The organism is Chryseobacterium sp. P1-3 (assembly GCF_000738495.1).
In the GTDB taxonomy this organism is placed as follows: Bacteria; Bacteroidota; Bacteroidia; order Flavobacteriales; family Weeksellaceae; genus Chryseobacterium; species Chryseobacterium gallinarum.
Map to the genome: position 1 here is coordinate 519045 of NZ_JPEQ01000007.1, position 57671 is coordinate 576715.

Annotated in this window: 52 protein-coding genes and 7 pseudogenes (2 of these 59 cut by a window edge); 25 read left to right on the forward strand and 34 right to left on the reverse strand. The window is 36.7% G+C overall.

What is annotated here, in order from left to right; genetic code table 11:
* The 11 genes and pseudogenes from HX13_RS10940 to pdhA form a co-directional block, all read right to left on the reverse strand.
* A pseudogene (locus HX13_RS10940) lies at positions 1 to 359 on the reverse strand (sodium-translocating pyrophosphatase); it reaches 2381 nt to the left of the window's first position.
* A 248-nt stretch (positions 360 to 607) separates the two neighbouring features.
* Positions 608 to 1220 (reverse strand): annotated as a pseudogene (locus HX13_RS26020) (inorganic pyrophosphatase).
* 17 nt (positions 1221 to 1237) lie between these two features.
* Positions 1238 to 1750, reverse strand: coding sequence for a hypothetical protein (locus tag HX13_RS10950; RefSeq protein ID WP_050021095.1), 513 nt, complete (start codon positions 1748 to 1750; stop codon positions 1238 to 1240).
* A 24-nt stretch (positions 1751 to 1774) separates the two neighbouring features.
* A complete protein-coding gene (locus HX13_RS10955) occupies positions 1775 to 2950 on the reverse strand; it encodes a hypothetical protein (RefSeq protein WP_050021096.1) in 1176 nt (391 codons plus the stop codon).
* Between the two features lie 103 nt (positions 2951 to 3053).
* Positions 3054 to 3950 (reverse strand): phytanoyl-CoA dioxygenase family protein, encoded by an 897-nt coding sequence (locus HX13_RS10960; RefSeq protein WP_228377639.1) that lies wholly within the window; start codon positions 3948 to 3950, stop codon positions 3054 to 3056.
* A gap of 114 nt (positions 3951 to 4064) precedes the next feature.
* Positions 4065 to 4976 (reverse strand): hypothetical protein, encoded by a 912-nt coding sequence (locus HX13_RS10965; RefSeq protein ID WP_050021098.1) that lies wholly within the window; start codon positions 4974 to 4976, stop codon positions 4065 to 4067.
* Positions 4973 to 5650 (reverse strand): RadC family protein, encoded by a 678-nt coding sequence (radC, locus tag HX13_RS10970; RefSeq protein WP_050021099.1) that lies wholly within the window; start codon positions 5648 to 5650, stop codon positions 4973 to 4975. Before radC ends, HX13_RS10965 begins: the two co-directional genes overlap by 4 nt.
* Before the next feature lie 35 nt (positions 5651 to 5685).
* A complete protein-coding gene (locus HX13_RS10975) occupies positions 5686 to 6264 on the reverse strand; it encodes a murein L,D-transpeptidase catalytic domain-containing protein (protein WP_050021100.1) in 579 nt (192 codons plus the stop codon).
* A gap of 14 nt (positions 6265 to 6278) precedes the next feature.
* Positions 6279 to 6947 carry an ABC transporter ATP-binding protein gene (locus tag HX13_RS10980; RefSeq protein WP_050021101.1) on the reverse strand — a complete coding sequence of 223 codons (669 nt, stop codon included), beginning with the start codon at positions 6945 to 6947 and terminating at the stop codon, positions 6279 to 6281.
* A 119-nt stretch (positions 6948 to 7066) separates the two neighbouring features.
* A pseudogene (locus tag HX13_RS10985) lies at positions 7067 to 8677 on the reverse strand (2-oxo acid dehydrogenase subunit E2).
* Between the two features lie 85 nt (positions 8678 to 8762).
* Complete coding sequence (gene pdhA, locus HX13_RS10990) at positions 8763 to 9764, reverse strand: pyruvate dehydrogenase (acetyl-transferring) E1 component subunit alpha (RefSeq protein ID WP_050021102.1); 1002 nt, start codon at positions 9762 to 9764, stop codon at positions 8763 to 8765.
* A 508-nt stretch (positions 9765 to 10272) separates the two neighbouring features.
* On the opposite strand from pdhA, the gene HX13_RS10995 reads away from it, so the two are divergent.
* On the forward strand, positions 10273 to 10875 hold the full coding sequence (locus tag HX13_RS10995) for a phosphatase PAP2 family protein (protein ID WP_050021103.1): 603 nt from the start codon (positions 10273 to 10275) through the stop codon (positions 10873 to 10875).
* 8 nt (positions 10876 to 10883) lie between these two features.
* Positions 10884 to 11366, forward strand: a complete 483-nt coding sequence (locus tag HX13_RS11000) for a BlaI/MecI/CopY family transcriptional regulator (protein ID WP_050021104.1) — start codon at positions 10884 to 10886, stop codon at positions 11364 to 11366.
* Between the two features lie 65 nt (positions 11367 to 11431).
* Here HX13_RS11000 and HX13_RS11005 read toward each other — a convergent pair whose 3' ends face one another.
* Positions 11432 to 11779, reverse strand: coding sequence for an RNA recognition motif domain-containing protein (locus HX13_RS11005; RefSeq protein ID WP_050021105.1), 348 nt, complete (start codon positions 11777 to 11779; stop codon positions 11432 to 11434).
* 253 nt (positions 11780 to 12032) lie between these two features.
* Here HX13_RS11005 and HX13_RS11010 point away from each other — a divergent pair, with 253 nt between their 5' ends.
* The 11 genes and pseudogenes from HX13_RS11010 (at position 12033) to HX13_RS11065 (ending at position 22677) form a co-directional block, all read left to right on the forward strand.
* The gene (locus HX13_RS11010) at positions 12033 to 12560 is read left to right on the forward strand and encodes a DUF2975 domain-containing protein (protein ID WP_050021106.1); all 528 of its coding nucleotides are present in this window, start codon (positions 12033 to 12035) and stop codon (positions 12558 to 12560) included.
* A 3-nt stretch (positions 12561 to 12563) separates the two neighbouring features.
* Complete coding sequence (locus HX13_RS11015; protein WP_050021107.1) at positions 12564 to 12767, forward strand: helix-turn-helix domain-containing protein; 204 nt, start codon at positions 12564 to 12566, stop codon at positions 12765 to 12767.
* Positions 12768 to 12783: 16 nt separating this feature from the next.
* Positions 12784 to 13197, forward strand: a complete 414-nt coding sequence (locus tag HX13_RS11020) for a DUF6157 family protein (protein ID WP_050021108.1) — start codon at positions 12784 to 12786, stop codon at positions 13195 to 13197.
* A gap of 97 nt (positions 13198 to 13294) precedes the next feature.
* Positions 13295 to 13690 (forward strand): acyl-CoA thioesterase, encoded by a 396-nt coding sequence (locus HX13_RS11025; RefSeq protein WP_050021109.1) that lies wholly within the window; start codon positions 13295 to 13297, stop codon positions 13688 to 13690.
* Entirely contained in the window at positions 13687 to 14247 is a 561-nt protein-coding gene (locus tag HX13_RS11030; RefSeq protein WP_050021110.1) for a helix-turn-helix domain-containing protein, read from the forward strand. The genes HX13_RS11025 and HX13_RS11030 overlap by 4 nt, the downstream gene beginning before the upstream one ends.
* Positions 14248 to 14439: 192 nt before the next feature.
* A pseudogene (locus HX13_RS11035) lies at positions 14440 to 17321 on the forward strand (heavy metal translocating P-type ATPase).
* A gap of 4 nt (positions 17322 to 17325) precedes the next feature.
* Positions 17326 to 17995, forward strand: a pseudogene (locus HX13_RS26360) (DUF72 domain-containing protein).
* A gap of 374 nt (positions 17996 to 18369) precedes the next feature.
* Positions 18370 to 19230 (forward strand): polysaccharide deacetylase family protein, encoded by an 861-nt coding sequence (locus tag HX13_RS11050; protein ID WP_050021113.1) that lies wholly within the window; start codon positions 18370 to 18372, stop codon positions 19228 to 19230.
* A gap of 72 nt (positions 19231 to 19302) precedes the next feature.
* Positions 19303 to 19963 (forward strand): annotated as a pseudogene (locus tag HX13_RS11055) (YggS family pyridoxal phosphate-dependent enzyme).
* Between the two features lie 56 nt (positions 19964 to 20019).
* Positions 20020 to 21204 (forward strand): sigma-54-dependent transcriptional regulator, encoded by a 1185-nt coding sequence (locus tag HX13_RS11060; protein WP_050021114.1) that lies wholly within the window; start codon positions 20020 to 20022, stop codon positions 21202 to 21204.
* A gap of 111 nt (positions 21205 to 21315) precedes the next feature.
* Positions 21316 to 22677 carry an MATE family efflux transporter gene (locus HX13_RS11065; RefSeq protein WP_050021115.1) on the forward strand — a complete coding sequence of 454 codons (1362 nt, stop codon included), beginning with the start codon at positions 21316 to 21318 and terminating at the stop codon, positions 22675 to 22677.
* 197 nt (positions 22678 to 22874) lie between these two features.
* Here the strand turns inward: HX13_RS11065 and HX13_RS11070 are convergent, their stop codons facing one another.
* Positions 22875 to 23378 (reverse strand): GNAT family N-acetyltransferase, encoded by a 504-nt coding sequence (locus tag HX13_RS11070; RefSeq protein WP_174441964.1) that lies wholly within the window; start codon positions 23376 to 23378, stop codon positions 22875 to 22877.
* A 160-nt stretch (positions 23379 to 23538) separates the two neighbouring features.
* Positions 23539 to 24105: a Crp/Fnr family transcriptional regulator gene (locus tag HX13_RS11075; protein WP_050021116.1), complete on the reverse strand. Its 567-nt coding sequence runs from the start codon at positions 24103 to 24105 to the stop codon at positions 23539 to 23541.
* A 77-nt stretch (positions 24106 to 24182) separates the two neighbouring features.
* Here HX13_RS11075 and HX13_RS11080 point away from each other — a divergent pair, with 77 nt between their 5' ends.
* Positions 24183 to 24872 carry an HAD family hydrolase gene (locus tag HX13_RS11080; RefSeq protein WP_050021117.1) on the forward strand — a complete coding sequence of 230 codons (690 nt, stop codon included), beginning with the start codon at positions 24183 to 24185 and terminating at the stop codon, positions 24870 to 24872.
* 53 nt (positions 24873 to 24925) lie between these two features.
* Here HX13_RS11080 and HX13_RS11085 read toward each other — a convergent pair whose 3' ends face one another.
* The 5 genes and pseudogenes from HX13_RS11085 to era form a co-directional block, all read right to left on the reverse strand.
* Positions 24926 to 27328, reverse strand: coding sequence for an alpha/beta hydrolase family protein (locus HX13_RS11085; RefSeq protein WP_185113603.1), 2403 nt, complete (start codon positions 27326 to 27328; stop codon positions 24926 to 24928).
* A 26-nt stretch (positions 27329 to 27354) separates the two neighbouring features.
* Positions 27355 to 28314, reverse strand: coding sequence for a hypothetical protein (locus HX13_RS11090; RefSeq protein ID WP_157837434.1), 960 nt, complete (start codon positions 28312 to 28314; stop codon positions 27355 to 27357).
* A pseudogene (locus tag HX13_RS11095) lies at positions 28315 to 29750 on the reverse strand (MBOAT family O-acyltransferase). It abuts the gene before it with no gap.
* Positions 29751 to 30169: 419 nt separating this feature from the next.
* Positions 30170 to 30481: a DoxX family protein gene (locus HX13_RS11100; RefSeq protein WP_238555247.1), complete on the reverse strand. Its 312-nt coding sequence runs from the start codon at positions 30479 to 30481 to the stop codon at positions 30170 to 30172.
* 66 nt (positions 30482 to 30547) lie between these two features.
* The gene (gene era / locus HX13_RS11105) at positions 30548 to 31423 is read right to left on the reverse strand and encodes a GTPase Era (protein ID WP_050021119.1); all 876 of its coding nucleotides are present in this window, start codon (positions 31421 to 31423) and stop codon (positions 30548 to 30550) included.
* Positions 31424 to 31730: 307 nt separating this feature from the next.
* Between era and HX13_RS11110 the strand changes: the two genes are divergently transcribed.
* From HX13_RS11110 to HX13_RS11120, 3 genes are all read left to right on the forward strand, one after another.
* Positions 31731 to 32357 (forward strand): hypothetical protein, encoded by a 627-nt coding sequence (locus tag HX13_RS11110; protein WP_128572364.1) that lies wholly within the window; start codon positions 31731 to 31733, stop codon positions 32355 to 32357.
* Positions 32358 to 32757: 400 nt separating this feature from the next.
* Positions 32758 to 33321 (forward strand): Crp/Fnr family transcriptional regulator, encoded by a 564-nt coding sequence (locus HX13_RS11115; RefSeq protein ID WP_050021121.1) that lies wholly within the window; start codon positions 32758 to 32760, stop codon positions 33319 to 33321.
* A gap of 260 nt (positions 33322 to 33581) precedes the next feature.
* Positions 33582 to 33914, forward strand: coding sequence for a DMT family transporter (locus HX13_RS11120; protein WP_050021122.1), 333 nt, complete (start codon positions 33582 to 33584; stop codon positions 33912 to 33914).
* 78 nt (positions 33915 to 33992) lie between these two features.
* Here the strand turns inward: HX13_RS11120 and HX13_RS11125 are convergent, their stop codons facing one another.
* From HX13_RS11125 to HX13_RS11150, 6 genes are all read right to left on the reverse strand, one after another.
* Complete coding sequence (locus HX13_RS11125) at positions 33993 to 34760, reverse strand: class I SAM-dependent methyltransferase (protein WP_050021123.1); 768 nt, start codon at positions 34758 to 34760, stop codon at positions 33993 to 33995.
* Entirely contained in the window at positions 34760 to 35533 is a 774-nt protein-coding gene (gene map / locus HX13_RS11130; RefSeq protein ID WP_050021124.1) for a type I methionyl aminopeptidase, read from the reverse strand. Before map ends, HX13_RS11125 begins: the two co-directional genes overlap by 1 nt.
* A gap of 186 nt (positions 35534 to 35719) precedes the next feature.
* Positions 35720 to 36145, reverse strand: a complete 426-nt coding sequence (locus HX13_RS11135) for a BT0820 family HAD-type phosphatase (protein WP_050021125.1) — start codon at positions 36143 to 36145, stop codon at positions 35720 to 35722.
* 103 nt (positions 36146 to 36248) lie between these two features.
* A complete protein-coding gene (locus tag HX13_RS11140; protein ID WP_050021126.1) occupies positions 36249 to 37226 on the reverse strand; it encodes an acyl-ACP desaturase in 978 nt (325 codons plus the stop codon).
* A 149-nt stretch (positions 37227 to 37375) separates the two neighbouring features.
* Positions 37376 to 38917, reverse strand: coding sequence for a 2,3-bisphosphoglycerate-independent phosphoglycerate mutase (gene gpmI / locus HX13_RS11145; RefSeq protein WP_050021127.1), 1542 nt, complete (start codon positions 38915 to 38917; stop codon positions 37376 to 37378).
* A 174-nt stretch (positions 38918 to 39091) separates the two neighbouring features.
* Complete coding sequence (locus HX13_RS11150; protein ID WP_050021128.1) at positions 39092 to 40021, reverse strand: DUF2268 domain-containing putative Zn-dependent protease; 930 nt, start codon at positions 40019 to 40021, stop codon at positions 39092 to 39094.
* A 165-nt stretch (positions 40022 to 40186) separates the two neighbouring features.
* Between HX13_RS11150 and HX13_RS11155 the strand changes: the two genes are divergently transcribed.
* The 4 genes from HX13_RS11155 to HX13_RS11170 all read left to right on the forward strand — a co-directional run bounded on the left by HX13_RS11155 (position 40187) and on the right by HX13_RS11170 (position 42419).
* On the forward strand, positions 40187 to 40510 hold the full coding sequence (locus HX13_RS11155; RefSeq protein WP_050021129.1) for a translation initiation factor: 324 nt from the start codon (positions 40187 to 40189) through the stop codon (positions 40508 to 40510).
* A 532-nt stretch (positions 40511 to 41042) separates the two neighbouring features.
* Positions 41043 to 41897 (forward strand): nucleoside phosphorylase, encoded by an 855-nt coding sequence (locus tag HX13_RS11160; protein ID WP_050021130.1) that lies wholly within the window; start codon positions 41043 to 41045, stop codon positions 41895 to 41897.
* 6 nt (positions 41898 to 41903) lie between these two features.
* Entirely contained in the window at positions 41904 to 42164 is a 261-nt protein-coding gene (locus tag HX13_RS11165) for a hypothetical protein (protein WP_050021131.1), read from the forward strand.
* A gap of 51 nt (positions 42165 to 42215) precedes the next feature.
* Positions 42216 to 42419, forward strand: a complete 204-nt coding sequence (locus HX13_RS11170; RefSeq protein WP_050021132.1) for a hypothetical protein — start codon at positions 42216 to 42218, stop codon at positions 42417 to 42419.
* 161 nt (positions 42420 to 42580) lie between these two features.
* Here the strand turns inward: HX13_RS11170 and HX13_RS11175 are convergent, their stop codons facing one another.
* The 4 genes from HX13_RS11175 to HX13_RS11190 all read right to left on the reverse strand — a co-directional run bounded on the left by HX13_RS11175 (position 42581) and on the right by HX13_RS11190 (position 46356).
* Positions 42581 to 43375, reverse strand: coding sequence for a hypothetical protein (locus HX13_RS11175; protein WP_050021133.1), 795 nt, complete (start codon positions 43373 to 43375; stop codon positions 42581 to 42583).
* Positions 43372 to 43800 (reverse strand): MarR family winged helix-turn-helix transcriptional regulator, encoded by a 429-nt coding sequence (locus HX13_RS11180; protein WP_050021134.1) that lies wholly within the window; start codon positions 43798 to 43800, stop codon positions 43372 to 43374. The genes HX13_RS11175 and HX13_RS11180 overlap by 4 nt, the downstream gene beginning before the upstream one ends.
* A 474-nt stretch (positions 43801 to 44274) precedes the next feature.
* The gene (locus HX13_RS11185) at positions 44275 to 45558 is read right to left on the reverse strand and encodes a hypothetical protein (protein WP_128572365.1); all 1284 of its coding nucleotides are present in this window, start codon (positions 45556 to 45558) and stop codon (positions 44275 to 44277) included.
* 240 nt (positions 45559 to 45798) lie between these two features.
* Positions 45799 to 46356, reverse strand: coding sequence for a DNA-3-methyladenine glycosylase I (locus tag HX13_RS11190; RefSeq protein WP_050021136.1), 558 nt, complete (start codon positions 46354 to 46356; stop codon positions 45799 to 45801).
* 141 nt (positions 46357 to 46497) lie between these two features.
* Between HX13_RS11190 and HX13_RS11195 the strand changes: the two genes are divergently transcribed.
* Positions 46498 to 46797: a hypothetical protein gene (locus HX13_RS11195; protein WP_082129219.1), complete on the forward strand. Its 300-nt coding sequence runs from the start codon at positions 46498 to 46500 to the stop codon at positions 46795 to 46797.
* Between the two features lie 121 nt (positions 46798 to 46918).
* On the forward strand, positions 46919 to 47731 hold the full coding sequence (locus HX13_RS11200; protein ID WP_050021137.1) for an enoyl-ACP reductase: 813 nt from the start codon (positions 46919 to 46921) through the stop codon (positions 47729 to 47731).
* Positions 47732 to 47961: 230 nt separating this feature from the next.
* Here HX13_RS11200 and HX13_RS11205 read toward each other — a convergent pair whose 3' ends face one another.
* The 5 genes from HX13_RS11205 to HX13_RS11225 are packed head-to-tail and all read right to left on the reverse strand — an operon-like array spanning position 47962 to position 56136.
* Positions 47962 to 49401 (reverse strand): glycoside hydrolase family 30 protein, encoded by a 1440-nt coding sequence (locus tag HX13_RS11205; protein ID WP_050021138.1) that lies wholly within the window; start codon positions 49399 to 49401, stop codon positions 47962 to 47964.
* Positions 49402 to 49437: 36 nt separating this feature from the next.
* The gene (locus HX13_RS11210) at positions 49438 to 50244 is read right to left on the reverse strand and encodes a family 16 glycosylhydrolase (protein ID WP_050021139.1); all 807 of its coding nucleotides are present in this window, start codon (positions 50242 to 50244) and stop codon (positions 49438 to 49440) included.
* Positions 50245 to 50263: 19 nt separating this feature from the next.
* Complete coding sequence (locus tag HX13_RS11215) at positions 50264 to 51685, reverse strand: glycoside hydrolase family 30 protein (RefSeq protein ID WP_050021140.1); 1422 nt, start codon at positions 51683 to 51685, stop codon at positions 50264 to 50266.
* A gap of 3 nt (positions 51686 to 51688) precedes the next feature.
* A complete protein-coding gene (locus HX13_RS11220) occupies positions 51689 to 53236 on the reverse strand; it encodes a RagB/SusD family nutrient uptake outer membrane protein (protein WP_050021141.1) in 1548 nt (515 codons plus the stop codon).
* A gap of 11 nt (positions 53237 to 53247) precedes the next feature.
* The gene (locus HX13_RS11225) at positions 53248 to 56136 is read right to left on the reverse strand and encodes a SusC/RagA family TonB-linked outer membrane protein (protein WP_050021142.1); all 2889 of its coding nucleotides are present in this window, start codon (positions 56134 to 56136) and stop codon (positions 53248 to 53250) included.
* Positions 56137 to 56345: 209 nt separating this feature from the next.
* Between HX13_RS11225 and HX13_RS11230 the strand changes: the two genes are divergently transcribed.
* Together HX13_RS11230 and HX13_RS11235 are read left to right on the forward strand one after the other, a co-directional pair.
* A complete protein-coding gene (locus HX13_RS11230; RefSeq protein ID WP_128572366.1) occupies positions 56346 to 57533 on the forward strand; it encodes an MFS transporter in 1188 nt (395 codons plus the stop codon).
* Between the two features lie 21 nt (positions 57534 to 57554).
* A protein-coding gene (locus HX13_RS11235) for an NUDIX hydrolase (RefSeq protein WP_050021143.1) crosses the window boundary here: on the forward strand, positions 57555 to 57671 show its 5' portion. Its footprint extends 672 nt past the window's final position; 117 of the gene's 789 nt are visible here — the first part of the coding sequence; it begins with the start codon at positions 57555 to 57557; its stop codon lies beyond the right edge, outside the window.

Sequence of the window (57671 nt, forward strand, 5' to 3'; positions counted from 1 at the left end):
AAAGTGAAGTTCTTGCCGCTTCCGCTGTTCTTACATTGGCTTTGGTAGCAATCTTCATTCCTATAAAACCTGCCAAAGCAGAAAATATAGCTCCTACAACAAAGGCTATCCCTATGCTCCAATGAGAATGAGCGTTGCTTGATCCCATGACAGCCAGTAAAATGGCTACCACAATCACAAAGTAGGTTAAAATTTTGTATTCGGCTTTTAGAAAAGCCATTGCACCATCCGCGATATGACCGCTGATTGTTTTCATTTTTTCATTTCCTGCATTCTGCTTATTGACCCAGTTACTCTGAAAAAAATGTATAGAGCAAAGCTACGACACCAAAAATTGGCACTAACACAAATAGATCCATAGTTTAATATTTTTTTGGTAATAGAAAATTAAATATAATAAATAATTACCACCAAAGCATTAAAAAATATGATGATTTATAGCCTGATTTTATAAATACCGGAAATGAAAACGTGTAGCTGCCAAAGAATACAGGAAGAATGTACGGCCTAAAATATTCGGGAATCATCCGGGGGTTTTAATTATTTTCAAAAAAAGGGATAAACAAAACTGCTTATCCCTTTGTATTTTAATATCAGAGCATATTCACTATCCTCCGAATTTTTCAGCATAATCTTTTTGAGAAGCCTTAATTACTTTTCTTGCATGTTCCGCTCCATATACTTCATGAATTCTACATTTTGCAGGCTCATCCGGTAAATTTTTATAGGTCAGGAAGTAATGCATTAACCTTCTTACTTCTGCTTCCGGCAATTCGGAAATATCTCTGAAATGCCCGAATGCATGGTCATTGATCATTACCGCAACTATCTTATCATCCGCTTCACCTCCATCAATCATCTTGAACCCTCCGATTGGAATAGCTTCCATTAATAATCCTCCGGCGTGAATATTGTGAGAACTTAAAACAACAGATATCAAGCGGATCATGATCTCCCATCGTTACATCATCAGCCCCTGCTTCTACAGCAAGTTTCATCACTTCATTATGACAATATGTTCTTGGAACAAAACCATATAAAGCCGGGATGATATTTGAGAATTTCTGAGGTCTGTCTACTTTTAAATATCCTGTTTCTTTATCTACTTCATATTTAATCGTATCTGAAGGAACAATTTCCACAAATACATTTACAACATTTGGCGCATCTTCTCCTGCAGAAATTCCGTGCCATGGATGTGCTTTAAAATTTGGAATCATTATTTATCTGTTATTTTTTAAGTTATTATTAAAATTTCTTTTCTTAAATCTTCTATTGTTTCGGCAATATAATCGTTACCTTCCATATAATTCATGATAAAAATGGTTTTAAACTCATTCAGATCTGAATTTCCCTTCAGTCCTGCATAGGTAGTATGAAGTAGTTCTATCACGGCATTTTTGGAATCCACTATATTCTTCCAGGCATTTTTGGTGAGATAAAGCTGCTGGGATGAATTGTATTCAAATTCTTCATTAATCGTTTTCTCAGTAAGGAAAATAAATTCATGAACTGCCAATTCTTTATCAAATTTCTGAATAAGGTTGGAAGGTTTTATTCTTTCAAGAAAAAGAGTCATCCTTTCATAAGAGTGAACCTTGTTTCCGGAATTAGATTTTACGGTAAGCAGTTTGATTTCCTGATTTTTAAGACTGATGTAGGAATGTACAAATTGTCTGAGCAACACCAAAAAAGGAATTGCAATAATCAATGCAAAAGCATACGGTAGATATTCTGAAAAACTGGCCATAAATTTAGGTTGCAAAATTACTAATTATTTTCCGTGTTGTAAAGACTTTTTAAAGATATCCACTTTAGAGTTTTGAATATAGATTACAGACAGTATGATTAAAAGGTAAAAGCCTATCATCATTCTGTTCACCAACAGTGGAAAAATTAAAAAGCGTAAAAAAACAGCCCCATAAATCGCAGCAAAGAATAAAGCCTGTACCTGGTTCTTTTTATTACGGATGGAAAAATCATTGGCCAAAACAATGATGATAAACAGCAATAAAAGAGGAAAATAGGAAGAGTTGAATTCAAATAAAATTTTGCTTTTGATAAAATGTATGTAAGCTGAAAAGTCGAATGGATCAGGTTGGGATACCGGATAAAGCTGAACTTTTGTAAACTGGTTCATAAATAACGTAGACCAGGAAACCTGATTGAAATACTGTATTAAAAAGAAGGAAAGTAATATATAGCTATAGGATATCAGCCAGGTTGTTGTTTTAACCTGAAGGCATTTTCTGTATATGAAAATAAGAGCATACAAAAATGAGTAAAAAATAAAATATTCCGGTCTGGTCAGGACGCATAGCATTCCCCAGATCGTGGCCGAGAACAGATTCTTTTTAACCGTAAATGCATAAAGGCTAAGAAGTAATAAAAGGCATGATAAAGAATCTGCAGAGGCATGCCTGCTCGCCTCTAAAAGAGGTTTGAACAAGGAGAATAAGAAAGTAATGATAATGGCAAGCGTATAATTTTTTAAAATTTTAATTAAAAAACATACAATCAGTATGAGTATCAAAGCATATGAAACAATGGAAATTAAAAAGGTAGAAGTGGATGCTTTAAACCCTATTTTAAAGAATGCCCAGTTGATAAAATTATAAAAAGGTTTTACCACAAAAAGCTGTAATTCTTCTTCATAGGCTTTAGGGTTTTGTGACAAGGTCCTGTAATAGCTGTTTTCACCTTTTGCTACCTCTTCTTCTTCAGGAACAAACGGAATATCTCCGAAGATATTTGGGTTTTTACCTTCCAGTTCCTTATAAACCTTCTGATGAATCTCTTCGATTTTCATGTCAGGGTATTCTGCTTTATAAATCAACCCCATGTAAGCCTCCATATCAACATTGTAATATTGATGGGTGTACAGGAAGTATGACATACAGCATACATAGATCGAAAAAATAAAAATAAGAATAGTTTCCCTTTTATTCATAAACCTTTTGATAAGACTGCAAATGTAAAAAAACTATTCTTTTGATAGTATTTCTTCTATAAAAGCTTTTGGAAATAATGTGATATTAATCTGATAAGGGTGGTTAAAGTTCAAATAACGCAGGTCTTTGCGTTACTTCATGATAGCATACACTGTTCTCATCAAAGAAGTGGTACACCAGACTTTTACGGGTTTTATTTTTATCCGTATGAGGCTCCCCGCCGTGCAGAATATTAGCATGCCAGATCAGCAAGTCTCCTTTTTGGGCCCTGAAAATCTCTTTTTTCAACCCAAGTTCTTTCACTTTATTTTCAAGGAACTCTTCATAGGCTTTATAGCTCTTTTTGCCGATTTTGAAGGCTGTACCTTCGTTATCATAATCAGAGTTCAGGAAATAAGGCAATTTGTGGCTGCCCGGAATATAATGTAATGCACCATTGGTCTCATCTACATCTTCGAGTGCAATCCAGGCTCCCAACAGGCCCCCCAATGGATAGGTGGTCATATGAATACTATCAGAATGCGTTTTTTGCTGGCTTCCATTAATAAAGTTTATACTTTGGAAAAGTTTGGCTTTACCATCCAGTAAAACAGACAGAAATTCTAAAAATTCTTTATCATTTCCAATATTCCTGATGATTTCGGAATGATGAATGGCAAACATCAGCTTCCCTCCGTAACGAAATTGTAAGGTACCGTCTTGCATTAGTTTATCAATTTCAATATTGATACTGTCTGCGGTTTCCGGGCTTAAAAAATTTCTGATCACCATAAACCCGTTTTTATCATATTGAAGGGCACTTGCCTTACTTTCCTCCGGTAGTTTTTTAAAAAAAGAGGTTTCAGTGAGCCTGTCATTATCTATCTTTCTTTCAGAGGCAGGCAGATGGGCAAAATCTTTACTTGAAATACTTGAAAAATAACTTTTATTGATTCCATATTTTTTATATAATGGTATATTATGTTTTAACTTGCTTTTTTTGAAGAAGTTATATAACATATATGATATTTTATAATTACGGATTTGCTGAAACATGATGATTGAATATGGATGTTATAAAGGTATGGAATAATACTTAATTAGAACCAATCTAAACAATTGTTTTTTATCATATTAAAGGAACCTTCCTTTCAAAAGAAGGATCCCTAATTTTTTAAATAGATTTTTTTTAGAATTTTCAATGATTCCATAAGGTTTCAATTCCGGCCTGAATCCCCTGAAAAACTCTTCAATGTTCGGAATATCACCTCCTTCAAAATCAAAAATATGAGTTTCAATTATCTCTTTTATAATATGATCAATCAAAACTGATGCTCCTGATAATTTTACATAGTCTTTATCATTAAAGGTACCCAAAAGAGCTACCATCCCACAATCCGAATAGGTAGCAATCATATTAATAATCTGATGATGATAAAAAAAAGCTGTAAATTTCAGGTAATTCAGCTGATAACAAGCTTTAAAAATGTCCATAAATCCAGGCAGATCGCTTTCTTTACTCAAGCCAATCATATTGGACTCTATAAAGTTCTTTGCTTCATCGTAAGTAAGTTGCTTTATTTCAGAGTTTTTTACCACTTCATCATCAAGCCTGAGTTTTCTTTTTCTTTTTGGAGAATATTTTGCATAAACTTTTTCATAAACCTCAGGATAGATCAGAAAGTTCTTCTTTAATCTCATTTTTGTCCGGAGCTTATTCACATCATTAAAGGGATAGGCTCTTATCAGATAATGGGTTTCAAGATAATGTAAAAAAGCTTCATTAAGCTCCATATCATCCTGAGCGGAAAAAACCCCCAATTGCTGGCAAAGTTTAGGGTTATGAACAATTTTAATCCCAAATTTTCTGACAAAAGGCACAGGCATTACTGCTTCATAATCTTTATACACCAAAATTTCCCACTGCTTTTTCGCTGTAATGTCCAGGAAATCCTTTGTGGCAGAATATTTTTTCTGCTCAGCATTTTCCAAGCATTGAGAATATTTCAAAAAATCAATTTCATGGTATTTCAGTCTTCTAATCATAACAATCCTTCGTCTGAGAAACTAAAATATGAGTTCTGCGTAACAATAATATGATCCAGAAGCTGGATACTTAATATTTTTCCTGCTTCTTTTATTTTTTGTGTGATACTGAGATCTTCCCTGCTCGGTTTTAAACTTCCGGAGGGATGGTTATGGGCAATGATGATCCCTGTTGAAAGATGATCCAGTGCGGTCTTGAACAGAACTCTCACATCAACTACGGATTGGCTTATTCCGCCCTGGGTAAGCTGCGAAATATGGATGACCTTATTGTTATTATTCAGGAAAATAGCCCAAAACTCTTCAGTTCTTAAATCTGACAATTGATTTTTAAGAAGTACATACGCGTCCTGACTATTGCTTATATTCGCTTTTACAGGAATTTCCTGTCTTGCCCTTCTTTTTCCAATTTCCAGCGCTGCAGTGATTGAAATTGCTTTTGCTTCTCCAATGCCTTTAAACTTCATCAAATCCTTGGTTGAAAGCAGGCTCAGCTGGTTCCAGTTATTACCTACAGAGTTTAAAATCTTTCTTGCCAGCTCTACTGCTGTTTCCTCCTTATTTCCGCTTCCCATAATAATAGCCAGTAATTCAGAATCAGAAAGCGAATTTTTGCCTTTCTGCAAAAACTTTTCTCTGGGTCTGTCATCTTTGGCAAGAATTTTTATAGGCATGGGAATGGATTAATAGTGAATAATAAGATAATGAATTAATAAAATGCGTATAAAATCATCGGCCGTTTTGATTGGTCTATATATTGTGCTGTCTTATCAAATGCCTTTTTAGAAAGCATCGGACAACCTAAACTTAAACATGAAGGACGATTGGATTCTTCATCGGGAACACATCCGTAAGAGTGAAGAACAATCGCTCTTTCCATTGCATTGCTATTTGTGCTGTCTAATCCTTGTAAACGATAGGCTTTTCCAAATTTCCCCATATAGCTCTCGCGAATCTCATATTTCCCTAAAGAAGACCGGTAAGAGCCCTCCACATTGCCGAATTGTAAAATATCCGAATGTGGAATAACAGATCCTGAGCCATGGGAAACTACTGCCTTTTGGAGAATTCTATTGTTTTTCAGATCATAAATAAAGTATCGGTATTTCCCGGAATGAAGTCTGAAATTAATGAAAGCCACCAGTTCCTGATTGTATTCTTTTCCCTGAAGAAAACTTTTAATTTCCGATATTTTTGATTGGGGTATTTCCAATGCATCCAACTGCTGGGATTCAGCTTTTGAACAGGAAAGTATAAGCAAAAAAAGAAAAATAAAATTCTTTATCATCCGGTGTGTATTCTCTATTCTATGATCATCCCGTCTTTCATCACCAGCTTACGGTCTGTAATTTCTGCAAGATTGGGATTATGGGTTACAATCACAAAAGTCTGATTGTATTTATCTCTTAAATCAAAAAACAGCTTGTGAAGATCATCCGCATTTTTTGAATCCAGGTTTCCCGTAGGTTCATCAGCAAAAATTATTTTCGGGGAATTGATCAAAGCCCTGGCTACAGCTACCCTTTGGGCTTCTCCTCCAGAAAGCTGATTGGGTTTATGATGCAACCGCTGCTCTATCTTCAGGTCTTCAAATAAAGCATAGGCTTTTTCCAGAGCTTCTTTTTCATTAGCTCCTCCTATTCTCGTAGGAAGCAATACATTTTCCAACGCCGTAAATTCGGGAAGAAGCTGGTGGAACTGAAATACAAACCCAATATTGTGATTCCTGAACTTAGAAAGCTGCTTATCATTCATATTAATGAAAGATTCTCCTGCTATGGCAATTTCAGTATTGTATTTAGAGGAGTTGGTAGGATGATCCAGCGTTCCTAAAATCTGCAACAACGTAGATTTTCCTGCCCCCGATTCTCCTACAATAGAAACAACCTCTCCGATTTTAATATGGATGTCTACTCCTTTCAGTACTTCTAAATTCCCATAAGACTTATGGATATTTCTTGCTTTAATCATGATTCAAAAATAGTAACATAATGTTGATTTTACAACAAATTGTTATAAAATCAGCAGGATTAGGATAAAAATAGAAAAACCTCCCGGAATGGAAGGTTTTTTTATTTGATTTTAGAAAATTACAGTAATAAAGTTAATGGATTTTCTAAATAGGTTCTTAATGTTTGTAAGAATTCAGCACCGGTAGCACCATCTACTACTCTATGGTCACATGCTAATGAAAGTTTCATTGTGTTCCCTACTACAATCTGCCCGTTTTTAACGATTGGTTTTTCGATGATTGCTCCTACCGAAAGGATCGCAGAGTTAGGCTGGTTAATGATACTTGTGAAAGTTTCTATTCCAAACATTCCCAGGTTGGAAATAGAGAATGTAGAGCCTTCCATTTCATTTGCTTTAAGGCCTTTATTTTTAGCTCTTGAAGCCATATCTTTCACTGCAGCAGAAATCTGAGTGTAGCTCATCTGATCTGTATTTTTCAATACAGGAACTACTAATCCGTCAGGAATTGCTACAGCTACACCAATATTGATATTTCCTCTGTGAATGATTTTGTCACCTGCCCAGCTTGAATTTACCTGCGGGTGTTTTCTTAAAGCAATTGCAGTAGCTTTAATAATCATATCGTTGAAAGAAATTTTAGTATCCGGTAAAGCATTGATTTCTTTTCTGGCTTCAATGGCTTTATCCATATTGATTTCCACCATCAGATAATAGTGAGGCGCAGAGAACTTACTTTCTGCAAGACGTTTTTGCGATGATGTTTCTTACCTGTGAGTTTGGAGTTTCTGTATCTTCCCCCTGAACAAAGTTTACCGCAACCTGGGCAGCAGCACTTGCAGCCGGAGCCGATGCAGCTGGTTTCGCTTGAGAAGGCTGGTAATTTTCAATATCTTTTTTAACGATTCTTCCGTTTTCTCCTGATCCCTGAACACTGTTGATATCAACACCTTTGTCCTGAGCCATTTTTTTTGCCAGCGGAGAGATGGCTATTCTGTCAGAAGATGAAGTGTTGGCAGCCGGAGCAGCTTTTTCTTCTGTTTTGGCTTCTGCTTTTTGTTCTGCCGGCTTTTCTGAAGCCTGGGAAGCAGCTTTTGGAGCTCCTACAGCGGATACATCTGTTCCTTCAGGGCCGATAATCGCCAATACAGCATCTACCGGAGCAGCACCTCCTTCTTCTACACCTTGCTTCAATAATACCCCGTTGAATTCGGATTCAAAATCCTGAACAGCTTTATCTGTTTCGATTTCAGCAAGAAGATCACCTTCTTTTACGGTATCGCCTACATTTTTGTGCCATTTAGCTACTTTACCTTCTGTCATTGTATCAGAAAGTCTTGGCATGGTAATAACTTCTACTCCTGCCGGTACTTCTGCTGTAGCCGATTCCGTAGCCGGAGCTTCTGTTTTAGGTTGTTCTTCAGATTTTTTTTTCTTCAGAAGCTGCAGCCGGAGCAGCTGCCCCACCTGTTAATCCTGAGATATCTTCTCCTTCATTACCGATAATTGCCAATACAGAATCTACAGCAGCAGCACCACCTTCTTCTACACCTACGTATAAAAGGGTTCCTTCTACTTCAGATTCAAAATCCTGAACTGCCTTATCAGTTTCAATTTCTGCTAAAATATCTCCTTCTTTTACTTTATCACCTACTTTTTTTATGCCATTTTGCCACTTTACCTTCCGTCATAGTATCTGAAAGGCGGGGCATCGTAATTACTTCTGCCATAATCTATATTGATTTGAGATTCGAGATTCGAGATTTGAGATTTTCGGAATTTTCAAATTTCAAATTTCAAATTAATTTTAATTTATTAATTTTCTAGTTTATCTAAGAATGGATAATCTTCCTGAGCATACACATACTCATAGATTTTTTCTGCTTCAGGGTATGGAGAGTTTTCCATAAACTCAACGCATTCATCCACAAAGTCTCTTGATTTATTATCTATAGCTTCCAGTTCCTGTTCTGTTGCCCATCCGTTTTCCAAGATTCTGTGTTTTACCAGTTCTATCGGGTCATCATTTTTATGAACAGCGACTTCTTCTTTAGATCTGTAAGGCTCTGCATCAGACATAGAGTGTCCTCTATAACGGTATGTTCTCGCCTCAATGAATGTAGGTCCGTCTCCTCTTCTTGCTCTTTCAATAGCTTCATAGGCAGCTTCCGCTACTTTTTCAGGATCCATTGCATCTACAGCAAGGCAAGGCATTTCATATCCTAATCCTAATTTATAGATATCTTCATGGTTGGCCGTTCTTTTCACAGAAGTTCCCATTGCATATTGGTTGTTCTCAACCACAAATACCACAGGTAGTTTCCAGTTCATCGCCATGTTGAATGTTTCATGTAATGAACCTTGTCTTGCGGCACCATCTCCGAAGAAACAGATGTTTACAGCTTTTCTGTCAAAATACTTATCAGCGAAGGCTATACCGGCTCCCAAAGGAATCTGTCCTCCTACGATTCCGTGTCCTCCATAGAAACGGTGCTCTTTGCTGAAAATGTGCATAGAACCACCCATACCTCCGGACGTTCCTGTAGCCTTACCACAAAGTTCTGCCATAATTCTCTTAGGATCTACCCCCATCGCCATTGGATGGATGTGGCATCTGTAGGCAGTAATCATACTGTCTTTTGTTAAATCCATTGCATGTGTGAATCCGGCAGGAATTGCTTCCTGGCCATTATACAAATGTAAAAATCCTCTGATCTTTTGTTTTAGATAAAGAGAACGGCATTTGTCTTCAAACCTTCTCCACATTGTCATATCTTCATACCACTTCAGGTATACCTCTTTAGAAAATTCTTTCATGTGTTAGCTCTTGCTTTTTTATGATGAAAATAGTTGAGCAAAATTATGAAAAAAACTTTGTTTTTATTGTATGCATAAGTAACTTTTCATTTTTTCTGTGAAATCTACTTGCAGGCCGAATGGATTATTCTTAATTTTCGACCCCCTGAAGACCTTATAAAGCAATATTCTTCCTGTTATTTTCTTCCTGCTATATATAAAGAATCCGCCTGTATAGGTAGCTTTCCTGAAATCACAAGTCAGCAAGACCTGTCTAAAAACTATTAAATTTTATATCCTTACTTATTTCATTCTTTAATTATTGTTAACATACTTTTGGTAATTCAGATACCTTTTTTTCAGGAGTAAAACCTGTAAATCCCGCCTTATAATTTTCAGCTTCATTAACAAAATTACTGTCATGACAATAGATTGACTACATAAAAAAGCTTTTTATTTATGAGCTGGTCAACCCGCTTTCATTTGTTTTCTGGGGTTATAATCTTATATTTGGTTTTTAAATTTTACCATGGAAGAAAATCAGTCTTCATTACTGCACAGCGTTTCAAAAATCATCTCAGATTTTTTCAATCCTTTGATTTCCCTGTTTATCTTCTTTATATATATGAGCATCAAAGAATATAGCTTTAAAGATTCCTTACTTTACTTTCTTCCTATATTACTGATGGTTATTGTCCCGGTTATTATCTGGCTGGTATGGAATGTAAAAACGGGAAGATATACCAATATGGATGTTTCCAACCGGGTACAGAGAAAGACCTTATATATATTCATTGCAGCCTGTGTCATTACTTACCTTATTTTTAATTATATCAGAAATGGCTACCTTGATCTGGTAATGCTGTTTATTTTACTGCTTCTTTTTGTCCTTCAGATCAGCAACCTGTTTATTAAAAGTTCAATGCATACGGCTTTCAATATATTTGTAGCAGCCTTATTTTTTACTTTAGACTGGAGAATAGGTCTCCTGTGGCTGGGAATAGCGGTTTTAGTGGGCATTACCCGGATTATCTTAAAAAGGCATACGATAAAAGAAGTATTTATGGGGGCCGGAATAGCATTTCTGGTATCTTTTATTTATCTTTATTGCAATATTCAATTTCAACATTAAGAAATTCTATGAAAATAAATCATCTTACTGCCGCTGAGGAAAACTTTATGAAGCTGTTTTGGAAGCTGAATTCCTTTTATTTAAAGGATATCATGGAGCAACACCCTGAGCCTAAACCCCATCAGAATACGGTATCCACCTACCTTAAAATATTGGTGGAGAAAGGATATCTTTCCACCACAAAGGAAGGAAGAATTTTTAAGTACAGTGTATTGGTTCCTATTGAAGAATACAAAAGATTTTTGCTTAAAGAACTTTCACATCACTTTTTTAATGATTCGGGAAAAGAAGTTCTTGAGCTTTTATTAAGCGAAAAGCTAATCACCCAGGATGATCTTAAAGGTTATTTTGATCTTAAAATTGAAATAAAACCGGTAAAAAATGAAGCGCCAACGTTTGAATATGCTGAAGAAATTCTGAATCCAAAAAAAGAAAAAAAGAAAGGAAAAGATAAGGACAAAGAAAAAAAGAAAAAGAAGAAAAAAGACTAGTTTACCTTTAAAAACAATGTCTTATTTACTTATAAAAAAAGCGGCTTAAAAGCCGCTTTAATATTTTACCAACGATTTCCGCCGCCGCCACGGTTGTTACCGTAACCACCACCTCTATTGTTGTTTCCATAACCTCCACTTCTGTTGTTATCGAAGCTTCTTCTTGGTTTTTCTTCTCTTGGCTTAGCTTCAGATACGTTTAGAGTTTTTCCGTTGAATTCTTTTTGGTTAAGAGATTCAATAGCTTGTTTTCCTTCTTCATCACCCATTTCTATGAAACCGAAACCTCTAGAACGACCAGTCTCTCTGTCTGTTACGATTTTAGCAGATGATACATCTCCAAATTCTGCGAATAGATCGTGCAACTCATACTCTTTAGTTGCGTAATTGATGTTTGAAACAAAAATGTTCATTTTAAAAAAAAATTAAAAAATTAATAAAAAATTTGGTATATAAAAGAAAAACAACATAAATTAATGAACAAATATTGATTCCAAATATAAACGTATGCAAGATACAATTAAAAATTTCAAATCAAAGCATTTTTTAGTTATTTCTCACATTATGTTGAATCCAAATTATTGCATTGACTGTTAAAAAGTAAAAATTAATTGTTTTTCAATAAATTTTTATTGATATTTGTTTTCAAATTAAAATACAATTAATATGAAAACACAAAAAATCTTATCCGTATTAAATATCATGAGCTGGATCATTTTTATCGGATCATGTATCAAAGCAGGGGCACTCACCTTTTCCTTTATGATGACCATCGTCAATCCGGAAGGGGCAAAAAATATATATGAAGGCTTGAATTTATACAAACTGTATCAATATAATATCAATTCGTACAAAGGGATGATGGCTTTTATTATATTTTTGGCAGGATATAAAGCCTATCTGGTATTCCTGGTGATGGCTATTTTTAAGAAATTAAACCTGGAAGCACCTTTTAATGAAGGGTTGGTGCGCCTGCTTACTAAAATCAGTTATTCCGTATTTGCCATTGGCTTCCTGTCATTAATAGCTGAATCCTATGCTGAAAATTTTCCCAGGGAAATCCAGCCCAATACCATTTATGATTTTATAGGGTCCGGAGCAGATTACTTATTCTTTGGAGTGATCATTTTTATCATTGCCAAGGTATTTAAGAGAGGAATAGAAATACAATCTGAAAACGAATTAACAATATAAACCATGCCGATTATCGTAAATCTGGACGTCATTATGGCCAAAAGAAAAATGTCACTGAATGAGCTTTCAGAAAAAGTAGACCTTACCCTTTCCAATCTTTCCATTTTAAAGACAGGCAAGGCAAAAGCTATTCGCTTCAGTACTCTTGAGGCAATCTGTAAAGCTTTGGATTGTCAGCCGGGAGACCTCTTAGAATATAAAGAATAATACACAATTCAATCTTATGAAACTACATACCACCAATTACGTCAATACATTCATCGAAGTTGCGGAAGACTGTCCTGTTTCACAGGCACAAGTTCCTCCGGAAAAGAAAGAAAAAACGCTGGCCAATCTTCAATATGAAAAAATCAGCATGAATCCTTATGTATATTCCTCTGATGATATTATATTCGAATGTTACGCTATAAAAAATGATATCTCAGAAAATGAAAAACAGAAAGAAAGAGAAAAATTCTTTTCAAAAGGTCAGGCGTGTCTCCGCTCCTCTCCTTTAGCAAAAAGGTACGGATTCGGGTTTCATCATAATTCAGAAGGAAAGGTGGCTTTATTTCCTGTAGAAAGTAAAGAGTACCAGCAGTTTCTGAACGACAATTCCGTTAAAAAAACAAAAGCAATGCGTTCCAAAAGAAAATGATTGAGAAAATGAATAGCTGTCTTCAGATCATTAAATAGTATTCTTTTTGACCACATCAGCTTTTAACACTAAATTTGTACTACAATTATTAAGACATATGAACTACCATACCAGAAAATGGGTAAAACCGGAAGATCTAAACCCCAATCATTCTCTTTTTGGAGGAAGACTTTTACAATGGATCGATGAAGAAGCAGCTTTATACGCCATTATACAGCTGGAGAACACAAAAGTAGTAACGAAATTCATTTCTGAAATCAATTTTGTAAGTTCAGCCAAACAGGGAGATATCATTGAAATCGGGATTGAGGCCACTCATTTTGGTTCTACTTCTATTACGTTAAGGTGTGATGTCCGAAATAAAATGACCCATCAAACAATCATTACGGTGGATAAAATTGTTATGGTCAACCTTGACAGCGATGGAAATCCGGCTCCTCATGGTAAAACAAAGATAGAATTCGTAAAAGACAGGTTAAACAGTGGAATATGAAGATCTTCATAAAGAATATGGTCTGTAACAGATGTATTGCTGCAGTTGAAAATATTTTTAATAATGCCGGAATTAAAACAAAATCCGTTATATTAGGTGAAGTTGACACTGAATCCGAAGTTTCCGAGGAAAAAATGAAGCTTGTAGAAAAAAACTTATCAGATACCGGCTTCGAAAGAATTATGGATTCTGCCCGCCAGCTTATTGAAAAAATTAAAAACCTGATTATCGTAAAAATCAGTGAGCTGGATATTGATGAAGATTTCCTTCTTTCAGAATTTCTAAGCTCAAAACTTCACAAAGATTACAGTACTCTTTCAAAAACTTTTTCCCAGAATGAAAATATTACTCTGGAACAATTTTTTATTCTTCAAAAAATAGAAAAGGTAAAAGAACTTCTTTTGTATAATGAGTTCAATCTTACTGAAATCGCCGGGAAATTAGGATACAAAAGTGTCCAGCATTTATCTTCACAATTCCGCAATGTGACAGGCTTTACCCCTACTGAGTTTAAAAAATTAAAAGACCATCACAGGAAACCCCTTGATAATCTTTAATTGAACCAGATGTTGTTTTACCACGGAAATCAAGAGTTGCAAATAGAATACATTGAACCACAGCAAGTAGTTCATCAGCTATTGTATTGCTACTCTAATACTCTTCCAACCCAAATTCTATAACTATTATCCTTAAATTTATAACAGGCTTAGAATTTCATTTCAGAAATTTGTATTATAAATTTAAGAATCATGGAACGACAGTATAATATACTTGGAATGACCTGTTCAGGGTGCCAGAAAAAAATTTCACAAAAACTCAACAGTGTTCACGGGGTTAAAGCCGATGTCAATCTGGAAACTAACACTGCAACGATCACTTCTGATCATGCAGTAGAGCTTTCAACATTGAATAATGCATTATCAGAAATAGGAAAATACAGGCTTGAAGATCCCAAAAGCCCGGAAACGACTTTTGTAAAACCACAGGACCGCGTATCGCCATCTTCTGTTTATTATTGCCCGATGGAGTGTGAAGGGGATAAAGTATACTTCAAACAAGGGGAAAGATGCCCCGTTTGTAATATGTATCTGGTTCCTGTCGAAGAAAAGCTGGCAAAAGATCCTGGTTATAAACCCGCTTATTCATCTGCCCATCTTCCTGAAAACTTCAAAAACAGTATTGGAAAATATTACTGTCCAATGTTTTGTGAAGGAGATAAAATCTATGATGAAAAAGGTGATTGTCCCGTTTGCCATATGCATTTAGAAGAAATTACTGAAGATCTGATAAAAAACAATCACCCACATCATCACAACCATTCACATTCACATTCACATTCACATTCACATTCACATTCGCATACTCATCATAATCACGAGGCACCGAAAGTAACGGATGAAATGGCAGGCAGGTATTATTGTCCGATGTATTGTGAAGGCGACAAAACCTATGATTCCAATGTCGGTTGTCCTGTTTGTGGTATGGATCTGGTGAAATACCCTGAAAAGAAAACAGCAAAATATACTTGTCCTATGCATCCGGAAATCATTCGTGACGAACCGGGAAGCTGCCCTATCTGTGGCATGGACCTGGTAAGAATGCCGGATAGCGGTGAAGACGAAGACGATGAAACATACAATATCCTGAAAAGGAAATTTATGATCTCATTAGCCTTTACCATTCCTGTTTTTATTCTTTCGATGGGTGGAATGTTTATTAATTTTCCTTTTTCCCATCAGATTCAGGGGTTTATTGAGCTGGCATTGACCCTTCCTGTGATGTTTTATTCCGGCTGGTTTCTGTTGAAAAGAGGCTGGACTTCTTTTAAAACATGGAACCTTAATATGTTCAGCCTTATTGCGCTGGGGGTTGCGGCTGCATTTATATTCAGCATTGTAGCTTTGATTTTCCCGGGTATCATTCCGCATGAAATACGCGGGCACAACCATGAGATCCCTTTATATTTTGAGGCAGTCTGTGTGATTCTGACGCTTGTCATTTTAGGACAATTAATGGAAGCTGCTGCTCATAAAAAAACCGGAAATGCTATTAAAGAACTGATGAATCTTTCACCGGATGAAGCAAATCTTGTGGTTAACGGCGAAGAAAAAAGGGTTTTACTCTCCCAGGTCAAAATCGGAGATCTTCTTAAGGTGAAGCCGGGTGAAAAAATTCCGGTGGACGGAAAAATAGTAGAGGGAAGCTCAGTAGTAGACGAAAGTATGATTACAGGAGAGCCTGTGCCGGTTGAAAAAACGATCGATGATAAAGTTTCTTCCGGAACCATCAACGGTAATCAGGTATTTATTATGAAGGCTGAAAAGGTGGGTGACGAGACGCTTCTTTCACAAATCATCAGAATGGTCAACGAAGCCAGCCGGAGTAAGGCTCCTATTCAAAAATTAACCGACAAGGTATCAAAAGTATTTGTACCTGTAGTAATCCTCATTGCAGTACTTACTTTTGTATCATGGCAATTCTTTGGTCCGGAAGGAAAAAGAAGCTTATTTGCTTTCGTGAATGCTGTTGCCGTTTTAATTGTAGCATGTCCATGTGCCCTCGGGCTTGCAACTCCGATGTCTTTAATGGTGGGTATCGGTAAAGGTGCTAAAAACGGTATCCTGATCAAAAAATGCAGAAGCTCTTGAACAAATGAATAAAGTAAATGTTTTAATTACCGATAAAACAGGCACTTTAACGGAAGGGAAGCCGTCTTTAGAACATATAGAAACCATAAACAGCGAAGATAGGAATCAGATTCTGAAACTGGCCTATTCATTAAATCAGAATTCAGAACATCCTTTATCAAATGCAGTGATCAAAAGAGCAAAGGATGAGAATATTTCTGCTGAAAAGGTAGACCGGTTTGAAAATATCTCCGGAAAAGGGGTAAAAGGAAATATTAACGGGAAAACCGCCTATCTGGGCAATGAAAGTTTATTGACCTCCCATCAAATCCGGATTCCTGATGTTTTAAGACAAAAAGCTGTAGAAGTGCAGTCCAAAGCCCATACGATCTCCTATATTGCCTGGGATAAAAGTGTACTTGGATTTATCAGCTTTACAGACAAAATTAAAGAAAGCTCTAAAAAAGCAGTTGAAAGATTAATGAGTGAAGGAATTGATATTATAATGATGACCGGGGATAACGAACATACTGCAAAAGCTGTAGCCAGTACATTAGGCATCAAACACTTTAAAGCAAACTGTCTTCCGGAAGATAAGCTGAATGAGGTAAAAAAAACTACAGCAACAGGGCAAAATTGTAGCCATGACCGGTGACGGAATCAATGACTCCCCTGCCCTTGCCCAATCAGATATAGGAATTGCCATGGGAACCGGCACTGATGTTGCCATTGAAAGTGCTGAAATCACTTTGCTGAAAGGTGATATCTTAGGAGTAGCAAAAGCAAAGCTGTTAAGTGAAAAGCTTCTCAGAAATATCAAAGAAAACCTGTTCTTTGCTTTTATTTATAATGTACTGGGAATTCCTGTTGCGGCAGGATTATTGTATCCATTTTTCGGGATTCTGTTGTCACCTATGATTGCCGCAGCTGCAATGAGCGTCAGTTCGTTATCCGTGATTCTGAATTCATTGAGATTAAACTCTGTAAATCTGGATATAAAATAAAATTATGAAAAAAGAAAATCTTTACATCGGGTGTTCGGGATTTTACAATAACGACTGGAAAGGGTCTTTATACCCTGAAAATGCCCAAAGTAAAGATTTTCTTTCTTTATACTCCCAGACTTTTAATGCAGTGGAAATCAATTCGACATTTTACAGAATTCCTACTGCAAAAACCCTTTTAAAATGGTATGACGGGACTCCTGACACCTTCAGGTTCTTCATTAAGATCCCAAAGGATATTACCCACCAAAAAACGTCTTATAAGTTCAAAAGAAGAGATTACGAAATTCTGCCAGCACATTCAAGGCCATCTCAGCCACAAATTATCGGGCTTCTTATACCAATTGCCTCCTTCTTTTAAAAACACTCCGGAGAACCTAAAACAAATTATCAATAATCTTGATTTCAGTTTTTTAAACGTCATTGAATTCCGCCATGAGTCCTGGTGGCAAAAAGAAATTTTTGATATATTAAGAGATCATCACATTGTTTTTTCAGGGGTAAGCTTTCCCGGCAACCTTCCGGAAGATGTTATTGTGAATCATCCTGAAATACTGTATTACAGGCTTCACGGAAAACCGGTCCTTTACAAATCGGAATACAGCGAAGACTTTTTGGATCATCTTGCTGACGGGATCAGCAATAAAACACAAACCATTTTTTATATTCTTTAATAATACGTGGGGAACTTCAGCTATCAGAAATGCTATGTATTTAAAAAAAAGTGCTGGCTTAAATTTTGTAAAGTCGGTTTCGCTGTGATAACCTCTTACTTAATGGTCCATAATAAATAATTCTCTGCTACATGAGAAATACATTAACACTAACCAAAATAGAGAATGGCTATCGTTTTCACATTTATAAATGTTAAAAATTACAAAGATCTAAAACAAAGTTGTCAATTCAACTATTACTGAAAAATTGTCTTTCAAATAAAGATATTAAAATAACCTTAAAAAGGAAAACACAGGGAAATATGGCATATAATTTGTTAACATTCAACTGTTATTTTTAACGATTTTTAACAATTTAAATTTCCATTACCTTTATGAGAAAAATTTTTGCGGAAAAGTCAAAAAATAAGACTTTTCTCGGGATGTTTGCATTGGTGAGTGCAACTTCAGTTTTATTAAACAGCTGTAATTTCAAGAATGATGTGAATGAAAAACTCAATTCACAGGAACATCCTGCCGCAGAAATAGTCCCCAAAGAGGACGATGAAAGCGTAGATCCTGACAAAAGAGTGATCTACCTTACTTTTGATGACGGCCCTAATCAGGGTACAGAAAATCTTCTAAAAATACTTAATAAAAGAAATGTTTGTGCAACCGCTTTTTTAGTGGGAAAACATGCTTATGGAAGCAAAAAGCAAAAAAAAGATTTTGAACTTCTAAAGCAAAGTCCCCTGATTGAACTAGCTAATCACAGTTTTACCCATGCCCACAACAAATACACAGATTTTTACAAAAATGCGGATTTTGTGGTTCGCGATTTCGACATTGCCAAAGACAGCCTGAAGCTCCATGATAAAATAGCGAGAACGCCGGGAAGAAATATCTGGAGACTGAACAATATTAATGTGACGGATATTAAAAGTTCTACGGCTGCAGCTAACGGATTGAAGAAAGCAGGCTATAAGGTCATCGGTTGGGATCTGGAATGGCGTCCTACTCAAAAGATGACGTTAAAAGGAAGCCATGAGGCGATGATTAAAAAAGTGGACAGCATTTTCCTTAACGATCTTGAAAAAACTTCAAGGCACCTTGTCTTTCTCACTCATGATCAGTACCTCAGGGATACGGATTCTATCAATGAGCTGGATCTTTTCATCGAAAAACTGCAAAAAAGCAATAAGTTTGTTTTCAGGAAAATATCTCAATATCCTAAGATCAATGAGGTATTGAATTAATTTTGTTGTAAAAGCAGAAGATAATGTATTGATGACTGGTAACTGTCAACTAATTTTCGGAAATTTGCATGTATGAGTATTAAAGAAAACTATCAGATTATAAAAAAATCAGCTTCCTTCAGAAGTACAGCTGGTAGCTGTTTCAAAGACCCATCCGGTTTCTGCTATCCAGGAGGTTTATGAGTTGGGACAAAGAGTGTTTGGAGAAAACAAGGTTCAGGAATTGATGGAGAAATACCCGCTTCTTCCCCAGGATATCCAATGGCATTTAATTGGCCATTTACAAACCAATAAAGTAAAATACATTGCACCGTTTATAGATACCATACAAAGTGTGGATTCTGAAAGGCTATTGAATGAAATTAATAAAGAATCAGGGAAGAACAACAGGGTTATTAAAGTTTTACTTCAGGTAAAAATTGCTGCGGAAGAAAGCAAATTTGGTCTTGAGATTTCTGAGGCCAAGGCATTGTTCCTGCAATATCTGGAAGGAAAATTTCCTCATGTTGAAATTACCGGATTAATGGGAATGGCTACTTTCACAGAAGATGAGCAACAGGTAAAAAAAGAATTTTTAACCTTAAAAGGTGTTTTTGATGAATTAAATCAATTAAAAACATTAAAAACCTTATCAATGGGAATGAGTGATGATTTCCCGGTTGCCATTGCTTGTGGTGCTAATTCTGTGAGAGTTGGATCAGCAATTTTCGGACGCAGAGACTATTCACAGTAGAATTTTTAGGTACGATTTTTGCTAATAATTGAAACAAAAAATTTAAATTTGCAACTATGCAAAAAATCCTTATAGTAGAAGACGAAAAAGCAATATCGGGAGTACTTCACAGTATTCTTTCTGATGAACTCACAGATTATGAATTTGTTATCGCCGAAGACGGCCTTGAAGGTTATAAACAGATAGAAAAAGAAGATTTCGCCTTGGTGATTTCTGATATCAAAATGCCTAAACTTTCAGGAACCGAGCTTTTAAAACAAAGTATGGCACTGAAGCCCGAAACTACTTTTATCATGATCTCAGGTCACGCAGACATCGATTCTGCTGTTTCTTGTCTGAAAGAAGGAGCATACGACTTTATTTCCAAACCAATTGATATCAACAGGCTGATCACAAGTGTGAAGAATGCCCTGGTTAAGGAAACACTGAAAAAGGAAAATAAAAATCTTCAGACCGAAAACAAAACATTAAAGAAAAAGGTCAGCAAGAAATATCAGATGATCGGGAACTCTCCTGCCCTGCAAAAGATCCAGGAAATGATTGAAAAAGTAGCAGTTTCTGATGCCAGGGTACTGATTACAGGACCTAACGGTGCAGGGAAAGAGCTGGTTGCCCATGCTATTCACAACCAAAGTGAGAGAGCAAAAGGCCCGATGGTAGAAGTCAACTGTGCGGCGATCCCGTCTGAACTTATTGAATCTGAACTTTTCGGACATGTAAAAGGATCTTTTACCGGTGCGATTAAAGATAAACAAGGAAAATTTGAGCAGGCCAACGGAGGTACCATCTTCCTGGATGAGATTGGGGATATGAGTCTAATTGCCCAGGCAAAGGTGTTAAGAGCTCTTCAGGAAAGCAAGGTTTCCCCTGTTGGAAGTGATAAAGAAATTAAAGTTGACGTAAGGGTAATTGCGGCAACCAATAAGAATATGCAGAAAGAAATTGAAGAGGGTAAATTCAGAGAAGACCTTTACCACAGGCTTTCTGTAATTGAAATCTATGTTCCGCCATTGGATGAAAGAAAAGAGGATATTAAATTATTAGTGGAACATTTTTCCGGAATGATTGCCGATGAACACGGTACTGCAACGAAAAAGTTTGATGATAAAGCTATTGAAGCTCTAAAAGCTCTTTCATGGACCGGAAATATCAGAGAATTAAGGAATGTGGTGGAAAGATTGATCATTCTTGGTGGAAACACGGTTTCTGAAAGTGACGTTGCAAGTTTTGTAAGGAAATAATCTAACGATTATTCACCATAGCATAAAAATTTGCAGTGACACCACTGCAAATTTTTTTTTTGCCCTTATTTTTTTCATTTCAATGATAAACTATATGAATCTTAAAATATTATGAATTTTTTAAACAAAAACTACACAAAAGAATGCCTGACTCTGGCTCTGCCTGTAATGCTCACCCAGGTAGGGCAGGTTTCAGTAAATTTATTCGACAATATTATTGTCGGAAAACTTTTAGGTGCTGATGCATTAGCATCCGTTTCATTGGGAAACGCCGTATTCTTCTCCATATTTGTATTGGCATTGGGATTTTCTTTTGCTATACCGCCTTTGGTTTCAGAAGCACATTCAAAACAGGACCATGATACCATTAATTCCGTATTTAGTCACGGATTTATTATCAATATGTCTGTTGGGATTATTCTTATGGTCATCTTATTGCTGGGGATGCCTCTTCTTTATCATTCGGGGCAGCCTGCCAAGATCATCCCCGATACGGTTGGTTTCCTAAGCATCATGGTTATAAGCATGATTCCTTTTATGGCATTCCAGACGCTTCGTGAAGTTTCCGAAGGTCTTTCTTATACCATAGGAGTTACCAAAGCGACCATCATTGCGAATATCATTAATATCGCTTTAAACTATGTATTTATTAAAGGACTTTGGGGTATTCCTCCAATGGGAGTGAAAGGATCAGCACTGGCTACTTTAATTTCCAGGATTTTCATGGTGGTTTTCCTTTATTTTGTATTGCTTAAAGAAAAAAGGACCAGACGTTATATCAAAGATTTCTCGTTAAAGCTCAAAGTATTTTCAAAAAAAATGTTTGACAAAATGGTAAAACTGGGGCTTCCTACTGCATTACAAATGTTCTTCGAGGTAACTGCTTTTGCCGGTGCAGCATTTATTTGCGGACTGATCTCTGCCCATGATATTGCTTCGCATCAGATTGCATTAAGCATGGCTTCTTTCACCTTCAATTTATGTGTAGGCTTTAGTGTGGCTTCTACAGTAATGATCGGCAGAAAGCTGGGTGAGCAGAATTTTGTTGAATTAAGGAAAGTCGGAATCAACAACCTGAAGATTGCCTTTATCTTCATGTGTATTTGTGGACTGGTTTTTATTCTGGGTAGACATATCCTTCCTACCTTCTTTACAAAAAAAGAAGAGGTAGAAGTTATAGCGTTAGCTTCAAAGCTTATGATTATTGCTGCTTTATTCCAGCTTTCAGACGGAATCCAGGTAACGGCACTGGGAATGCTGAGAGGCTTGCAGGACGTTAAAATACCATCTATCTATACTTTTATCGCTTACTGGATAATTACTATCCCCTTGGGATATTTCTTCTGTGTGACCTTGGGAATGGGAGCCTTCGGAATGTGGATTGCCCTGGGATTAGGACTTACAGTCTCCGCTATATTCCTGGTTAAGCGGTTTTTGAATATGTCTGCGAAAAGGATCAAGCAGAATATATAATGCTAAAAGAGGTTGTTTAAACAGCCTCTTTTTATTTGCTTTCAGATGTGACAGCACTGCACATTCCGCTCTATATGCAGGATAAAACTTACATATCATTCCTGCAAAATGGCTGATTTGATGAAATCAATCTTTAAAAATTATTTTCAGCTGCTTATAAATTTTGGCTAAAGCCCATTCTTACTGAACCTTTATATTTATTTAATTTTTTTCCCTAAAATCTTCAGGCTTCGTTCAATACCATCTAAAACTGCAACATCCGGAAGGGTTCCCCAATCTTCAAATCCAAAATACCTGAACAGCTTCAGGCTAGGCTCGTTATGAAGGAAGATAAGAGCAACCAGATTTTTAACACCAAACTTTTCCGCATTATCTATACAATACTGAAGAATCATTTTTCCGTATCCTTTTCCCCTGAAATTTTCATCCAGGTAAATACTTACTTCCACCGTTCCATTGTATGCCGGTCTTTCATGAAAAGAACTGAAGCTTACCCAACCTACAATCTGCCCTTGACCATCTTCAACAATCCAAAGTGGCCTGGTTTCAGGATTATGCTCATTGAACCATGATACCTTGCCTTCTACTTCGACTTCTTCTACATCTGCAGTCACCATTCTTGAAGCGATGGTTGAATTGTAAATTTCTACAATTTTATGTAGGTCAGCTAATCCGGCATTTCTGAATTTTATATTTCCCATGAATATTACTTCAACTTTCAGGTACAAAAATAGGTAAATTCCCAAACTACCCCACTTATTTTAGGTAATTATATGATTTAAATATAAAAAAAACAAATTACCCCTTATTAAAAACCAATCCTCAATAAGAAATAATATAAATATGTTTTCCCAACTACTTCTATTTTAAATTTAAATACTTCAAAATTCTGTTTAAACTTCTTACTGTAATCCCCAGATAGGCAGCCATATCTTCTTTGGAAATTTTGATATTCTGTTTAGATTGCATTTTAAGCAATTGTGTGAGGGTATGCTCTACCGTATAAAGCTGTTGATACGAAGCCCTGCTTGAGGTGTTGATAATTCGTTCTGCAAAAGAATTCAACAATAAATTATTCAAGGTAAGATCTTTTCTAATTAATTCATTAAAATAAGACAGACTTATAGTATAGACTGTAACTTCCGTTAAAGCTTCAATACTGCACAGGCAAGGAATATTTTTAATCAGTTCTACTTCGCCGAGGATTTCACCGCTTCCCAGGAATTCTACAATATATTCTTTCCCGTTTTCTTCTTCAAAGTAACATTTTGTAATTCCATCTTTAATCAGCATGACTTTGGAAACTGAATGATCCTGAATTAATAATTCCTGTCCTTTGGAAAAAGTTTCCAAAATAATATTTTTTACCGATTGCTTATGATAAAGCTTTTCAAGATGACTTAAAAATGACTGATTTGTTCGTAGCATAGGGATCCGGGACAAATGTCCTTTTATAATTTATTTTTTATTGTGAATTTTGCCAGCAGAAAAGTACAAAAAGTAAAATGAAAAACCACATCACAACGATTGCCTTTGATGCAGATGATACCCTTTGGAGCAATGAACCTTATTTTCAGGAAGCAGAAAAAGAATTCTGTACACTTCTTGAAGATTATCTCCCTCAGCATTCTGTATCGCAGGAGCTGCTTAAAACCGAAATGCAAAACCTCCACCTGTATGGCTATGGTGTAAAAGGATTCATGCTTTGTATGGTAGAGACGATTGGCAAGGTTTCGGATAATACAGCCCCACTGGAATTAGTTAACAAAGTGATTCAATTGGGTCAGGACCTGCTTCGGAAACCGGTTGTGCTACTGGACGGGGTAACTGAAACCCTCGAAAGTTTAAAAGGAAAGTACAGACTGGTGGTTGCCACGAAGGGAGACCTCCTGGATCAGGAACGTAAACTGAAAAATTCAGGATTACAAGACTTTTTTCATCACATTGAAATCATGAGTAACAAAAAAGAACACGACTATAACAAGTTGCTGAAACATCTGGATTGCTCACCTGAAAACTTCCTGATGCTCGGGAATTCTATCAAATCCGACATTTTACCCGTATTGGAAATCGGTGGTAATGCAGCTCATATTCCTTACCATGTTACCTGGAGCCATGAACAACATGATGTACATCTGAATCATGAGCATTTTATGGAATTAAAAAGTATTGATGAAATTGTAAAATATTTGTGACGGTCATCGATACTAAATAAAAAAGCCCCGTTGTAAGAAACGAGGCTTTCAATTTATTTTTTAAGGCATTTTTCAAGGAACTGATCCTGCTCCCATAAAACATGGAAGATATTTTCTTTTGCCTGGTAACCATGGGCTTCTTTAGGGAGAAGAACCATTTTCACCGGTGCTCCTAAGTTCTTCAACGCCTGGAAGTACCTTTCCGTCTGCAATGTGAAAGTTCCCGGATTGTTATCCGCATCACCATGAATCAGAAGAAGTGGCGTTTTCATTTTGTCCGCATGCATAAATGGAGACATGGTATTATAAATCTCCGGAACATCCCAATAGTTCCTTTGCTCACTTTGGAATCCAAACGGAGTCAGGGTTCTGTTGTAGGCACCACTTCTTGCAATTCCACATGCAAAAAGATTGGAATGCGTCAAAAGATTAGCCGTCATAAATGCTCCATAAGAATGTCCTCCTACCGCTACTTTCTTTTTATCTATATATCCTAACTGATCTACCGCATTGATTGCTGCTTCGGCATTTGCTACCAATTGAGGGATAAAGGTATCATTAGGTTCTGTTTTTCCTTCACCAATAATTGGGAAAGCAGCATCATCCAGAACGGCATATCCTTTTGTTGTCCAGTATATGAAAGAACCGTAAGAAGGGAATGTAAAATCATTCGGGTTCTGGGTGTTCTGCCCTGCTGTATTTTTATCTTTATACTCTGTAGGATAAGCCCAGATCAGTAAAGGCAGCTTTTCTTTTTTAGCTTTTCTGTCGTAATTGGCAGGAAGGTAAAGGGTTCCGGTCAGCGTAACGCCATCGTTTCTTTTATAAGTAATCACTTCCTTGTATACGTCTTTAATACTTTCAAAAGGATTGGCAAAGTTGGTTACCGGTTCTGCTTTATTGGATTTAATATTCTTTTTAAAATAGTTTGGGTATTGACTGGAAGACTGCTGAGTGGTTAAAATCTCGCCTTTTGCAGGGTTAAGAATATCTACAATTCCTTCTTTGGCATTTTTAAGATTTGAACTGTACAGTCTTTTCTTTTTCAATGATTTAACGTCCATTTCATCAATAAACGGATGCTGTCCATCTTTTGTAAATCCTTCTCCTATCAGATAAGCCTTACCTCCTTCCATGTCAACAACACTTCTTCCATATTGATTTTTTACGGTATTAAAGCGTCCCGGGTCGCTGTAAACATCCTGAGAATTCCTGTCATCTATTACCTTTGATTCTCCATTGTTAAGGTCCACAAGGAAGGATTTTGTATTTCTTGTATCATACCATCCTTCGGAAACAATAGCATAATGATCATTCGTCCAGTCTATTCCATCGTATCTCTGTTTGGTTTTAAAGAAAGATTTCGGAGCAGCTGTAAACGGAGCTTCCCATGTAAAGATTTCATCCCGGTATTCAGCCGGTTTATACTGGTCACCTTCGTCAAGCGCTTCTGCAAAAACCAATGTTGACGGGGCGTCATTTCTCCAGGTCATATTTCTTTTTCCTTTTCTTACTGATGAAAAGCCTTTTGGCATGATTTCATTTAAGGGAACTTCATTTACGACTTTTACCACATTCCCTTCTTTATCATACACTGTGGTAGTTGAAGGAAACCTGCTCAAAGGGACAATATAAGAGAAAGGCTTTTTAATAACGGTAGCCATCAGGTAGTTTCCGTCCGGAGAGAAACTTAGCCCTGCATACATATCCTGGTCTTTTACTTTTTTAAGATTTCCATTCAGGTCTACATTATAAATTTCTGAAGCAGTAAGCACTTCAAAATTTTTCTCATCCTGAGGGTTTTTCAAAAGGTCCTGATAGGTTCTGTTCTGTGATACTTTTCCATCTGCTGTAGAAACAATAGGCCCTGTAGGAAGATCTTTACCTGAATCTATCAACGCAGGCCTGTTTTGTGGCAGTGTCCTGATCAATAAACTTTGAGAATTATTGCTCCAAATATAAGGACTCCCTAAATTTGCATTCAGGTTATCCTGTGTCAGCTTTTTAGCTGAAGCCGTTTCCATATCCACTACCCAGAGTTCTACCCCCTTATTGGTTGTATTTGTGAAAGCAAGTTTCTTTTCATCCGGTGAGAACGAAATATAGGTGATTTTTGCTTCAGCAGGTAAATTTTTTATCTGGGATTCATTTTTATCATTAATCTTTCTGATCTTCAGATTATTGAAATAAGTAACAGTACTTGCAATATTGGTAACCGGGTTAATTCTTAATCCTCCCAGCTTCATCTCTTGCTGACTAAGATCCTGTAACGTTTTGTAAGTCGGACGGTACGTGAATACAACCCAATCTTTTTTAGTATTCATCAAAACGCCGGGTGGCCTTTCGTAATCTGCCAGCTTCAGGATTTCAGCCGATGGTTTCTGATACGTAATATTCTCCTGTGCATCATAAAAATTGAGAAATGCCAGAAGGCAAATAGTCAGTTTTATCTTCATGTAATTCATTTTTCACGAAAGTACAACTATTTTACGATTGTTTCTAAAAAAGGAACCATTTTCGTGGAGAGAATTTTAGCCCCTTTTTCATTCAGATGCCCGTAGTCCCATCGGTTTTGACACCAGTACAATTCCGGGTATTCAGCAGGGTTCATAAAATTAATAACCGGAACATTTAATGCGTTTACATAAGAGTAAAACTTTTTACCGTTAGGTTCTGCTGGCCCCGGAATAAACAAGATGAGTTGAATATTTTTCTTTTTGCACTTTTCTGCAAGTTCATTAATTTTTTTAACAACAACACTGTTCGGCTTATAATTTTCATGATCTGCGTAATAATTAACCAATCTTCTTTTAATAACCTTCTTCAGCTCGGCTTCTTTTGTTCTGGGAATACCACTGGAGTCTAAAGGTGAAAAGCCCTGGTTCTGATCTATAGAATAATTATGAGCTTGTTTAACCGCTCTTTCATCCGGCATTTTGTTAAAGTGGAAAACATTAAAAACAAACGAAACGAATGATAGAGCAATCTGTTTGTAGTTATGTTCTTCTTGCTGGGATTTTACGGCAAAAAGTGTATTGTCAAAATTGAAAACTCCAAAACTTCTTTCTGTTTTCAGATTTATACTTGTAATTTTAACCCTGTCCTGAAGTTCAAGTACAATATATTTAGGTTTAAATGAAGGATTTTCCAAAATATATTCCATCGTTTGGAAGCTTTCCAGGTCAAAGCTGGCACTGGCTCCCAGGTTATATGATTTTATTCCGCTTATTTTGCGATCAATCAATTTACAGTCAATCTGATTGTTGATTCTTGAACTTCCAACAAAATACATATTATATTCAGGATGTTCTTTAAGATATTCCAGTTTTGCGTTAAGAAAAGGGTATGAATAATTTTGATTAGGTTTCAAGGCAATCTTGATCAAGCCGATAACGAACATGATAAAAATGAATATGGAGACTAGTGATATAAATCTTTTCATTTAAAACTGGAAATAAATAAATTCATTACTGCCAAAATTGGCAAAATTCAGGATCAGATAAGCCACTGCAATATAAACTATTGCTTGTAACATTGGCTTTTGCTTATGGATTCTCAACCCAAAATCCTGTGTTCTGTTAAGCCATTCCATCCCAAGCATGACCATGATCAGCCCTAATAATTCCGGCCTGAATTCTGTTGGGAAAGCAAACAAACTATCACTGAAAATACCTTTTATATATTGAATTGCAGAAGAAACACTTTCTGCCCTGAAGAAAATCCATGCAAAACAGATGAGTATAAAAGTGAGTAAAATACTGAAAGCTTCCCTTAATGAAGGGATTAATCTTCCTGCAGCCACTACTTCCAGATTCTCTCTATTTTTTTTAGCCAATAGCAATGGAAGAAAAAATAAAGCATTTAATCCACCCCAAATAATAAAAGTCCAGTTAGCTCCGTGCCAGAAACCACTCACCAGAAAGATGATAAAGGTATTTCTGATCTTCATCCACAATCCTCCTTTACTTCCTCCCAGCGGAATGTAAAGATAATCTCTGAACCATGATGAGAGGGAGATATGCCATCGTCTCCAGAATTCGGCGATATCCCTTGAAAAGTAAGGATAGGAGAAGTTTTTTAATAATTCTATCCCGAATAGCCTGGATGTTCCCAATGCAATATCAGAATATCCTGAAAAGTCACCATAAATCTGGAATGCAAAAAGGATTGCTCCTAAAACCAGGTTGCTGGCACTTTCTGTTGGTGCATTATTGAATATCTCATTAACAATGGGAGCACAATTATCTGCAATTACCATTTTTTTGAAAAAGCCCCAAAGAATCTGGGCCATTCCATCTTTTGCTTTTTCATAACTAAAAGATCTTTTTCGCTGTATCTGGGGAAGTAAATGGGTGGCCCTTTCAATAGGTCCGGCAACCAGTAGGGGAAAATAACTGACAAATACAGCATAGTCCACATAGTTTTTCTCCGCAGGAATCCTTTTTTTTGTACACATCTATGACATATGATAATCCATGGAAAGTATAAAAAGAAATACCTACAGGCAGAATGACTTTTAAAGTCCACATATTCACCGTGAATCCCAACCCTTTTAATAATTCTGCAAAATTATCAATGAAAAAAATTATAGTATTTAAAAAAGCCCAAAAACCCGAGATTAATGGCTATACTTATGGTCAGCCATATGGTAGCCGCTCTTTTTGTCTTACTGTTTTCAATCTGTATTCCGGAAAAGAAATCCAAAGCAATGGAAAACATCAGGAGAAACAAAAACCGAAAATCCCAACAACTATAGAAATAGAAGCTGGCTACAAGCAGAAGTATATTCTGATACTTATAATTCTTATTGCATACAAACCAGTATAAAATAAAAACTATAGGAAGAAAAATTAAAAAAGCTAGTGAATTAAATAGCATAATCTCTTTAAACTACCTTATACAATAATTTTGAACACAATGAACTCCCCTATTTCAAATGCTGTGATGATTGTACAAAGAATAGTTTTCACTCATGTATATTTGAGTACCGTGGGAACAAAATGGAATATTCTGTCTGGTTACAGAACGGAGAGGGAAGTTTTTCATATTTATATTTCAAGTTTCAAATATAAAAAATAGAATTTAAATTATCCTAAAATCATTTAAATTCATCATAAAGGCTATTCCACAGTATGCGAAATAGCCTTTATGATATATTGTTTCAAATGAGGAATCTGATCTACCAATCTGAAGCTCTTTTTCTTTTTTCTATCATATAATCTACTGAAAACTTGCCTGGTCCGGTTGCCATCAATAAAAGATAAACAGAAAGATAGATAAGGCTCATTTCTCTTTTTTCAAAAGGATCCGCTCCATGCACAAAAAAAGGCAGCCATTGCCATTGTGAAGATCAGGAACCCTAAAGAGACCCTTGTAAAAAGCCCTAATATAAGTAAAATAGAACATACAAATTCAGCAAAAACAGTAAGAATCAGGGAAATCTGAGGTCCTAATCCCATAAAATCAAAAAATTCAATTTTCCCGCCTGCCAATAACATCTGAAGCTTTGGAAATCCATGGGAAAGCATTGCAAAACCAACAAATACTCTCACCACGAATACAATGATATCTTTGGGTACCGAGCTTGAATTTGAGTTGTTATAGTTCATTTACTAAAAAATTTAGACTAAGGTAATAAAAATCTTTTAATACAACGGGATCACAACGGTTTTAGTTTATCGGTAACCGAAATTTTTTAAATCCCTGTCGTTCTTCCTCCAATCTTTTTTCACTTTAACAAATAAATTTAAGTGAATTTTTTTAGAAAAGAATTTTTCCAGGTCTAATCTGGCTTCAGTACCTACCTTTTTGATAGCCTCCCCTTTATGCCCGATAATGATTCCCTTCTGGGTATCTCTTTCCACATAAATGATGGAATCTATAAAAATAATTCCTTCTTTTTCCTTGAACTGTTCCGTGACAACTTCCACCGAATAAGGAATTTCTTTTTCATAGTTTAAAAGAATTTTCTCCCGGATCGCTTCGTTGACAAAAAATCTTTCAGGTTTATCCGTAAACTGATCCTTGTCATAATAAGGAGGATTTTCCGGCAGTAAAGATTTTATTTTAGGTAGAATAACCTCTGTATTGAAGGCATTAAGGGCAGAAATAGGCAGAATTTCCGCCTTCGGAATCTTATTGTGCCAGTCTTCCACCAGCTTTTCAAGTCCCTCCTGATTGGTCTGATCTACTTTATTGAGCAATAGAAGAACAGGAACAGGAATTTTATTCAGTTTATCAATAAGAAACTCAGATGGTTCTGCTTTATCGGTAACATCTACAATAAACAGGAAAACATCAGCATCCTGCAACGAATCTTTTACAAAATCCATCATTTTCTCCTGAAGTCCATATTTGGGATCTAAAACCCCCGGTGTATCGGAAAATACGATCTGCAGATCATCTTCATTATAAATACCAAAAATTCTGTGACGGGTCGTTTGCGCTTTCTGCGTTACAATCGCCAGCTTTTCTCCCATTAATTGGTTGAGCAGCGTAGATTTTCCTGCATTAGGCTTTCCAACTATATTTACAAATCCTGCTTTGTGCATAAAAAATAATATTATGAAATGCAAAGTTAGTAAAACAAAATTGGTCTTTACTGCTAATCTCAATATTTAAAAAGAAAAGTGCTCTCCTGTCTTCTTTTTAGACTGATATTTAAGGCCGTTCGGAAGCTATATTTATATAATCATATATAGCAAATTTCAACTATTACCAAAATAGATTTACATTTAATGTAAATAATTAAACATATTAATGAATATTTGTTGATTATAAAATAAATTCCTATGTTTGTGACTTAACATAAAATTTTAATAACAATGAAAAAAATTCTTTTTTTTAAGCTCTATGGTAGTGCTTTCATGTTTCAGCTCATGCAGCAATGATGATTCAGCTTTAAATCCCATTAATCAAACGGAACAGTTAAATGATCAAACGAATACCGCCAGTAAAATCAGTGATTCGGATCTTATCAAGATGCTCGAAAACAAATACAAGATATCTATTGCCAGTGACATCAGCATCGATAAAAACTTCCTCAGCTTACTCAACAGTACTTTATTAGCCAACATAGGAACTTCAGGCTATAAATTTTCCGATGGCACTAATGATATGTATGCTATCCCATTTAAAGGAATTCCCACAAAACAATTTGTTTCGAACTTTAAAGATTTCCAGGCTATCATGGAAAATAATGTAGATGGCAACGGGGATGGGGAAATCATTATCACATCTGAAGAAGTAAGGGTGATAAAAGTATTTTCAAAGGGCGTTCAGGTTGATATAAAAGAAGAAACAGGAGTAAAAGAACCTCTTTTGGAAAACGCAAGTATTGCCAATACTGCTAAAAAGCCTTTCAGAAAATGTTTTGATCAGGCGTATGACGATATTTGCGATGGTTTCATTGGCTGCCTGGCATGGTATGCAAGTCCGCTGCCTGCTCTGACATCTGTGGTGTACTGCGGAGTAAAAACTTTATAAATGATAATCCAAATGAAGAAGAATATATTTTTATTAATACTATCGGTACTGACATCATGTTTAGGTTCAGTTTTAAAACTGAACCACGTAAAATGTTCCCGGAGACTTATTATTAGCTATAGGTTCTGTATTATTTATATACTTAGTCATTTATTTTTTAAAGAACAGAAAATTGTATTAAAACAATTTTCATATACATCAGGTCCCGGATATAATCATCCGGGATTTTTTTTACAACTATTTCAAATTTTCCTATCAATAGAGGTTATTTTTTAACAGTATATCTTTCTGAAGTTAACCCTGGTTCTATAATAGTTTTTAATATGAGCATAAAAATGATGTGATTATATTGTATTGCATTACTTAAAACTAATATTTTTGACTATTAGAATTCATTTTTATGAATATAGACCAGATTCTTGATCAGATATATCCCCTTCCACAGGCTTCTAAAAACAGCCTGAAATCATACATCACAGAGGTTTCCTACCCTAAAGGTTTTTGCCTTATGGAGGCTGACAAAGTAATTCCCTATCTCTATTTCATCCGGAAAGGGATTGCAAGAGCTTATTCTCCCACTTCAGAAATTGATATCACGTTCTGGTTCGGAAGTGAAGGCCAGAGTATCCTCTCCATGAAAAGCTATGTAGAAGACAAACCCGGCTATGAAAGTATTGAACTTCTTGAAGATTGTGATTTATATAGATTAGAAACTGAAAACCTGAAAAAGCTTTTCAACGAAGATATTCATATTGCCAATTGGGGCAGAAAACTGGCAGAAGCGGAAATGATAAAATCTGAAGAGCTGATTATTTCGAGACAATTCAAAACATCACTGGAACGGTACAAGGACCTGATGCACAACAACCCTGACCTGCTGAAAAGGGTTCAGCTAGGATATATTGCTTCTTATCTTGGAATTACGCAGGTAAGTTTAAGCAGGATCCGGGCGGAGATTAAGTAAGCTTTTATGGATAGGAGCTGAATATGGAAGTTCTGGCGGTTAAAATTGTTTGTCTCATTAATTAATTAATTAATTAATTAATTTCAACAATTTGAGTTTGGGCTAAAGCCAATGGAATAGATATTTATTTTGAAAGCGGGCTAAAGCCCGCTTCTATTGGATGCAATAGCGTACTTAATCTACCAAAACTCATTTTTTAACAATTTGTAAAATTGATTCTGCTTTCAAATACTGAAATTTGCTAGAGAAAAATTTAAAAAATGAATTGGATAATATTAGTTATTGCAGGGCTATTTGAAGTAGCCTTCGCCTCATGTCTGGGAAAAGCAAAAGAAACATCAGGAACTGAGATGTATCTTTGGTATGCAGGTTTCCTGATTACGATGACAATAAGCATGCTTTTACTGATCAAGGCAACCCAGACATTACCAATCGGTACCGCTTATGCTGTATGGACAGGTATCGGAGCTGTAGGAACGGCTTTAATGGGAATTATTTTCTTTAAAGATCCGGTAAGTTTCTGGAGAGTGTTCTTTATTGTAACCCTTATCGGTTCTGTAGTAGGTTTAAAAGCAGTGTCTTCATCCCACTAAACCTCAGATAACATTAAAGCAAAACAAACTTTCTATCTATACTACAATAAAACCGCCTTCCCCCGGAAGACGGTTTTATTATTTTTTATATACTACGGGCAGAATTTCATTACTTCTTAACCCGTATTTTTTTATTTCTTCTTCTGAAAACTTCTGAGAATAGAAATTGGCTTCCGTTTCAAAACCTACATTTCTTAATCGGTCAAAATAATCCATTCCGTACCAACGGACATGATCATATTGCCCGAAATGTTTCTGACGCTCTTTAGGGTCCTTAATAGAAAAGTCTTCGTATGTTTTTTCCAATGAGTTTTTCATCGGAACCTGAAGAATTCCCCAGCCTCCGGGCTTCATTACCCTGTATAATTCCCTCATCGCTTTAGCATCGTCTTCGATATGCTCCAGGACATGATTACAGAAAACAATATCGAAACTGTTGTCCTCAAAAGGTAAATCCAGAATATCAGCTTTCACATCTACAATCGGAGAATATAAATCAGCAGAAATATAATTCAGATTGCTCATTCTTTTAAATTTCCTCAGAAATTCCTGTTCCGGCGCAATATGCAGGACTTTATAGCTTTTAATAAAAAAATCAGTTTCATTTTGAAGATACAGCCACATCTGCCGGTGTCTCTCCAGACTTAATGTTCCCGGAGAAAGGGCATTTTCTCTCTGCTTTCCATATCCGTACGGCAGGAATTTCCTGTATGATCTTCCATCAATAGGATCATAGAAAGTATCTCCTTTAAAAAGCTGATAAATAAGAGGCCTCGCCCAAATACTCATTTTAATAAGCACCGGGCGTGGAATTTTATTCAATAAAAGCTTGGTTAGTTTTTTCATTAAAAATCCAGTTGGAATGGCTTCTCTTCATCACTTACAATTCCCAATGCTTCATACACGTATTGGAACGTTGAAAGCAATACCGGCTTACCGTTGATTACGGCTACATCATGTTCAAAATGAGCAGATGGCATATTATCCAAAGTCGTTACCGTCCAGCCATCATTATGGAATTTCACTTTTTCAGTACCAAGATTGATCATCGGCTCAATAGCAATTGCCAAACCATCTTTGATTACTTTTCCGCTTCCCTGTCTTCCATAATTAGGAACCTGAGGATCTTCATGCATCTGTCTTCCCAAACCGTGTCCTACAAGCTCTCTTACTACTCCGTATCCTTCTTTTTCACAATGTGCCTGGATAGCATGAGAAATATCTCCTATTCTTTTCCCCCTGATACATTGTTCAATCCCTTTATACAAAGATTCTTTAGTCACCTGTAGCAGTTTTTTTACCTCAGGTTTTACTTCACCAATCTCGAAGGTATAAGCATGGTCTCCTACAAAACCGTTAAGAATTACTCCACAGTCTACGGAAAGAACATCTCCTTCTTTTACGACTTCCTTATTGGGAAAACCATGAACAACCTGTTCATTTGGAGAAATACACAGGGAATTTGGAAAACCTCCGTATCCTAAAAAAGCGGGTTCTGCACCATGATCTTTGATAAAATCATGTGCCAGTTTATCCAGATATAAAGTAGTAATTCCCGGCTTGATTTCTTTAGCCAACATTCCCAGTGTCTTTGAAACCAAACGGGCACTCTCCTTCATCAGACGTAGTTCGTCTATCGTTTTTTAATTGAATCATTGTTATAGATGTTAAATATTAGATGTTAGAAGCTAGATTACACCGTTATGTGTATTTCTATATTATAACAATCTAGAGACTTTTACTGAACAAAAGCAGAAGCTTTGATAGGATTAAAACTAATTCTAATATCGCGCTTCTGATGTATCTTACCAAAAAAGTCCTTTTTTCTTTTCTTTTTTAAGTTTTGAATAAGGAAGAACCTCTCTTCCTTCTACACGGAATTCAATTCTTTCCTGAATAATATTATAGATTTCTCCCCAGCCGGGAAATCCTCCTAAATTCCTGTCATCAATGAACCAGTCTGCATCCAGTTTTCTGGATTGGCTGGCAGGATCGAAAACTTCTCCTTCAAAACTTGAATTCACAGCATAAAATTCTATTCCGTTTTTTCTACAGAATTCTACAGCTTCATCTAACGTTTTTCCGTGTCTGTATGTCCAAAGAATCAATCTGAAGCCTTCCGCCTGAAGTCTTTTCAATGTTTCGAAAGCAAAAATTTTAGGTTTTCCAATTGCCGGATAAGCGTCATCTACAATGGTTCCGTCAAAGTCAACAGCAATTTTTTTTATTATTTAACATTTTGTCCTTTTTTAGCTTTGCAAAGATAAGAAATAAAAAGAGTGCCAAAAAGAAAGGCACTCAATACTTTTATAATTTAAAATAATAATATGGGTTCTAGCTTTTTACCCAGTTAAACTGGAACTGAAGATCAGGAGTAGAAACCCTGTCCGTAATCTTCTGTAGCCTTGCGGGAAGCTTCATCAGATATTCCTGGGCTTTCTCTGCTTTTTCTGTTAATCCTTTTATATGTTCAATCTTCCATTCATCCAACAAGTCTTTCATAATATTGATATAATCCTGACCTGTATACACCATACATCTCTGTGCTGCATCTGAGAAATGTCCCCAAAGTTCTCCTGCCTTTTGTCCGGACTGTCTCATCAGGTGAGCCGGCATAACGATTTTCTTACGCATCATGTCTTCAAAGGCAAGGATCATTTCTGAAGGATCTATTTCAAGGATTTTAGCTACAAAATGTTTATAAGCTTTAGCATGTCTTGCTTCATCTGCTGCAATAACGCCACACATTTTAGCCAGCTTTCCGTTTCCGGATTGCTTAGCTAAGGTTCCTACTCTACGGTGAGAGATGTTGGTTGCGGTTTCCTGGAAACTGGTATAAATAAAGTTTCTGTATGGGTCCATGCTGGTTCCCAGATCGAAGCCGTCATTGATCAGATACTGGGTGGTTATTTCAACTTCTCTCATATTAACCCTTCCACACAGATACAGATATTTGTTCAGCAGATCTCCATGTCTGTTTTCTTCCGCTGTCCAGGCTCTTACCCAATTGGCCCAGCCTACTTTTTCTTCCTGGTTGATACCATCCACTCCCATCAGCCAGGACTCGTATGAAGGAAGTGCCTCCTCAGTAATACAGTCTCCGATCAGCGTTACAAACAAATCATAAGGCATTTCACGGGCAAAGGTCTGAATTTCTTCCAGGTCATGTTTAAACTCATCGCTTGAAGGATCCGGAAGCATGTCTGAAGGCTGCCATATTTTTTCAATTGGCGTTAAAAATTTCTCAAGAAAAGAACCTACTTCCTTTTCCAATATTCCCATTACTTCTTTCCTAACAAGCTTTTGATACATTTTACTATTCAGTTTTTAATTAGCAAAGATATGATTTATTTATTATTTAACGCATAATAAAGTATGCAACTCATATCTTATCTGACATAAATCATAAAAAATGCCAATCTATTATAATAACGGCATTTTTTTAAGATTATTATTAAGTTTTAGCTAACTAAAATGTCTCCTGTCATTGCATCCGGTATTTCTACTCCCATTACTTTAAGGATGGTAGGGGCTACATCACCCAGTTTTCCCGGCTTCAGATTCCATGTATGGTCTTTATCCATTACAATAAAAGGAACCAGGTTTGTAGAATGCTGGGTATTAGGAGTTCCATCCTCATTAATCATTACATCTGAGTTACCGTGATCGGCAAGGATAAAAACTGCATATCCGTTTTCATATGCAGCAGTTGCTACTTTCTCAATACATTGGTCTACTGTTTCAGCAGCTTTTACGGCAGCTTCAAAAACGCCTGTATGTCCTACCATATCTGTATTGGCAAAATTCAGGCATACAAAATCTGCGGTGCCGTTTTCCAGTTCCGGAACAATAGCATTGGTAATATCATAGGCTGACATCTCCGGTTTTAGATCATAGGTAGGAACATCTTTAGGGCTCGGGCATAATAGTCTTTTTTCTCCGTTAAATTCTTCTTCCCTTCCACCTGAAAAGAAAAAGGTAACGTGAGGATATTTTTCCGTTTCAGCAATTCTGATCTGGGTTTTACCATTTTTTTCAAGAACTTCACCCATTGTTTCCGTCAGCACATTTTCATCAAAAACCACCTGTACATTCTGGAATGTCTTATCGTAATTGGTTAATGTAATATAATAAAGGTTCAGCTTTCTCATAGAATATTCCGGGAAATCCTTCTGGGAAAGGACTTCTGTAATCTCCCTTCCTCTGTCTGTACGGAAATTAAAACAGATCACCACATCATTATCAATAATTTTGGCTACCGGTACTATATTTCCCATAGCAGTAGTATTTACTAAAATGATAGGCTTCAGGAATTCATCAGTTACATTATTATCATAGGAAGCCTGAATAGCGGCTAAAGCGTCAGTGGTTTGTTCTCCTACACCTTCAACAAGAGCATCATAAGCCAGCTTTACACGCTCCCATCTTTTATCCCTGTCCATCGCATAATACCTTCCTGTTACTGTTGCCAGTTTTCCTGTAGTAGCTTCCATATGTTTCTGCAGCTCTTCAATGAATCCAAGCCCGGAATGCGGATCGCAGTCCCTGCCATCTGTAAAGGCATGAACAAAAACATTTTCGTTCAAACCGGATTCTTTGGCAGCAGTCAGTAATCCTTTTAAATGATTGATATGTGAATGTACTCCTCCATTGGAAACCAGTCCTATGAAATGTACTTTTTTATTTTCTTTTTTAGCATATTCAAATGCATCCTGAATAACTTTTTCCTGTCCTAAGGTTCCGTTCTCCACAGCCATATTAAGCTTTACCAGATTCTGGTAAACCACTCTTCCGGCTCCCAGGTTCATATGTCCTACTTCGGAATTTCCCATTTGCCCTGCAGGAAGGCCCACAGCCAGGCCACTTGCTTCAAGCGTTGTATGCGGAAATTTTACGTAACAGCTGTCTATGAATGGTGTATTTGCCTTATCTATTGCGGAAACATCCGGATTTGTTCCTAATCCCCATCCGTCAAGGATTGCCAGTATTGCTTTTTTTGACATTTTGTAAAACTTTTGTTATACAAATTTACCTAATTTCCGATGAATTGAAGAATCTCATGTTCTGAAATTTATTTTTCCCTGATTTCTTATATGACAAATAAAAAAATCTGCAGTATTAATCTGCAGACTTATTCTATTCATCCATTGATCTCGGGATTTACAGGTCACAATAATTTACTCCTTAAAGAAATCATCAAATTTCATCTTATTTTTCTTTACATATTCTTTAATATAACCATCTAAAAATCCACTTTCTTTTAAAAACAAAAAAGGATCCTGAATATTTAATATATTATGAATTGCTTTATGTTTATCAGCCTGTTTATTAAAGTATGCTTCTGTAATTTTATAGCCTATCCAATATCCCAGGTCGTTGGGGCGGTCATCTTTTTTGCTTGTCTCATACAACCAGTCTTTGTAAGATTCATCTTTCAGTCTTGTTACAAATTCAGCATAAAGCTTCCCGGAATGTGCCTCTCCATATTGAAAAGGAACAGGATTAATATGTTCTCCTGAGATGAGCTCACCAATAAAGTCTGCACTTCCTTCTTCCAAAGATTGTTTTAACAAAGTATTCTTTCCTTTGTTGTTTTGCTCAAAATGGATCAGCTCGTGGGCGATAAGTCCTGTGACTCCGTCCAGGTTTTTGAGCATTTCTGTACCAATTATAATCCCGTCCGCAGAAGAGGTCCCCCCGGAATTAAATCTTCCATAAACAAAATAGACCGGTGGGAATTTAGCTTCAGGATACCAATATTTCAGTGCACTGTAAATGGCTCGGGTCCTTTTTTCTTTTTGATGTATTCCTGCCAGTACATTCCTGCTTTTAAGATAATCTTCTTTTCTCTTTTTTACTTTTGAATATAGTGAGTCGGCATTGATGATCCTGAACTCCATAAAACCTTTTACCCCGGGTGAGCCTTCTTTAATATAATCTGCAAAAGGATTTTGCTGGGAAGTTTCCATTTTATCAAATGCTTTCCAGAACCGGTCTGTATCTTTTGTTTCAAAAACCGCGTTGAGCGGATCGCCGGAAAAACCGGTCTGGGCTTTAGCTAATCCGAAAGTCATCATCAGGATTGCAATAACATGGCTGGTTTTCATAAATAGTTTTTAATGTTTCGTTAGTCAAAAATATGAAAAGTTCCTGGTGTTAATTAAGCTGACCGGCATCATGTTATTTAAATTTTATTTATACAGGTTGGTTTTTGAAAATTCAATCTGCAAATTTTTATATCATTAATTCATAAATCTTTTTAATTTTGCGGTATGGATTTACGAGACCAATTAAAGAATCTTTTTCCTGATCATGAAGAGCAGGATTTTGAAATGCCTGAAGAAGAGTTCAAGCAAAAAGAGCCTTTGGTATGCAAGTTTGAAAAAAAAGGCAGAAACGGAAAACCTGTCACCATTGTTGAAGGCTGGGAAGGCAGTGAAGAAGAGCTGAAAAAGATATCAAAAAAAATAAAAAGCACCTTAGGAATAGGGGGCTCTGAAAAGGACGGAACAATTATCATTCAGGGGGATAACCGTGATAAAATCATGAATATCCTTAAGGAGATGGGATATAAAACCAAGCGTGTCGGCGGATAGATCTGCAAAAGCATTTTATTGGGAACGATACACTTCAAAGATTGTTTTCTGTTGCCACTGAATTACAGGCATAGAAAATTGATTTTCCAAGGTTACGGAGATCCGGTTGGTTATCTTTTGAAGACCACATACAGTATAAAATACAGATCTAAAAAGATCTTTTTTCAATATTCCCCGGAAAATTCTTTCAAGCTGTCCGTTCCCTATCTATCTCCAATTCTTCAACAAGCATATTATTTACTAATATCATTTTCTATAGTACTCAATAGAAAAGCTGAATAGTTATTAAGGTAACATATTTTTTACTAATTTTAAACCCCGGAATCAAATTCATTATTCGTAAAACCGGTAATTCTAAAATACCGGAAAAATAATGGGGAGAGGCTATTGGGGAGAGACTTTTTAAATGCAATTCAATATCAAAAACTAAAATAGTCCTATAAAACAAAATTACTGTTTGCTATTGACATGCAGAAAAGGAAATGATTGTATAAAGAAACTATTTCATTAATTAACAAAAAAAATATAAATTATGCTGAATAAACTTGCTGCCTCAGAACTTGTTCTGAATGAAGACGGAAGTGTATATCACCTGAATCTTTTACCTGAAGATATTGCTGACAAAATCATCCTTGTGGGCGACCCTGACCGGGTGGCAAAGGTTTCAAAATATTTCGATACCGTAGAAATCAAGAAAAACAAAAGGGAATTTTATACCCATACAGGAACTCTTCGTGGCGAAAGAATTACGGTAATGTCAACTGGGATCGGAACCGAAAACATTGATATCGTAATGAATGAGCTCGATGCTTTGGTAAATATCGATCTTAAAAATAAAGAGTTCAAGACAGAACACAAGGCCCTTGAGCTTTTCCGTATGGGAACCTGCGGAAGTGTAAATCCGGATGTTCAGGTAGATAATATGCTGGTAACACAGAACGTAGTAGGTCTGGACGGACTGATGTACTTCTACCAGGACTACAACTTCGAAAACGAATTTTCTAAAAGCTTTATGGAAAGATTCCCTTACGAACGAATCAAACCGATGCTTTATTTCTCAGACTGGGCAGAAGAAATGGGTGAATATTACAAAGATGCAAAATACCACGGAAATACAGCAACATTCCCGGGATTCTATGCTCCACAGGGAAGGCAGCTGCGTTTGAAAGCAGTAGATGATCAATTCCTTGAAACATTAAATGATCTTGGGATCACCAACTTTGAAATGGAAACTTCTGCGATCTATGCCCTTTCAAAATTATTAGGTCATAAAGCCATCACTGTGAATAACGTCATTGCCAACAGAAGACGCGGAGAGTTTTCTGCAGATCACCATGCTTCTGAAAAGAATCTTATTACCTGGGTTCTTGACAGAATTATTAAATAAGTTTTTATGGGACAAGACATCACTTGTTTTATTACCAATCAATCTCTTGAGTTAGATAAAAAGATTGTTCATTTTAAGATCAGGGATGTCTTGTTTGTTCCTTTTGATATTATAGGACCTTCTATTTCCTGGTTTATTGAAGAAGCTCAGAAATATGATAATGTTCAGAACCTTTTTGATGATTTCAAACAATATCAGCCTGATGATTTGGTCTTATGGGGTTCAGATGAGAAACATACTATTTTGGATATCATAAAACTTGTTTAAGATTATCAGATTAACAATTTTATTATTGAACATAGTTCCGATTTTGCGGGTATGCCTATAGATGCTTATTTTCTTGGGGTATTTGATGATAAAATCATGAAGGATTCCATTGTATTTGATGAGGAAAGTTTTTCTAAAAAAAACTACACCAATATTGACGAATACCGCAGGAGACTCGGACTTAATTTCAACTGGATTGGAATGGATAAATTCCATACCTACAGTGTTGCGGAAAGGGAATATTTCAGATTATAAAAATAAGCGGTGTATGCCATTTCTGATTTTTTAGTAACAAACCTTTGGAAAAATCCAAAGGCTTTTTTATACCTTCTACTAAAACCAATGGATTTTGGTTTTTTGGATACGTTAAGCCGTTTTGAATTTTTGGTTTTTCCGGATTTTATAATGATGCGGTTTTAACAATCTCTCTGCCATTCCAGAGAAACCTCATGAAACTTCCGTGGATCAGGATATTGAAAAATGTACTCCAGCTCGGAAACCAGTTTTGAAGACAGGACAATTTTTCCCTTTATTCCTGTTTCCTCTTCTACCTCCGTTGCTCTATTGTTTTGGGCATTAAGCACCTGGAATTTTGCCGGATGCATTGGAGCTGTCACATTATAAAGGCAGTTTTCTGTTCCATCTTCGATCATCTTGAAAAGAATACCTGCAATATCTGCGTAATGAATATGATTCACAGCAAAATCAGGATTAGAAACATTATAATTCTTAAGAAGCCTGTTGTCTCCCATTAAGCCACCTAATCTTAAAATATTGGCCTGCGGATATCTGTTTTTAATCATTCTTTCTCCTGAAACCTTTTCCAGAGGAACATCTTCTTCCGTAAACTCTTTCGAGATATCCGGATATACACCGGTAGAACTCATCAGAAACATTTGTCCTTTAAAATCACCTATAAATGATGATAAATGCTGTATCCTGTTGTATAAAGAGCTTACACAACAGCTTTTTTCTGAAACAGGAATTGTAATAATCAGGATATCCAGTTTTTTTATTTCGTTCCATTGCGGGTATGTTTCAGTCAGTTGATAATCAGGAAATCCCGCACAGGTAGTATTTATTCCTTTAGCATTCAGCTCAGCAGCCTTTTCTTGCGACGTAGTGGTAGCATATATTGTGTATTTTCCGGATAAAGCATTGGCTATTCTGGCTCCCAGCCATCCATAGCCTATAATTCCTATTTTTTTCATATTTTAGAATCGGAGTTTGTTAGTAATAAGTCATCCAAGATGGCCATTAACTGTTTTTTCCGGTCTTCGTCAAGATCTATACAAGCCTGAACCGCTTCGGGAATAGACCTGGCTTTATGTTGGAGAGCAGCTCCTTTTTCCGTCAGGCTGATCAATACTACCCTTTCATCATCAGTACTTCTGATTCTGTTCAAAAGTCCGTTTTTTTCCATACGCTTCAACAGCGGGGTAAGTGTTCCATTGTCCAGATGAAGATACTCTCCTATTCTCCCGATGCTTATTTTACCATTTTCCCAAAGCACAAGCATTACCAGGTATTGAGGATAGGTTATGGATAGTTTTTCCAGGTAGGGTTTATATAAACCGGTAATTAACCGCGAAACAGCATAGGCTTTAAAGCATAAATGATTTGAAAGAAGCATCATGAAAGAATTTGAGATACAAAAGTACTTATTTTATTTTGTGCACAATATATTTGTTTGAAATATTATTAAAAGAATTATTAAAAGGGATCAAGCGCAAAAGTTGTGATCTTATAATAATATTTAGATCTATTTAATTTTTAAAATTCACGCAAAGATTCCTTTTTGATTACTCTTTATTTTAAGTAAGCTAAGAAATGAATTGATCTTTAATCGATTCTGATGAAGCGAACACTTTGCATGCGCTTAGTCAGCAGCTATGCTGCCTTCTTTGCCTACTTGAAATGGAACATTATTTTTTTTAAACTTTGCGTGAAAAACGAGCTCAATAATTTTGATGCTAATCAATAATGGACAGAATTTTTTATATTCAGACCCAATTTATTATGTCCCAATTTTTGAGACTGATCCTTAAAAAGGGCTCCCAATAATGAGAACCCTAACACCATATCAACTATAATAAACTTATTATTCTATTTAGAACTCATGGATCATTACATAAAAATGACCAGAATACAGGCTGTTTGCACTTCCTGAAATGTTGGTGAGATTCACCATAATGCTGGAAGTAGAAGTCATTCTCGGATTTGAAATTGAGAATGAAGAATTTCCTGCAAAGTCCCCTGCCGGGGAAACTACTACGGCTGCTCTTGTAGAACCTGGCTGTAGTACTGGCGGAATCCCGATTTCCAGGGTGATGGATTTTCCGGGAGGCAGATTATTAATGGATACTCCCGGCCAAGCTTCAAAACTGATCTGGTTTTTCTGCACATTACCTTTTTCGCCCAATTTATACTGTCCGTTCACGTCCAGTTTTGCAGAGGTATCCGGAGCACCTGTACCAATTCCTACATTTGCATTATTATTTCCCAGAACAATGGCATTGGCCTGTGAAGTGGATGCTCCGTATCCTACTGCTGTTGAGTATTGTCCGAGAGCATTTGCCCCGGAACCTATAGCTGTAGAATTCTGACTATTTGTGATCGTATTATATCCTATAGCTGTTTCATTATTAGCATTGGTTTTTGCATGATAACCCAATGCTATTGACTGAAATCCGTCTGCTGATGAATTGTTTCCTATAGCGGTGGATTCATTTTTACTGGTTTGGGCATTATATCCGATGGCGGTTGATTGAAATGCTCCTGCATTAGATTTATTACCTATTGCCAAAGCATCATTCGCAGAAACGGATGCTGCCTTCCCGATTGATATTCCCTGAAATGCTGAACTGGAACTTCCAATCGCAATACCATCCTGACCGGCATTGGCACCATGTCCCAGACTTACAGAATTATCAACACCCAACCTTCCTGCAACGGAAGAGTTTACTTTAAAAATCAAATCATCGCGTGTTTTTGTTCCCAATGATAAATGGGTGTTTGCTCCACCATAATTTCCCATATTTGTTCCGGTAACATTCCAACCTGCCCCATTATCCAGTTTGTTAATCATATCAATGGTAATAGTGGAGAGCCTGTTCCATTTGGAGGCAGACCAATAATAAAATCCTGTTTCAGAAAGCCCTCCATTTCCATTATTCCATACCATAAGTCCTTCCGCCGGATAAGGAACAGTCATCTGATCTGTAACCGAGTCTAAATCAACACCAGGTAAAAGCACTCCTTTATTTTTTGAACTGATCTGCAACATGGCAGACTTATCCGGTTCGGAAATTCCAATCCCCACCTGTCCATACATAAAAATAGTAAAGACAAAAAAGAGAAAACTAAATTGTTGTTTATAATTGATTTGCATCATCTATGTTTTTGAAGATGCAAATATACAATATTTATATCAATTCAATAAAATAATTGAAAATACAGTAAATATATCAGACTAATGTGAGTAATACTGTATTTAATCACTGTTTAATGAAAATCAATTGCATATCAACAACTTATATCAAAACATTAATTAAGAAATGACATGGAATTAAATTCACCACCATTTGTATTATTAAATAAAAAAACACAGCAAAAAATAAAGAAAATTAATTGATCAATTTCTAATAAAACATGATTCAAGGTGATCGTTTACCATTCCTGTTGCCTGCATATGGGCATACACTACTGTAGATCCCATGAATTTAAAGCCTCTCTTTTTTAAATCTTTTGAAATAATATCTGAAATCCCTGTTGTGGCGGGAACATCAGATAATGCTTTCGGCCTGTTATCTATAGGTGTGCCGTTAACAAATCCCCAGATATATTGAGAAAAGCTTCCAAATTCATTCTGAATTTCTATAAATTTCTGTGCATTGGTAATAGTGGCTGATATTTTGAGTCTGTTTCTGATGATTCCGGGATTATTCATAAGTTCTTCTATCTTGCTTTGAGAATATGCTGCAATCTTTTTATAATCAAACTGATCAAAAGCTTTTCTAAAATTTTCTCTTTTTGCCAGAATAGTATACCAGCTTAAGCCTGCCTGGAAACTTTCAAGAATAAGGAATTCAAAAATAGTTTCATCATCATAAACGGGCCTTCCCCATTCTTCATCATGGTATTTCCTGTAAAGATCATCTTTTTCACACCATCCGCAACGTATTTTTTCCATGCTATTAATTTTTAATAATTAAAGTTAAATATCCATTCAGTAAAATACAACAAAAGATTATGAAAAGTTTAACAGGTACAATTATTATTTAGGAATGGTTATTGTAAGTTTACTGGTACATTAACCAAATTTATAAGTATTATGAACAATTCGGATTATAACAAGGCAGAAAATGCAGTGAACAATGCAGAAAATTCTTTACAGAATGCAGCAGATAAGGCAAAATGGAAAGTAAATGAGCTGGCAGATAAAGCCAAGGATTATATTAATGAAAAGAGGAAAAACGACCAGGAAGCAAGCCAGGAAGATTGGTTTGACAGGGTAAAAGCTAATGTCACAGATGCCTGGGAAGATATTAAGGATAAAGCGGATGAAGCCTGGGAAAAAACTAAGGATGCTGCAGAAGATGTGAAGGCGGAATGGAACAAGAAAACCAATTAAAAATTCAGTCAAATAAATATTTTCAATAAAATGGAGTCTTAAATTGATAAGGCTCCATTTTTTATTATGCCATAACCACAAATTATTGCTACATTTGTATTTCAATAAACATTAAAAAATTATGTCATACGGTTTACTTAAAGGCAAAAAAGGAATTATTTTTGGGGCTCTTAATGAACAATCTATCGCATGGAAAGTCGCAGAAAGATGTCATGAAGAAGGTGCTGAGTTTATCTTGTCAAATGCTCCTATCGCAATGAGAATGGGAGAATTGAATTCTCTAGCTGAAAAGACAGGTTCTGAAGTGATAGGCGCTGATGCTACTTCTATAGAAGACCTTGAAAAACTTTTTGATGCCGCTGTTGCAAAATTTGGTAAAATAGATTTTATCCTTCACTCTATCGGAATGTCCGTCAATGTAAGAAAAGGAAAACACTATACAGAAATGAACTATGACTGGTTGGAAAAAGGATGGGATGTTTCTGCCGTATCTTTCCATAAAGTAATGCGTGTAGCCTGGGAAAAAGACTGTATGAATGAATGGGGAAGTATCCTTGCTCTTACCTACATTGCTGCTCAAAGAACCTTCCCTGACTACAATGATATGTCTGATAATAAAGCTTATCTGGAAAGTATTGCAAGAACGTTCGGTAATTACTGGGGAGAGAGAAAAGTACGTGTCAACACAGTTTCCCAATCACCTACTCCCACTACGGCAGGAAGCGGCGTGAAAGGCTTTGGAGGATTCCTGGGATATGCTGAGGATATGTCTCCGCTGGGAAATGCTACAGCTCTTGACTGTGCTAATTATTGTGTTACGCTGTTCTCTGATCTTACGAAGAAAGTAACTATGCAGAACCTTTTCCATGATGGAGGTTTCAGCAGCTCCGGAGTTACCCAGAAAGTGATCAGCAAATATGATACTGAAAACTAATTTTAGATAAAACTGGAACCTCTTAGGAGGACTATTGAAACCGCAATATGTTAAACATATTGCGGTTTTTTTCTTTATCTGTGTTTAAATCTTTAAAGATCCATCCAGTGCAAATAAGGGTTTACATAGTTATGAAATAAGCTGTTTAAGTAAAGCTTATTTCAGGGGCCAAACAAACCGGCGGCCTCTTCGAGGCCGCCGGTTCTGTTAAAAATAAAATTAATATGAAATTATAAAATTACGGTCTGTATAGAATGCGCGGGAGCTGTCAGCCGGGCAGCCATTCCTTCAATCCATAGATTGGTATCAATATCAGTATCGGAATCATTCATGATAACCGTCACCAACTGTCCGTTCTCATTCATAAAAGCTGTTGACGTCAGGGCTGCTCTGTTGGAAGAGCTGCCGATTCTTTGAGCATTGGGTTTGATGAATTTTGAGACATGCCCTACATAATAATACTCATAGGTATAGTACACCTCCCCTGTTTTTGTATCAGCAATAATAGGGGCAAAGCAAAAATTGCCTTTATGGTTGGGGCCGCCTGTTTCATCCAGTAAAACGTTCCAGTCTGTCCACAAAGCATTTCCTTTATTGAAATCATTCAGCATATTCTTCCCGTACAGCTCTCCCAGGCTTACATCATAGATTTTGTCCATATTAAACTGTTCCTTGCATCCCTCAGTAAAGGCCAGAAACTTATCCGGAAATGCCCTGTGAGTTTCTGCCAGGTTGTCAAACAGCTGGGTTTTGTTATTCCAGGTTTCGTACCAGTGATATCCGATACCGTGGGCATATTTTGAAGTTTCCGGATCAGCCAGGGTGGTGGTGGCTCTTTGGTAGATCAGATCCCTGTTATGATCCCAGATCATCACTTTTTTATCTTTATATCCGTTTTTCCAAAGGGTTGGTCCCAGGTTGTTTTTCAGAAACTCTCCTTCTTCTTCCGCTGTGTAAATACAGGATTCCCAGCTTTGGGTAGCCATAGGTTCGTTTTGAACGGTTAAGCCCCAAACGTTGATTCCTCTTTTTTCATATTCTCTTATGAATTTAATATAATAGTCTGCCCAGGTCTGGTAATATTGATTTTCCAGTCTTCCACCTTTGTATAAACTTTTATTGGATTTCATCCATGCCGGCGGGCTCCATGGTGAAAAATAAAAGATAAAATTTTTTCCTATCGCTTTCTGTGCTTCACGAATCATGGGAATCTTATACTTTTCGTCATGGGCTACCGTAAAAGATTTCAAAGAAGTATCATGATCTGCCACATAGGTGTATGAATCACTTGAAAAGTCGCAGGAGTTCATATTGGTTCGGACTACTGTATACCCCAGCCCGTCTTTACCATAATAAGCGTTTAAAATTTCTTTCTGCTTATTCTCAGGCATTTTATAAAAGGTTTCTGCAGCAGCATCGGTGATTGCCCCACCAATTCCTATCAGCTTCTGATATTTAAAATTAGGAGCTACAAAAATACAGGCTTCCGTTTCTTTGGGCTGACCAAATTTTTCGAACTTCACGGTCCCCTTATCCACCATTTTCTCATTAGCCTTTGAATGGGTAAGAATTACCTTAGCTGTTTTTCCTTCATTTTTTTTCCAATAGTTTTGAGCATTGGCATTGAAAACAACACCTACCACAAAACAGCTTACAATTAGTTTTCTCATGATTTTTTATTTTTGGACCCCTGGTCCTCTTTTTCATTAATTATTTTGATAGACCCTTACATAGTCTATATAATATTTCTGTGGGAAAACAGCGTCATCAATTCCTTCTTTTCCGCCCCAGAAGCCACCTATTGCCAGATTGAGTATAATAAAGCAGGGTTGATCAAAAGGCCATGCTTCATAGACTTTCTCTTTATTTTCGTAGGTGAAAAACTTCATGTCGTCAACATAAACATCAATTTTTTCCGGTGTCCACACCGCTTTATATACATGAAACGTTTCACTAACATCCTTTACAAATAGGGTATCTGTTTTCTGTGTCCCCCGGATATGGTTGTATTTTTGAGTATGTACCGAGGCGTGTATGTATCCTTGATTGAAACCTACATGTTCCATAATATCAAGCTCGCCATCATCCGGCCATTTCTTCATATTTTCACTCATCATCCAGATTGCCGGCCATGTTCCGCGGCCTTTGGGAAGCTTGGCCCGAACTTCTACAGTTCCGTATTGAAAAGAAAATTTTCCTTTCGTTAAAAGTCTAGCTGAGGTATATGAATTGTTTTTCCACCTTTCTTTTCTTGCTTCAATCACCAGATTGCCGTTTTCCATCCGGGCATTTTCCGGTCTGTTCAGAGTATAAAACTGGGCTTCATTATTGCCGAAACCATTTCCTCCCACATCGTAGTTCCATTTTGAAGAATCCGGGAGCCCTTTTCCATTAAATTCATCACTCCAGATCAGCCTTCTGCCGGAATCTGCTTGCCTTGAAATACAGCTCATTGCAGATAAAGCCAGGATTACTATACAAAGTTGTGTGATATTTTGAAGTGTAAATTTCATTCCCGATCTCTGGTATTCATTAAAAAATATAGGTTGCTGCTGAATTTCCGGGGATTATTACAGCTGTTTTATTTTTCCCATTATAGATGATGTTAAAATTTTCATCCGATTTGCTATCATTCTGGACAATCAGGACTGTTTTTCCGGCGGGAGTCTTAAAAGCTGCTGTCGAAAGATTTCCTGTCTGAGTAGAGGCAATACGCTGTGATCCCGCGGGAATAAATTTGGATGCATGAGCAATAATGTAATAAGAAACATTTCTGGTAAAATTCTCTTTGTCAGAAACGGTAATCGCTCCCTTACATTCTGTACATCCGCCTTCTGTATGCGGTCTGTATTCCTGATCATTAGCCAGGTTCCATTCCAGTGCTATTGTACTCCAATTTCTCATAGACCCGATGATCACATTTTTAGTATGCCAGTTCAGGTCTTCATTAAAAGTTCCTTTTGATCCTGTCCATTGTTCCGTAAAATAAAGATTTTTTTCCGGAAAAGCCGCATGAACAGTACTTAAAGCTGATATTTCTCCTTCATAAAGATGGAAAGCAGAACCGTCAATATACTGATAAGCATCCGGATCTTTCAGAATATCAAGAACATATTCCGGCTTATTGCAGTTATGATCATAGATCACAATTTTAGTATTAATTTTATGAGATCGGAAAGCCGGACCTAAATATTGCCTGATAAAGTGTTTCTGCTGTTCGGATGGCATATATAAACTCGGGTTATTTCCCGGATGCAAAGGTTCATTCTGCGGAGTAATGGCATCAATGGTGATTCCTTCTCTCTTCATTGCCTGGATATATTTCACAAAATAATTAGCATATACACCGTAAAACTCAGGTCGTAAGCTTCCTCCTTTTGATTTCCCGTTGTCTTTCATCCATACCGGTGCCGACCAGGGCGCTGCGATAATTTTAATAGCCGGATTAATCTGTAAAATTTCTTTCAGCATGCTGATCAATGCTTTGTCCTTAATCAGGCTGAATTTTGAAAGTGAAGGATCTGTCTCTCCTTCCGGTACATCATTATAAGAAAAAACTTCTCTATCAAGGTCGGAAGCTCCTATGCTTAATCGCAGATAGCTGATTGAAATGGAGTTTTTACCGCTCCCGAAAAGCTCATTAAGCAGGGCCTTTCTTTTGGAAGGCGATAAACGGTTGATTACCTCTACACTCCCTCCGGTCAATGTATATCCGAATCCGTCAACATATTGAAACTTTTGGGCAGCATCAATTTCAATAGACTGAAAGTCGTCGGAATGACTTATAAATCTTGACTGATTCTGAAGTTGCAATTTAACACTTCCATCACCTTTCGTAAGCCAGTACTCTACTTCATTTCCTTTATCCCGGACAGTACATGACAAAGGAAAAAGTACCACACCACCAAGTAGTGTGGCACCTATAAAGAAACTATATAAGTTGTGAAACTTCATGGGTTAATAGCCGGGATTTTGATGCAAAGAAGTATTGGGCAATTCATTAAACGGAATAGGTAAAATTTCATTTTTGCCTCCTTTGAATCCTTTAAAAGCAAGTTTGGAAGGTGCATCTCCCCATCGTACAAGGTCAAACCATCGGTGTCCTTCCCCGGCAAGCTCCCTCCTTCTTTCATCTTTAATTGCCTGCATAGAAACAGGAACGGAAGGTAAACCTACTCTGGCTCTTACCGCATCCAATAAAGCCTGTGCTCTTCCTCCTGCAGCTCCTAAAGCTTCTGCTTCCATCAGATAGGTATCTGCCAGCCTTATCGCAATATAATTCTGTCTGAAATTCAACTCTGGTGGCCCGGGAAGTGAACTTTTCAGGTCGTTGGTAGGCATATATTTATTCAAGAAATATCCGGTATCTGCAAACGCCGGGCTGTAGGTGATTTTCCCTTCATTCACCAATTGCTTTGCATTGAAAATCGTTACTGCCAATCTCGGATCTCCCTGCATAAAATTAAACAGATCTTCCGTTACGGTGTTAAATGCCCATCCTGCATATAAATCCGGTGCATTATTATTGGGTATCGTTGTTAAATTATAAGAACGTGGTCCCAGCATAACATTGATAGAATTTCCTTCATCTTTTCCCTGTCCCCAGAATCCCCAATCGGAATTTCCTTTATTGGTATGCATGACTTCCAGAATAGATTCTGTTGAAAACTTATAAGGATCAGCCGTTTCCGGGCCTACCTTAAACAGATCGGCATAATTGGCTACAAGTTTATATCCATACTGGCTTGTTCCTCCCGGTGTACCATTCACTTCTGCAAATTGTGCTGCAGCTTCCGGCATCTTTTTATCATAAAGATAGATTTTCCCCAATATTGCTCTGGCAGTTCCCTGCGTAATTCTTCCTCTGTCATTTCCGCTTGCCGTCATCATTAAATCCGGAATGGCAGCGTTGATATCACTTTCTATTTGTGTATAAACCTCGCTTGGTTTTGCCTGTGGGATATGCCAGTAATCATCATCAAATTTTACACTTTTAAGCACCAGCGGAATATTTCCGAACATTCTTAGAAGCTCAAAATAGTACAGTGATCGCAAAACCTTAGCCTCAGCAATAAATCTTTTTTTCAGATCCTCACTCATTGAAGCTCCCGGTACCCTTTCTATTAAAAGGTTAGCACGGGCAATCCCCTGATAATAATCTCTCCAGTAACTTGCAGGCATGGTATTCGGGTTCAGGGAATAATTATTAAAACCCTGTATTCCTGCCCCATCATTAGAGTTTCCCCCTCCTGAATAAAAATCGTCGGAACCTGCATTAAAAAATGTAACCGTATTTTCAAAGCCTCCGGAATATTTCCTTAGAACATCATATACAGAAACCAATGCGCTGAAAGACTGCTGCTCATTTTTAAAATATAAATCCGTGTTAAAAGACCCTGAATTCTGCACATCATCCAGGTATGACCCACTACAGCTAATATTGCTAAAACTCAGACCCGTTAAAAATGTAATGGCAATCCCTTTATATAAAAATCTGTTTTTCATGTTTTTACGTATTAAAATTGAATATTTGCTCCCAGTAAGAATGTTCTGGCTTGTGGATAGTAAGCCCTGTCAACCCCGATAATATCTTGTTCAGAATTATTCCTTCCGGCAATTTCCGGATCATAGCCTGTATATTTTGTGAAGGTAAAAAGATTTTCCCCGGTGATATACAGCCTTACTTTATTCATTCCGAAACGGCTTGTAACATCCTGAGGCAATGTATAGCCTAACTGGATAATTTTCACACGGACGTAATCTCCTTTCTGAAGGTAATAGTTTGACATCCAGGAATAATTGTGGTTTGGATCATTCCTTGTTACCCTCGGGTTGTCATTTGTAGATCCCTCTCCTGTCCATCGGTCCAAAATTCTTGTCTGGTAATTGGCATCAAGGATATCCAGTCTTCTTAGTCCCTGGAAAATTTTATTCCCCGCCTGTCCTTGCGCAAATACCATAAAATCAAAATTCTTATAATTTAAATTCACAGTAAGCCCAAAGGTATATTTCGGAATAGAACTTCCTAAGTTGACTTTATCTTCTTCATCAATTTTACCATCCCCGTTGTTATCCTGCCAGATAAAATCCCCCGGTCTGGCATTCGGTAATAGTTTGTCCCCATTGGCATTTACGTAGGCATCAATTTGTGCCTGATTCTGGAAAACACCACTATAGGTCTGGCCATAAAATGATCCGTATGGCTGCCCGACAGCTACTCTTGATACGGCTCCCATTGTCTGAAAGGAAGCAAGATTGAAGTAATTAATATCATCCTCCAGTCGCAGTACCTTGTTTTTTATCGTAGCAAAATTTCCGTTTACGGATATACTGAAATCTTCCCAGTTCTTTTTATAACCCAGTTCAAGTTCCAATCCTGAGTTTTCCATATCCCCTACATTCGACCAGGGCAAATTAGGAACCCCTACATATCCCGGAATATTGATCTGTCTTAAGATATCAGTAGTTTTCTTTCTATACCAATCTGCAGTAAGGGTGAAATTCTTAAACAGTTTTAAGTCTGCAGCAATATTAAACTGGCTGGTTTGTTCCCATTTTAAGTTGGGATTTTCCAGAGTACTTGGTGCATATCCAATAATGATATTATTTCCGGCATTTGTGTAATTGCTTCCTGAAACCATAAAACTCGCAAACCTGAAGTTCTCCATTTCATCGTTCCCTAAAACTCCGTAACCTCCTCTCAATTTCAAACTATTAACCACTTTGTTTTCCGGCCAAAAGTTTTCTTTGTGCACATTCCAGCCTAAAGACATGGAAGGGAAAGTTCCCCAATGCTGGTTCGTGGCAAATTTTGAAGAACCGTCCCTACGGATGGTCCCTGTGAATAAATACTTATCAGCATAATCATAAATAACTCTACCAAAATAAGAAGCCTTACGGGTCTGGATTCCGTCCCAGCCTTTTGCTACAATATCATCCTGAGGAATATCAAAATTAAAAGAAGCCTCTGTCCAGTTGTCGATAGGTAAATTACTATACGTCAGGCTGGCACCTCCGGATATATTGTACCGGTATACTCCCTGTCCTACCAATACACTTAGATTATGATTACCGAATTTATTTTGATAGGTCAACGTATTTTCCATACTCCATTCAAACTTATTTTCGTCCACCTTATTCAGACTATTGAAACCTGTGTTGCTATAATTAGGACTTAAATAATATTTGGGTGTAAAGGTTCGGCTTCCCCAATAGGATTTCTTACCGTTAAGACTTGTTTTGAATGTAAAATGATCAAGGAATTTAAGTTCAGCAAAAATATTACCTACAAAATCATCCGACCAATTGTGGTTACCTTGCTGAATAGCACGGAAAGCTCTTGGATTCGTCATTTCATTGTTTACATACCGCGAGATACCATAAGGGCGGCCTTCAGGATCCCGAATGATGTAAGGGTTTGTATAGCCGTTGGGGTCTACCATCGACCAGTCTGTCACCACCACCGGAGTTGTAGGATCCAGGTTCACTGCCGAAGCCAGAGGACCTCCATATTCTTCATTGGCGCTCACTCCCTGAGATTTTGTGTGGGTATAAGCAAAGGTTTGCCCTAAAGTTAAATAATCAGTAACCTTATGAGTTGAGTTGAACCTTCCGTTTATCCTTTTGTAGTAAGAGATATCACTCATTACAATGCCGGTCTGATCAAAGTATCCAAATGATGTATAATAACTTGATTTATCATTGCCACCCGTGATGCTTACTTCGTGAGAGGATTTTTCACCCGTTCCGAAAATCGTATCCTGCCAGTTGGTTCCTTTTCCAAATGCTTCAGGATTGGAAAATCTTGGGGCACCCCCATCATTTACCAATCCTTCATTGATGATTTTTGCATATTGGGTGGCATCCAGAAGATCCAATTTTTTAGAGGCATTTGAAAAACCGTAAAACCCGTTATAAGAAAGACTGAGTCTTCCCTTTTTGCCTTTTTTGGTAGTAACCAGAATTACCCCTTTTGCCGCAGAGACACCGTAAATAGCAGATGATGCTCCATCTTTCAAAACTTCGATACTCTCTATGTCAGATTGATTGAGCCATCCGATGTTATCTACAACAATTCCATCAACAACCCATAAGGGGCTATTACTTCCTGCCCCAAAACTGGTAATTCCACGTACCCTTACTGTGGCAGGTGCCCCGGGCTGTCCGGAATTGGTTACTACCGAAACTCCTGCAGCCCTTCCCTGCAGTACCTGTTCCGGTTTACCTGCCGGGATATTTTCTATGTCACTGGCTTTAATACTTGCTATAGCTCCGGTTACATTACTCTTTTTTTGAGTACCATAACCAATCACTACAATCTCATCTATTTTGTTTTCCTTTGAAACGGTGTCCTTCACTGTTGTCTGGGCACTGAAATTAGCTGTAAAATAGAGGACAGCCACCATTCCTACGCTTCTCGATATTTTTTACATTCATATACAGTTATTATTTTAATTCTCAAATTTGAGACAATAAAAATATATTTTTTTTCAATTAATTAACATTTCATTAATAATTATTTTAATTTTTCGTTTATTTTTGGGACTTGAAAGCCTTATCTTTCTACCCATAATTCATAAATATTTATAAAAATCCAATTCAGATACTCCCCAAAATGGCAACCAAGCTTTCTCAAATTTCACTTCCTCTAAAATTAACTTTCCTGATTTTTTCCATGGTTTTAAATTGCATGGGACTTATCATTCTGCAGTTGTCTGAGGCAAAAATCACCTATGGAGAACTGGGAATGCTGGAGTCTTTTAAAGATCTTCCCATCGCTTTTATCTCTCTTTTTGCCGTGAGTTTCATTAACAGGACCGGAACAAAAAAAGCCATAATCCTTGCTTTGGTTATTGTAGGAATTTGCTCATCGCTACTTCCTTTTATAGCAGACTTTTGGTTTTATAAAGTGTGGTTTGCAATCATTGGAGCCTGCTTTGCGATAGGCAAAATCTGTGTTTTCGGAATCATAAGGAATAATATTTCTGATGAAAAAGCGTTGGCAAAAACCATGAACAGCGTAGAAGCATCCTTTATGATAGGCATTTTTGTAGTCAATACCGGCTTTGGCTGGCTGATTTCCAGCCAGTACTCCGAATTCTGGAAATCCGGATTTTTACTGATCACACTTCTCTCTGCAGTAACGATATTTTTGTTTTCGAGAATAGAAATTTCAGAAGCAGGCACCACAGAAAACAAGAGCCTTATTTCTGAATTGTCAGGTTTTACCACATTTCCTGTATTACTGTTTCTGGGGGTTATTTTCTTTATTGTTTTTGTAGAACAGGGATTTAATTCGTGGCTTCCTTCTTTTTACAAAAATCACCTGAAAGTCAATTCTTTTTTTGCTTTACAGGCCTCTTCTTTTCTGGCTCTTTTCTCTTATGCCGGAAGAACTGTCACGGCTAATATTATCAGGAATTTCCCACTAACAGGATATTATGTGTCATGCATTTTTTTAATTATAACCATTCTTGTCATTATTCTGGGAATACAATATTTTGATCATGAAAATTCCAGGCTGCTGCTTTTTCTGTTTCCGGTGATCGGTTTGTTTCTGGCACCACTTTACCCTGTTATTAATTCAAAAATGATTGCCACCATCGGTAAGGCTAAGATCAATCTTTTCACTTCACTGATTGTTATTTTCTCCTCTCTGGGCAGCTCTGTAAGCTCTATCATTATGTCACTATTGTTTGAAAAAAAACTGTTAAATTTTTATCCTTTATATATTTTAGGCTCCGTACTTATTCTTTTTATGATTAGTTTAGTATATTTTAAATTCTCTCGAAAGAATAGCTAGAAAATATTTATTTTTACGGCCATGAAAATTAAAGACACAAAAAATAAAGAAACCCTTCAGGAGCTTATCGATACTAAAGATTTTGTAGCCCATGTATCGGTAGACTGTACAATATTCGGTTTTCATAACAACATTTTG

What these genes read in the sequence shown, in the direction of transcription:
- HX13_RS10950 (WP_050021095.1), bottom strand. Translation starts at nt 1,750, where the DNA reads ATGGCCAGTTTTTCAGAATATCTACCGTATGCTTTTGCATTGATTATT.
- HX13_RS10955 (WP_050021096.1), bottom strand. Translation starts at nt 2,950, where the DNA reads ATGAATAAAAGGGAAACTATTCTTATTTTTATTTTTTCGATCTATGTA.
- HX13_RS10960 (WP_228377639.1), bottom strand. Translation starts at nt 3,950, where the DNA reads ATGTTATATAACTTCTTCAAAAAAAGCAAGTTAAAACATAATATACCA.
- HX13_RS10965 (WP_050021098.1), bottom strand. Translation starts at nt 4,976, where the DNA reads ATGATTAGAAGACTGAAATACCATGAAATTGATTTTTTGAAATATTCT.
- radC (WP_050021099.1), bottom strand. Translation starts at nt 5,650, where the DNA reads ATGCCTATAAAAATTCTTGCCAAAGATGACAGACCCAGAGAAAAGTTT.
- HX13_RS10975 (WP_050021100.1), bottom strand. Translation starts at nt 6,264, where the DNA reads ATGATAAAGAATTTTATTTTTCTTTTTTTGCTTATACTTTCCTGTTCA.
- HX13_RS10980 (WP_050021101.1), bottom strand. Translation starts at nt 6,947, where the DNA reads ATGATTAAAGCAAGAAATATCCATAAGTCTTATGGGAATTTAGAAGTA.
- pdhA (WP_050021102.1), bottom strand. Translation starts at nt 9,764, where the DNA reads ATGAAAGAATTTTCTAAAGAGGTATACCTGAAGTGGTATGAAGATATG.
- HX13_RS10995 (WP_050021103.1), top strand. Translation starts at nt 10,273, where the DNA reads ATGGAAGAAAATCAGTCTTCATTACTGCACAGCGTTTCAAAAATCATC.
- HX13_RS11000 (WP_050021104.1), top strand. Translation starts at nt 10,884, where the DNA reads ATGAAAATAAATCATCTTACTGCCGCTGAGGAAAACTTTATGAAGCTG.
- HX13_RS11005 (WP_050021105.1), bottom strand. Translation starts at nt 11,779, where the DNA reads ATGAACATTTTTGTTTCAAACATCAATTACGCAACTAAAGAGTATGAG.
- HX13_RS11010 (WP_050021106.1), top strand. Translation starts at nt 12,033, where the DNA reads ATGAAAACACAAAAAATCTTATCCGTATTAAATATCATGAGCTGGATC.
- HX13_RS11015 (WP_050021107.1), top strand. Translation starts at nt 12,564, where the DNA reads ATGCCGATTATCGTAAATCTGGACGTCATTATGGCCAAAAGAAAAATG.
- HX13_RS11020 (WP_050021108.1), top strand. Translation starts at nt 12,784, where the DNA reads ATGAAACTACATACCACCAATTACGTCAATACATTCATCGAAGTTGCG.
- HX13_RS11025 (WP_050021109.1), top strand. Translation starts at nt 13,295, where the DNA reads ATGAACTACCATACCAGAAAATGGGTAAAACCGGAAGATCTAAACCCC.
- HX13_RS11030 (WP_050021110.1), top strand. Translation starts at nt 13,687, where the DNA reads ATGAAGATCTTCATAAAGAATATGGTCTGTAACAGATGTATTGCTGCA.
- HX13_RS11050 (WP_050021113.1), top strand. Translation starts at nt 18,370, where the DNA reads ATGAGAAAAATTTTTGCGGAAAAGTCAAAAAATAAGACTTTTCTCGGG.
- HX13_RS11060 (WP_050021114.1), top strand. Translation starts at nt 20,020, where the DNA reads ATGCAAAAAATCCTTATAGTAGAAGACGAAAAAGCAATATCGGGAGTA.
- HX13_RS11065 (WP_050021115.1), top strand. Translation starts at nt 21,316, where the DNA reads ATGAATTTTTTAAACAAAAACTACACAAAAGAATGCCTGACTCTGGCT.
- HX13_RS11070 (WP_174441964.1), bottom strand. Translation starts at nt 23,378, where the DNA reads ATGGGAAATATAAAATTCAGAAATGCCGGATTAGCTGACCTACATAAA.
- HX13_RS11075 (WP_050021116.1), bottom strand. Translation starts at nt 24,105, where the DNA reads ATGCTACGAACAAATCAGTCATTTTTAAGTCATCTTGAAAAGCTTTAT.
- HX13_RS11080 (WP_050021117.1), top strand. Translation starts at nt 24,183, where the DNA reads ATGAAAAACCACATCACAACGATTGCCTTTGATGCAGATGATACCCTT.
- HX13_RS11085 (WP_185113603.1), bottom strand. Translation starts at nt 27,328, where the DNA reads ATGAAGATAAAACTGACTATTTGCCTTCTGGCATTTCTCAATTTTTAT.
- HX13_RS11090 (WP_157837434.1), bottom strand. Translation starts at nt 28,314, where the DNA reads ATGAAAAGATTTATATCACTAGTCTCCATATTCATTTTTATCATGTTC.
- HX13_RS11100 (WP_238555247.1), bottom strand. Translation starts at nt 30,481, where the DNA reads ATGAACTATAACAACTCAAATTCAAGCTCGGTACCCAAAGATATCATT.
- era (WP_050021119.1), bottom strand. Translation starts at nt 31,423, where the DNA reads ATGCACAAAGCAGGATTTGTAAATATAGTTGGAAAGCCTAATGCAGGA.
- HX13_RS11115 (WP_050021121.1), top strand. Translation starts at nt 32,758, where the DNA reads ATGAATATAGACCAGATTCTTGATCAGATATATCCCCTTCCACAGGCT.
- HX13_RS11120 (WP_050021122.1), top strand. Translation starts at nt 33,582, where the DNA reads ATGAATTGGATAATATTAGTTATTGCAGGGCTATTTGAAGTAGCCTTC.
- HX13_RS11125 (WP_050021123.1), bottom strand. Translation starts at nt 34,760, where the DNA reads ATGAAAAAACTAACCAAGCTTTTATTGAATAAAATTCCACGCCCGGTG.
- map (WP_050021124.1), bottom strand. Translation starts at nt 35,533, where the DNA reads ATGAAGGAGAGTGCCCGTTTGGTTTCAAAGACACTGGGAATGTTGGCT.
- HX13_RS11140 (WP_050021126.1), bottom strand. Translation starts at nt 37,226, where the DNA reads ATGTATCAAAAGCTTGTTAGGAAAGAAGTAATGGGAATATTGGAAAAG.
- gpmI (WP_050021127.1), bottom strand. Translation starts at nt 38,917, where the DNA reads ATGTCAAAAAAAGCAATACTGGCAATCCTTGACGGATGGGGATTAGGA.
- HX13_RS11150 (WP_050021128.1), bottom strand. Translation starts at nt 40,021, where the DNA reads ATGAAAACCAGCCATGTTATTGCAATCCTGATGATGACTTTCGGATTA.
- HX13_RS11155 (WP_050021129.1), top strand. Translation starts at nt 40,187, where the DNA reads ATGGATTTACGAGACCAATTAAAGAATCTTTTTCCTGATCATGAAGAG.
- HX13_RS11160 (WP_050021130.1), top strand. Translation starts at nt 41,043, where the DNA reads ATGCTGAATAAACTTGCTGCCTCAGAACTTGTTCTGAATGAAGACGGA.
- HX13_RS11165 (WP_050021131.1), top strand. Translation starts at nt 41,904, where the DNA reads ATGGGACAAGACATCACTTGTTTTATTACCAATCAATCTCTTGAGTTA.
- HX13_RS11170 (WP_050021132.1), top strand. Translation starts at nt 42,216, where the DNA reads ATGCCTATAGATGCTTATTTTCTTGGGGTATTTGATGATAAAATCATG.
- HX13_RS11175 (WP_050021133.1), bottom strand. Translation starts at nt 43,375, where the DNA reads ATGAAAAAAATAGGAATTATAGGCTATGGATGGCTGGGAGCCAGAATA.
- HX13_RS11180 (WP_050021134.1), bottom strand. Translation starts at nt 43,800, where the DNA reads ATGATGCTTCTTTCAAATCATTTATGCTTTAAAGCCTATGCTGTTTCG.
- HX13_RS11185 (WP_128572365.1), bottom strand. Translation starts at nt 45,558, where the DNA reads ATGATGCAAATCAATTATAAACAACAATTTAGTTTTCTCTTTTTTGTC.
- HX13_RS11190 (WP_050021136.1), bottom strand. Translation starts at nt 46,356, where the DNA reads ATGGAAAAAATACGTTGCGGATGGTGTGAAAAAGATGATCTTTACAGG.
- HX13_RS11195 (WP_082129219.1), top strand. Translation starts at nt 46,498, where the DNA reads ATGAACAATTCGGATTATAACAAGGCAGAAAATGCAGTGAACAATGCA.
- HX13_RS11200 (WP_050021137.1), top strand. Translation starts at nt 46,919, where the DNA reads ATGTCATACGGTTTACTTAAAGGCAAAAAAGGAATTATTTTTGGGGCT.
- HX13_RS11205 (WP_050021138.1), bottom strand. Translation starts at nt 49,401, where the DNA reads ATGAGAAAACTAATTGTAAGCTGTTTTGTGGTAGGTGTTGTTTTCAAT.
- HX13_RS11210 (WP_050021139.1), bottom strand. Translation starts at nt 50,244, where the DNA reads ATGAAATTTACACTTCAAAATATCACACAACTTTGTATAGTAATCCTG.
- HX13_RS11215 (WP_050021140.1), bottom strand. Translation starts at nt 51,685, where the DNA reads ATGAAGTTTCACAACTTATATAGTTTCTTTATAGGTGCCACACTACTT.
- HX13_RS11220 (WP_050021141.1), bottom strand. Translation starts at nt 53,236, where the DNA reads ATGAAAAACAGATTTTTATATAAAGGGATTGCCATTACATTTTTAACG.
- HX13_RS11225 (WP_050021142.1), bottom strand. Translation starts at nt 56,136, where the DNA reads ATGGTGGCTGTCCTCTATTTTACAGCTAATTTCAGTGCCCAGACAACA.
- HX13_RS11230 (WP_128572366.1), top strand. Translation starts at nt 56,346, where the DNA reads ATGGCAACCAAGCTTTCTCAAATTTCACTTCCTCTAAAATTAACTTTC.